General features: G+C 72.2%; 42 protein-coding genes, 4 tRNA genes and 1 pseudogene (1 of these 47 only partly in view). 21 read left to right on the top strand and 26 right to left on the bottom strand.

The window, feature by feature from the left end; translation table 11 throughout:
- Positions 1 to 65 precede the first annotated feature (65 nt).
- From N799_RS07365 to N799_RS07320, 11 genes are all read right to left on the bottom strand, one after another.
- Positions 66 to 141: transfer RNA gene (locus N799_RS07365), tRNA-Thr, on the bottom strand.
- A gap of 35 nt (positions 142 to 176) precedes the next feature.
- A tRNA-Gly gene (locus N799_RS07360) sits at positions 177 to 250 on the bottom strand.
- 57 nt (positions 251 to 307) lie between these two features.
- Positions 308 to 393 (bottom strand) — tRNA-Tyr (locus N799_RS07355).
- A gap of 89 nt (positions 394 to 482) precedes the next feature.
- On the bottom strand, positions 483 to 1,574 hold the full coding sequence (gene ychF, locus N799_RS07350) for a redox-regulated ATPase YchF (protein ID WP_036210111.1): 1,092 nt from the start codon (positions 1,572 to 1,574) through the stop codon (positions 483 to 485).
- Positions 1,575 to 1,672: 98 nt separating this feature from the next.
- Entirely contained in the window at positions 1,673 to 2,251 is a 579-nt protein-coding gene (pth, locus tag N799_RS07345) for an aminoacyl-tRNA hydrolase (protein ID WP_036210107.1), read from the bottom strand.
- A 57-nt stretch (positions 2,252 to 2,308) separates the two neighbouring features.
- Positions 2,309 to 2,956, bottom strand: coding sequence for a 50S ribosomal protein L25/general stress protein Ctc (locus tag N799_RS07340; protein WP_036210103.1), 648 nt, complete (start codon positions 2,954 to 2,956; stop codon positions 2,309 to 2,311).
- A gap of 109 nt (positions 2,957 to 3,065) precedes the next feature.
- A complete protein-coding gene (locus N799_RS07335) occupies positions 3,066 to 4,025 on the bottom strand; it encodes a ribose-phosphate diphosphokinase (RefSeq protein ID WP_036210100.1) in 960 nt (319 codons plus the stop codon).
- Positions 4,026 to 4,115: 90 nt separating this feature from the next.
- Positions 4,116 to 4,192: transfer RNA gene (locus tag N799_RS07330), tRNA-Gln, on the bottom strand.
- Positions 4,155 to 5,105: a 4-(cytidine 5'-diphospho)-2-C-methyl-D-erythritol kinase gene (ispE, locus tag N799_RS14365; RefSeq protein ID WP_052101342.1), complete on the bottom strand. Its 951-nt coding sequence runs from the start codon at positions 5,103 to 5,105 to the stop codon at positions 4,155 to 4,157. Before ispE ends, N799_RS07330 begins: the two co-directional genes overlap by 38 nt.
- Positions 5,089 to 5,712, bottom strand: coding sequence for a lipoprotein insertase outer membrane protein LolB (gene lolB / locus N799_RS07325; protein ID WP_036210096.1), 624 nt, complete (start codon positions 5,710 to 5,712; stop codon positions 5,089 to 5,091). Before lolB ends, ispE begins: the two co-directional genes overlap by 17 nt.
- Positions 5,709 to 7,388 (bottom strand): tetratricopeptide repeat protein, encoded by a 1,680-nt coding sequence (locus N799_RS07320; protein ID WP_052101336.1) that lies wholly within the window; start codon positions 7,386 to 7,388, stop codon positions 5,709 to 5,711. Before N799_RS07320 ends, lolB begins: the two co-directional genes overlap by 4 nt.
- 99 nt (positions 7,389 to 7,487) lie before the next feature.
- Between N799_RS07320 and hemA the strand changes: the two genes are divergently transcribed.
- From hemA to N799_RS07305, 3 genes are all read left to right on the top strand, one after another.
- Positions 7,488 to 8,807, top strand: coding sequence for a glutamyl-tRNA reductase (gene hemA, locus N799_RS07315; protein ID WP_081974785.1), 1,320 nt, complete (start codon positions 7,488 to 7,490; stop codon positions 8,805 to 8,807).
- Between the two features lie 84 nt (positions 8,808 to 8,891).
- Entirely contained in the window at positions 8,892 to 9,977 is a 1,086-nt protein-coding gene (gene prfA / locus N799_RS07310; RefSeq protein WP_036210089.1) for a peptide chain release factor 1, read from the top strand.
- Complete coding sequence (locus N799_RS07305; protein WP_036210087.1) at positions 9,977 to 11,701, top strand: O-linked N-acetylglucosamine transferase, SPINDLY family protein; 1,725 nt, start codon at positions 9,977 to 9,979, stop codon at positions 11,699 to 11,701. Before prfA ends, N799_RS07305 begins: the two co-directional genes overlap by 1 nt.
- Before the next feature lie 24 nt (positions 11,702 to 11,725).
- Here the strand turns inward: N799_RS07305 and N799_RS07300 are convergent, their stop codons facing one another.
- The 3 genes from N799_RS07300 to N799_RS07290 are packed head-to-tail and all read right to left on the bottom strand — an operon-like array spanning position 11,726 to position 13,907.
- Positions 11,726 to 11,995: an acylphosphatase gene (locus N799_RS07300; RefSeq protein WP_036210084.1), complete on the bottom strand. Its 270-nt coding sequence runs from the start codon at positions 11,993 to 11,995 to the stop codon at positions 11,726 to 11,728.
- Positions 11,992 to 12,645, bottom strand: coding sequence for a TlpA family protein disulfide reductase (locus tag N799_RS07295; RefSeq protein WP_052101335.1), 654 nt, complete (start codon positions 12,643 to 12,645; stop codon positions 11,992 to 11,994). Before N799_RS07295 ends, N799_RS07300 begins: the two co-directional genes overlap by 4 nt.
- Positions 12,642 to 13,907, bottom strand: a complete 1,266-nt coding sequence (locus tag N799_RS07290; RefSeq protein ID WP_036210081.1) for a YihY family inner membrane protein — start codon at positions 13,905 to 13,907, stop codon at positions 12,642 to 12,644. Before N799_RS07290 ends, N799_RS07295 begins: the two co-directional genes overlap by 4 nt.
- Before the next feature lie 86 nt (positions 13,908 to 13,993).
- On the opposite strand from N799_RS07290, the gene wrbA reads away from it, so the two are divergent.
- The 3 genes from wrbA to N799_RS07275 all read left to right on the top strand — a co-directional run bounded on the left by wrbA (position 13,994) and on the right by N799_RS07275 (position 15,483).
- Positions 13,994 to 14,584 (top strand): NAD(P)H:quinone oxidoreductase, encoded by a 591-nt coding sequence (wrbA, locus tag N799_RS07285; RefSeq protein WP_036210078.1) that lies wholly within the window; start codon positions 13,994 to 13,996, stop codon positions 14,582 to 14,584.
- A complete protein-coding gene (locus N799_RS07280; protein ID WP_036210075.1) occupies positions 14,581 to 14,928 on the top strand; it encodes a DUF2069 domain-containing protein in 348 nt (115 codons plus the stop codon). The genes wrbA and N799_RS07280 overlap by 4 nt, the downstream gene beginning before the upstream one ends.
- A gap of 69 nt (positions 14,929 to 14,997) precedes the next feature.
- Positions 14,998 to 15,483: an asparaginase domain-containing protein gene (locus tag N799_RS07275; protein WP_036210072.1), complete on the top strand. Its 486-nt coding sequence runs from the start codon at positions 14,998 to 15,000 to the stop codon at positions 15,481 to 15,483.
- A 103-nt stretch (positions 15,484 to 15,586) separates the two neighbouring features.
- Here N799_RS07275 and N799_RS07270 read toward each other — a convergent pair whose 3' ends face one another.
- A complete protein-coding gene (locus N799_RS07270) occupies positions 15,587 to 17,560 on the bottom strand; it encodes a M20/M25/M40 family metallo-hydrolase (RefSeq protein WP_052101334.1) in 1,974 nt (657 codons plus the stop codon).
- Between the two features lie 511 nt (positions 17,561 to 18,071).
- Entirely contained in the window at positions 18,072 to 18,629 is a 558-nt protein-coding gene (gene sufT, locus N799_RS07265; protein WP_036210070.1) for a putative Fe-S cluster assembly protein SufT, read from the bottom strand.
- A gap of 122 nt (positions 18,630 to 18,751) precedes the next feature.
- Between sufT and N799_RS07260 the strand changes: the two genes are divergently transcribed.
- Entirely contained in the window at positions 18,752 to 19,180 is a 429-nt protein-coding gene (locus tag N799_RS07260) for a hypothetical protein (RefSeq protein ID WP_036210067.1), read from the top strand.
- Between the two features lie 12 nt (positions 19,181 to 19,192).
- Here N799_RS07260 and N799_RS07255 read toward each other — a convergent pair whose 3' ends face one another.
- Positions 19,193 to 20,608, bottom strand: coding sequence for an NAD(P)(+) transhydrogenase (Re/Si-specific) subunit beta (locus N799_RS07255; RefSeq protein ID WP_036210064.1), 1,416 nt, complete (start codon positions 20,606 to 20,608; stop codon positions 19,193 to 19,195).
- Positions 20,605 to 20,976 carry an NAD(P) transhydrogenase subunit alpha part 2 gene (locus N799_RS07250; protein WP_052101333.1) on the bottom strand — a complete coding sequence of 124 codons (372 nt, stop codon included), beginning with the start codon at positions 20,974 to 20,976 and terminating at the stop codon, positions 20,605 to 20,607. Before N799_RS07250 ends, N799_RS07255 begins: the two co-directional genes overlap by 4 nt.
- A gap of 179 nt (positions 20,977 to 21,155) precedes the next feature.
- On the opposite strand from N799_RS07250, the gene N799_RS07245 reads away from it, so the two are divergent.
- Genes N799_RS07245 through N799_RS07235 form a run of 3 tightly spaced genes read left to right on the top strand, consistent with a single transcriptional unit; the run spans position 21,156 to position 22,614 of the window.
- Positions 21,156 to 21,764 carry an RNA polymerase sigma factor gene (locus N799_RS07245; RefSeq protein ID WP_081974783.1) on the top strand — a complete coding sequence of 203 codons (609 nt, stop codon included), beginning with the start codon at positions 21,156 to 21,158 and terminating at the stop codon, positions 21,762 to 21,764.
- Positions 21,761 to 22,171, top strand: a complete 411-nt coding sequence (locus N799_RS07240; protein WP_036210061.1) for a hypothetical protein — start codon at positions 21,761 to 21,763, stop codon at positions 22,169 to 22,171. The genes N799_RS07245 and N799_RS07240 overlap by 4 nt, the downstream gene beginning before the upstream one ends.
- A gap of 2 nt (positions 22,172 to 22,173) precedes the next feature.
- On the top strand, positions 22,174 to 22,614 hold the full coding sequence (locus N799_RS07235; RefSeq protein WP_036210058.1) for a DUF3106 domain-containing protein: 441 nt from the start codon (positions 22,174 to 22,176) through the stop codon (positions 22,612 to 22,614).
- A 6-nt stretch (positions 22,615 to 22,620) separates the two neighbouring features.
- Here N799_RS07235 and N799_RS07230 read toward each other — a convergent pair whose 3' ends face one another.
- On the bottom strand, positions 22,621 to 23,763 hold the full coding sequence (locus tag N799_RS07230) for an NAD(P) transhydrogenase subunit alpha (RefSeq protein ID WP_036210055.1): 1,143 nt from the start codon (positions 23,761 to 23,763) through the stop codon (positions 22,621 to 22,623).
- Positions 23,764 to 23,842: 79 nt separating this feature from the next.
- A complete protein-coding gene (locus N799_RS07225) occupies positions 23,843 to 26,194 on the bottom strand; it encodes a DUF1631 family protein (RefSeq protein ID WP_036210052.1) in 2,352 nt (783 codons plus the stop codon).
- Positions 26,195 to 26,456: 262 nt separating this feature from the next.
- On the opposite strand from N799_RS07225, the gene N799_RS07220 reads away from it, so the two are divergent.
- Genes N799_RS07220 through N799_RS07210 form a run of 3 tightly spaced genes read left to right on the top strand, consistent with a single transcriptional unit; the run spans position 26,457 to position 28,492 of the window.
- Positions 26,457 to 26,978 carry a nitroreductase family protein gene (locus tag N799_RS07220; protein WP_052101332.1) on the top strand — a complete coding sequence of 174 codons (522 nt, stop codon included), beginning with the start codon at positions 26,457 to 26,459 and terminating at the stop codon, positions 26,976 to 26,978.
- A complete protein-coding gene (locus N799_RS07215; protein WP_036210049.1) occupies positions 26,966 to 27,913 on the top strand; it encodes a 5'-3' exonuclease in 948 nt (315 codons plus the stop codon). The genes N799_RS07220 and N799_RS07215 overlap by 13 nt, the downstream gene beginning before the upstream one ends.
- Before the next feature lie 27 nt (positions 27,914 to 27,940).
- Positions 27,941 to 28,492, top strand: coding sequence for an NUDIX hydrolase (locus N799_RS07210; RefSeq protein ID WP_036210048.1), 552 nt, complete (start codon positions 27,941 to 27,943; stop codon positions 28,490 to 28,492).
- Between the two features lie 118 nt (positions 28,493 to 28,610).
- Here N799_RS07210 and pip read toward each other — a convergent pair whose 3' ends face one another.
- From pip to N799_RS07195, 3 genes are all read right to left on the bottom strand, one after another.
- Entirely contained in the window at positions 28,611 to 29,552 is a 942-nt protein-coding gene (gene pip, locus N799_RS07205; protein WP_036210047.1) for a prolyl aminopeptidase, read from the bottom strand.
- A gap of 33 nt (positions 29,553 to 29,585) precedes the next feature.
- The gene (gene prmC, locus N799_RS07200; protein WP_036210045.1) at positions 29,586 to 30,437 is read right to left on the bottom strand and encodes a peptide chain release factor N(5)-glutamine methyltransferase; all 852 of its coding nucleotides are present in this window, start codon (positions 30,435 to 30,437) and stop codon (positions 29,586 to 29,588) included.
- 249 nt (positions 30,438 to 30,686) lie between these two features.
- Positions 30,687 to 33,395, bottom strand: coding sequence for a M1 family metallopeptidase (locus N799_RS07195; RefSeq protein WP_052101331.1), 2,709 nt, complete (start codon positions 33,393 to 33,395; stop codon positions 30,687 to 30,689).
- Positions 33,396 to 33,689: 294 nt separating this feature from the next.
- Here N799_RS07195 and ahpC point away from each other — a divergent pair, with 294 nt between their 5' ends.
- From ahpC to N799_RS07180, 3 genes are all read left to right on the top strand, one after another.
- Complete coding sequence (ahpC, locus tag N799_RS07190) at positions 33,690 to 34,253, top strand: alkyl hydroperoxide reductase subunit C (protein WP_036210044.1); 564 nt, start codon at positions 33,690 to 33,692, stop codon at positions 34,251 to 34,253.
- A 299-nt stretch (positions 34,254 to 34,552) separates the two neighbouring features.
- Positions 34,553 to 36,130 (top strand): alkyl hydroperoxide reductase subunit F, encoded by a 1,578-nt coding sequence (ahpF, locus tag N799_RS07185; protein ID WP_036210040.1) that lies wholly within the window; start codon positions 34,553 to 34,555, stop codon positions 36,128 to 36,130.
- Positions 36,131 to 36,189: 59 nt separating this feature from the next.
- The gene (locus N799_RS07180) at positions 36,190 to 37,107 is read left to right on the top strand and encodes a LysR substrate-binding domain-containing protein (RefSeq protein ID WP_036210038.1); all 918 of its coding nucleotides are present in this window, start codon (positions 36,190 to 36,192) and stop codon (positions 37,105 to 37,107) included.
- 217 nt (positions 37,108 to 37,324) lie between these two features.
- On the opposite strand, the gene N799_RS07175 is transcribed toward N799_RS07180, so the two are convergent.
- The gene (locus N799_RS07175; protein WP_036210035.1) at positions 37,325 to 37,591 is read right to left on the bottom strand and encodes a putative signal transducing protein; all 267 of its coding nucleotides are present in this window, start codon (positions 37,589 to 37,591) and stop codon (positions 37,325 to 37,327) included.
- 177 nt (positions 37,592 to 37,768) lie between these two features.
- Between N799_RS07175 and N799_RS07170 the strand changes: the two genes are divergently transcribed.
- The 5 genes and pseudogenes from N799_RS07170 to N799_RS15635 all read left to right on the top strand — a co-directional run bounded on the left by N799_RS07170 (position 37,769) and on the right by N799_RS15635 (position 42,669).
- A complete protein-coding gene (locus N799_RS07170) occupies positions 37,769 to 39,541 on the top strand; it encodes a glutamine--tRNA ligase/YqeY domain fusion protein (protein WP_036210033.1) in 1,773 nt (590 codons plus the stop codon).
- A gap of 204 nt (positions 39,542 to 39,745) precedes the next feature.
- A pseudogene (locus tag N799_RS16075) lies at positions 39,746 to 40,033 on the top strand (hypothetical protein); the annotation flags it as partial.
- Positions 40,034 to 40,062: 29 nt separating this feature from the next.
- Complete coding sequence (locus N799_RS07160; protein ID WP_036210030.1) at positions 40,063 to 40,638, top strand: nucleoside deaminase; 576 nt, start codon at positions 40,063 to 40,065, stop codon at positions 40,636 to 40,638.
- 63 nt (positions 40,639 to 40,701) lie between these two features.
- Positions 40,702 to 41,772 carry a 23S rRNA (cytidine(2498)-2'-O)-methyltransferase RlmM gene (gene rlmM, locus N799_RS07155; protein ID WP_036210027.1) on the top strand — a complete coding sequence of 357 codons (1,071 nt, stop codon included), beginning with the start codon at positions 40,702 to 40,704 and terminating at the stop codon, positions 41,770 to 41,772.
- A 120-nt stretch (positions 41,773 to 41,892) separates the two neighbouring features.
- Complete coding sequence (locus tag N799_RS15635) at positions 41,893 to 42,669, top strand: hypothetical protein (protein ID WP_052101330.1); 777 nt, start codon at positions 41,893 to 41,895, stop codon at positions 42,667 to 42,669.
- Between the two features lie 88 nt (positions 42,670 to 42,757).
- On the opposite strand, the gene N799_RS07145 is transcribed toward N799_RS15635, so the two are convergent.
- Together N799_RS07145 and ubiH are read right to left on the bottom strand one after the other, a co-directional pair.
- Positions 42,758 to 43,948: an FAD-dependent oxidoreductase gene (locus N799_RS07145; protein ID WP_036210154.1), complete on the bottom strand. Its 1,191-nt coding sequence runs from the start codon at positions 43,946 to 43,948 to the stop codon at positions 42,758 to 42,760.
- A protein-coding gene (ubiH, locus tag N799_RS07140; RefSeq protein WP_052101329.1) for a 2-octaprenyl-6-methoxyphenyl hydroxylase crosses the window boundary here: on the bottom strand, positions 43,945 to 44,090 show its 3' end. Its footprint extends 1,096 nt past the window's final position; the window shows 146 of its 1,242 coding nt (coding positions 1,097-1,242); its start codon lies off the right edge, out of view; its stop codon occupies positions 43,945 to 43,947. The genes N799_RS07145 and ubiH overlap by 4 nt, the downstream gene beginning before the upstream one ends.

The following is a 44,090-nucleotide window of genomic DNA, read 5'->3' as shown; positions in this document are numbered from 1 at the left end:
TGCGCTCGAACTTACCCTTGGCCATGGCTGTATCCCGGTGGTTGCGTTTTGCGTTGCGTTGAAGATGGTGCTCACGACTGGAATCGAACCAGCGACCTCCTCCTTACCAAGGAGGTGCTCTACCGACTGAGCTACGTGAGCGGATTGTCCAGGCAGGTTGGCGTCGCGGCGTTCAATGGAGCGGGAGACGGGAATCGAACCCGCACCATCAGCTTGGAAGGCTGAGGTTCTACCGTTGAACTACTCCCGCGCCGGACAAACCTGCTTGGGTACTGCGCCGGAAGCTGGTAAGGCGACCGGGTGTTGCTGGTGGAGGGAGGTGGATTCGAACCACCGAAGGCGTAAGCCAGCAGATTTACAGTCTGCCCCCGTTGGCCGCTTGGGTATCCCTCCAAAGAGCCCGCAATTCTGGCGACCGTTCCGGGGGAAGTCAATGCCGGAAAGCGGATTATTTCACCTTCCGCACCACGGCGCGCGCCCGGTCAGACGTTGAAGCGGAAATGCAGGACGTCGCCCTCCTGCACCCGGTACTCCTTGCCCTCCAGCCGCAGGCGGCCGGCCTCGCGCGCGCCCGCCTCGCCCCTGTACCTGATGAAGTCGTCGTAGCCGATGGTCTCGGCGCGGATGAAGCCCTTCTCGAAATCGGTGTGGATCACCGCGGCGGCCTGCGGCGCGGTGGAGCCGGCGCGGACGGTCCATGCACGGACCTCCTTGACCCCGGCGGTGAAGTAGGTCTGCAGGCCCAGCAGCCTGTAGGCGGCGCGGATCACGCGGTTCAGGCCGGGCTCGTCGAGGCCGAGGTCGGCCAGGAAGGCGTCGCGGTCGGCGTCGTCGAGCTGGCTCAGCTCCTCTTCGATCGCGGCCGAGACCGGCACCACCTCGGCGCCTTCGGCCTCGGCGCGGGCGCGCACGGCGTCCAGGTGCGGATTGCCCTCGAAGCCGTCCTCCAGCACGTTGGCGACGTACATCACGGGCTTGGCGGTCAGCAGGAACAGGTCGCGGATCGCGGCGTTGTCGTCCTCCGACAGGCCCAGCGCGCGCACCGGGCGGCCGTCGGCGAGGCCGTCGCGGACCCGGCCCAGCACCTCCACCCGGACCTTCGCCTCCTTGTCGCCGGACTTGGCGTTGCGCTCGGCGCGCTGCAGGGCGCGTTCGACCGAGTCGAGGTCGGCCAGCGCCAGCTCGGTGTCGATGGTCTCGATGTCGGCGATCGGGTCGACCTTGTTGTTGACGTGGATGACGTCGCCGTGCTCGAAGCAGCGCACCACGTGGGTGATCGCGTCGACCTCGCGGATGTGCGCCAGGAACTTGTTGCCCAGGCCCTCGCCGCTGGCGGCACCGGCGACCAGGCCGGCGATGTCGACGAACTCGACCGCGGTCGGGATCAGCTTCTGCGGCTTGACGATCTCCGCCAGCGCGTTCAGGCGCGGGTCCGGCACCGGCACCACGCCGACGTTGGGCTCGATGGTGCAGAACGGGAAGTTGGCCGCGGCGATGCCCGCCTTGGTCAGGGCGTTGAAGAGGGTCGACTTGCCGACGTTGGGCAGGCCGACGATGCCGCATTTGATTCCCATGGGCTGAAACCGTCGCTGGTGAAGAGTCAATGGTAAAGAGGGGTCGGTGACGTCCCTTTACCGCTGGCTCTCGCGGCCGGCGCGGGTTGCGCGGGCGCTCATCTGGCGGTGTGCAGGCGCTTCATGGCCTCGTTGAAGTCGCCGCCGACCGCCAGGGGCAGGACATCGATGGCGTCGTCGATCGCGCGCAGGATCAGGGTCTCGTCCTCGCCACCCGGGCGCCCCAGCACCCACGGCGTCACCCGGTCCTTGTGGCCGGGATGGCCGATGCCGATCCGCAGGCGGTGGAAGCCGCCGTGTCCGAGCAGGCGCATGGTGTCGCGCAGGCCGTTCTGGCCGCCGTGGCCGCCGTCGAACTTGAGCCGCGCGGTGCCCGGCGGCAGGTCCAGTTCGTCGTGGGCCAGCAGGGCCTCGGCGGGGTCGATCTTCCAGAACCGCAGGGCGGCGGCGACCGACTTGCCGGAGAGGTTCATGAAGGTGCCCGGCTTGAGCAGCCACACCGGCCGGCCGCCGATGTCGACCTTGCAGCTGGCGCCGAACAGCTTGGCGTCCACCGCGAAGCGTCCGCCGAACCGCTCGGCGAGGGCATCAACAAACCAGAACCCGGCGTTGTGCCGGGTCCTGAGGTGTTCGGGACCGGGGTTGCCCAGTCCGACGATGAGGCGAAGGCCGGACATCGATGCGCGAACGGTACCCGGCACGCCCGCAGGCGCGGGCATGCCGGGGCGACCGTCTTACTCGGCGTCCTTCTCGACCTTGGCGGCCGGGACGTCGGCCGAATCGGCATCGCTGCTCTCGGCCTCGACGCGACCCTGGCGGGCCACGACCACCGCGACGTCGTGCTCCTTGCCGAGCTTCAGCTGCGGGATCTCGACGCCCTTGGGCAGCTTCAGGCCCGACAGGTGGATGATCTGGTCGACGGTCAGCTCGCCGAGGTCGACCTCGATGAACTCCGGCAGGTCCTTCGGCAGGCAGCTGACTTCCACCTGGGTCAGCTCCTTCATCACGACGACATCGGAGGCCTTGCCGGCCGGCGAGGTCTCTTCGTTGACGAAGTGCAGCTGCACCGGCGCGCGCAGGGCCTGGTTGGCGCTGATGCGCTGGAAGTCCAGGTGCATGATCAGCTGGCGGTACGGGTGGCGCTGCATGTCGCGCAGCAGGACCTGCTCGACCTTGCCGTCGATGTCGAGGTCCAGGATCGACGAGTAGAACCACTCGTTCTGGCTGGCCAGCCAGATGTGCTCGTGCTCGAGCTGGATGGACTTCGGCTCGGACCCGCCGCCGTAGACGATGGCCGGGATCTGGGCGGCGTGACGCAGGCGGCGGCTCGCACCCTTACCCTCGTCACTGCGGCCGGTGGCCTTGATGGTGTGTTCGGACATTTCGTTTACTCACTTTGCTTGCATGGAACCGCCTCGCGGCGGTCGGAAACGCTCACCCGCGACCAGGCGAGCGTGTTGCGGCACCGGTTGCCCGGCGCCGCGGAACGGGTCAATCGACGTACAGCGAGCTGACCGACTCGCCGAAGGCGATGCGGCGGATGGTCTCGGCCAGCAGCTCGGCGACGCTGAGCTGGCGGACCTTGCCGCACTCGCGCGCGGCCTCGCTCAGCGGGATGGTGTCGGTCACCACCAGTTCGTCGAGCTGGGAGTTGCTGATGTTGCTGATCGCCGCGCCCGACAGCACCGGGTGGGTGCAGTAGGCGACGACCTTGGTGGCACCGTTGGCCTTGAGCGCGGCCGCGGCGGCGCACAGGGTGCCGGCGGTGTCGACGATGTCGTCGACCAGCACGCAGGTCTTGCCGGACACATCGCCGATGATGTTCATCACCGTGGCGACGTTGGCGCGCGGGCGGCGCTTGTCGATGATCGCCAGGTCGGCATCGTCGAGGCGCTTGGCGATCGCGCGGGCGCGGACCACGCCGCCGACGTCGGGGCTGACCACGACCATGTTGTCGGTGCCGTGCGCGCGCCAGATGTCGGCCAGCAGCAGCGGCGAGGCATAGACGTTGTCGACCGGGATGTCGAAGAAGCCCTGGATCTGGTCGGCGTGCAGGTCGACGGTCAGCACCCGGTCGCAACCGACCGAGCTGAACATGCTGGCGGCGACCTTGGCGGTGATCGGCACGCGCGAGGAGCGCGGGCGGCGGTCCTGGCGGGCGTAGCCGAAGTACGGCACGACCGCGGTGACCGAGCTGACCGAGGCGCGCTTGAGGGCGTCGATCAGCACCAGCAGCTCGACCAGGTTCTCCGCGCTGGGCGCGCAGGTCGGCTGGATCACGAACACTTCCTGGCGGCGGACGTTCTCCTCGATCTCGACCTGGACCTCGCCGTCGGAGAAGCGGCCGACCAGCGCCTTGCCGAGCCGGGTGCCGAGTTCCTTGCACACCGCCTGGGCCAGCGGCCGGTTGGCATTGCCGCTGAACACCAGCAGGTTGCGATCGTTCTGCACGTTGGTTTCTCCGCTTCGCTCTGACCGTGGGAGCCGCAAGTATCGGCGCGGCCCGTTACCGCAACCGCGGCACGGGCCGCCGTGGGGGTTTGGCAGGGGCGGTAGGATTCGAACCTACGAATGCCAGGATCAAAACCTGGTGCCTTGGGCCTCTTGGCGACGCCCCTGCAGTTGATTGAGGGCTTCGAGCGCGACGTGCAGCGGCGACCGCGCCGCGCCCGCCGCAAGCCAGGCGCGAAGGCCCGGCGGCAGCACCGCCAGCGCCGCTTCGGCGTCCTCGCGCGTGGCGAATTCGACGAAGCAGCCGCTGCCGGTTCCGGTCAACTGCGGACGGCCGACGCGCGACAGGGCGGCGAACGCGGCCTCGACGGCCGGCTCCCGCCCGCGCAGCACCGGCTCGAACGCATTGCCGAGCGGCACTCCCGAAACGAAGTCGGATATTGTCGCGGGCGCCGCATCGCGCGTCAATTCAGGGCTGCCGAACAGGGCGGCGGTCGGGACGTGGACGCCGGGGTCGACCAGCAGATACCAGGCCGGCGGCAGGTCCAGCGCGGTCAGCCGCTCGCCGACGCCTTCGGCCCAGGCGTTGTCGCCGCGCACGAACACCGGCACGTCGGCACCGAGCTCCAGCCCCAGCGCGGCCAGCCGGTCCAGCCCGAGCGCGGTCCCCCAGAGCCGGTCCAGCGCGACCAGGACGGTCGCCGCATCGGACGATCCGCCGCCGAAACCCCCACCCGCCGGGATACGCTTTTCGACACGGATGTCTGCGCCTTGGGAGACGTTGGCAGCGGTTTGCAGCAATTTGGCCGCACGGACCGCGAGATCGTCGGCTTCGGCGACGCCGGACGCCGAGGTGCCGTGGCGGACGATCCGGCCGTCCCCGCGCGGGCGCAGACGGATCGTGTCGCCCCAGTCGAGCAGGCGGAACACGCTCTGCAGCAGGTGGTAGCCGTCGGCGCGGCGGCCGACGATGCGCAGGCACAGGTTGAGCTTGGCCGGGGCCGGCCAGACGCTCCAGCCGTCGGCGTCGGGCACGACCGCGGGCGTCGCCGCGGCGTCGCCGTCACTCACCCCATTCATCGACGATCAGCCGGACCCGGGCCTCGCCGCGGGTCGCGTCGAGCCGGGCCGGCAGCGGCGCGGCAGCCTCGCTCGCCGGGAGCTCCGGCCATTCGTACTCGATCCGCCAGCCGCCCTGCTCCATCACCCACGGCAGCAGGTTGGCGCCGTACTCGATCCGGGCGGGGCCGGCGGCCTGCGAACGCGCGCCGCGGACCCAGTCGCCGAGCGCCTCGACCGGGATGTCCCAGCCGGTCGCCTCCAGCAGCAGCAGGCGGGCGTCGGCGCCGTGCCGCGGGCCACCTTCGAGGCCTTCGAGCAAGGCGTGGCGGCCGTCGCCCGACAGCCGCCAGCTCTGCCGCGTGACCGGCGCGCTGAGCGACACCGCGTAGTCGGCACCGGTGCGGCTCCACTCGACCCGGCCGCTGCCGCCCTTGCCCCGGTTGGACACGGCGATGCGGCCGACCAGCGACCAGTCGCGATCGGCGGCCAGCGCCTGCTCGCGCTCGAGCTGGGCGGCCCGGGCGCTGGCGAGCTGTGCCGGGCTCAGGTCGGGACGGACCGGTTGCGCCGCGCAGGCGGCCAGCAGCACGGCGGCGGCCGCGACGGTCAGGGTTCGGAACTTCATGCGCCGGTCTTTTCCAGTGCGCGCTTGAGGGCGCGGTTGTCGGGGTCGATCTCGCGCGCCTGCTCGAAGTAGCGGCGCGCCTCCTCGCGCTGGCCCAGCACCCACAGCACCTCGCCCAGGTGGGCGCCGATCTCCGCATCCTTCTGCAGGGCGAAGGCGCGGCGCAGTTCGACCAGCGCCTCCTCCGCCCGGCCGAGGCGGTAGAGCACCCAGCCGTAGCTGTCGATGATCGCGGCGTTGTCGGGCTCGGCGGCGCGGGCGCGGTTGATCAGCTCCAGCGCCTCCTGGTAGCGGTCGGTGCGGTCGGCGAGGGTGTAGCCCAGCGCGTTGAGGGCGGCGACGGATTCGGGCTCGATCACCAGGATCCGGCGCAGGTCGGCCTCGGCGCGGGCGATGTCGTCGCGGCGCTCCCAGCTCAGCGCGCGGGCGTAGAGGATCTCCAGCTCGTCCGGGAACTCGGCCAGGCCGCGCGCGTAGGTGTCCATCTCGGCCTCGGCGGCGCCGTCCTCCTCGTGCAGGCTGGCCTCCAGCAGGTAGGCGTCGCGGCGGGCGGACTCGGGCGCGGCGGCGTCGGCCTGCAGTTCGTGCAATCGGTCGAAGGCTTCCGCGCCGCGGCCGAGCTCGTGCAGCACGTTGGCCGAGCGCAGGCGCGCGGGCCAGCGCTGCGGGCCGCCGGGGACGCCGGCGTACCACTCGAGCGCCTCTTCGTGGCGTTCGAGGAACTCGGCCATCTGGCCCAGCAGCAGGCGGCGCTGCGGGTCGGGACGGGCGGCGCCGCGGCGCAGTTCCCCGTACAGCTCGACCAGCGCCGACTTGTCCTCGGCGCGGGCCAGCAGCGAGGCGCGCAGGGCGTAGCTCTGGTCGTCCTGCGGGCCGCGGCCGAGGATGTCGGCGGCGGCGGTCAGGTCGCCGAGGGCGTCGTATTCGTAGGCGATCGCCAGCCGCAGGTCGGCGTCGCCACTGGCGCGCGCGGCGAGCGACTGCAGCACCTCGCGGGCCTCGTCGTCGCGGTCGGCCTCGCGCAGTTGGCTGGCGCGCAGCAGGGCCACGCGCGGCTCGCCGGGGAAGCGGCGGACGATCTCGTCGACCAGCCGCTCGGCCAGCCCGGGCTGCTGCAGTCGCTGGGCCAGCCCGCCGAATGCAAGCCAAGCCTGCAGCTCGCCCGGCATCCGGCCGCTGTCGACCAGGTCCTCCAGCAGCTGCGCGGCCTGTTCCGGGTCGCCGGCGCCACCGGCCAGCACCGCCAGGGCTTCGCGCCAGCCGTTGTCGGGCGACGCCAGCAGGGCGACCAGATGGCGCCGCGCCGCGCGGGTCTCGCCGGCGCGCACGGCCAGCGTCGCCTCGGCGGCGAGCAGCCGGGTGCCCTCGCCGCCCTGCTCGCGCCACAGCTCGAGCGCCTCGGCGGCGCGGGCGTCGTCGCGCGCCAGCAGGGCAATGCGGGTGGCACGCTCGGCCAGCTCGATGTCGTCGGCGGCGCGGGCCGCCTCCAGGTACCAGCGCGCGGCATCGTCGAGGCGGCCGGACTGGATCGCGAATTCGGCCGCCAGCAACGGCTCCAGCGCCTGCACCACCGGGGCGTCGGCGGCGGCCGTGCGCGCCTGCAGCGAGGGGGCCGCCAGCGCCGTCGCCGTGGCCAGCGCGGCAGCACCAATGAATGAACGCAGCGTTGCGGGCATCGGGCTCCGATTCCTCATGGGCCGGGCCGGTAGAATGGGCGGCCTTCAGCAGCCAGCAGCTTATCGCAAGCACCTGAACGGGTATTCGCGCCGCACACCATGTCGATCCACGTCCTCGGCCTCAACCACCAGACCGCGCCGGTCAGCCTGCGCGAGCGCGTCGCGTTTTCCGGCGACGCCACGGTCGCGGCGCTGTCGGCGCTGCGCGGGCTGCCGCAGGTGCGCGAGGCGGCGCTGCTGTCGACCTGCAACCGCACCGAGATCTACGCGGTCACCGACGACGACGGCGCCGCGCTGGCCGACTGGCTGGCGACCCACCCGGCCGACGCCGCCACCGGCGAGGGCCTGCACGGCTACCTCTACCGGCACACCGGCAGCGACGCGGTGCGGCACCTGTTCCGGGTCGCGACCGGGCTGGACTCGCTGGTGCTGGGCGAGCCGCAGATCCTCGGCCAGGTGAAGGACGCATGGGCCACCGCGCGCGCCGCCGGCAGCCTCGGCGGGCAGCTGGACCGGCTGTTCCAGCAGACCTTCTCGACCGCCAAGCGCGCCCGCACCCACACCCGCATCGGCGCCAATCCGGTGTCGGTCGCCTCCACCGCGGTGCGGCTGGCGCAGGAGTCGTTCGCGCGGCTGGAGGATTCGACCGTGCTGCTGATCGGCGCCGGCGAGACCATCGAGCTGGCCGCGCGCCACCTCGTCCAGGCCAGGGTCAAGCGCCTGCTGGTGGCCAACCGCACGCTGTCGCACGCGCAGGAGCTGGCCAGCCGCCACGGCGGCTTCGCGCTGCCGCTGGGCGAACTCGACCGCCACCTGGCCGAGGCCGACATCGTGCTGTCGGCCACCGCCAGCCGCGAACCGGTGCTGCTGCAGCCACAGGTGCAGGCCGCGCTGGCGCAGCGCCGCCACCGGCCGATGCTGCTGCTCGACCTGGCGGTCCCGCGCGACGTCGCCGCCGACGTCGGCGAGCTGGACGACGTGTTCCTCTACACCGTCGACGACCTGCAGCGCGCGATCGAGGACAACCGCCGCAGCCGCCGCGAAGCCGCGATCGAGGCCGAGGCGATCATCGACCTGCAGGTCGCGCGGTTCATGGAGTCCGCCGCCGCGAGCACCCGCACCGCGCCGCTCAAGCGCCTGCGCGCGCATGGCGAGGCGGCCCGCGACGAGGTGCTGGCCCGCGCCCGCGCCCAGCTCGACGCCGGCGAGGCGCCGGCGGCGGTGCTCGACTACCTCGCCCACACCCTGACCAACCGCCTGCTGCACGCCCCCACCATCGCCCTGCGCGACGAGGCCCTGAGCGGCAGCGGCGAACTGGCGCGCGCGGCCGAGCGGCTGTTCCCGGCACCGGCCGACGCGGGCACCACCGCAGCGGAACCGGTAGCACCGGCCGTCCCCGCCGCCGGCGATCGCAAGTAGCATCACCGACCGTCCCCGCGTCGCGCGAGGCGTTGCCCGCGCGGCACCGTCGCCGCCTGCCCGTACCGCCCAGCCGAGACCCCGATGACCCCGACCCTGCGCCGCAAGCTCGAAGCCCTCGCCGAACGCCGCGAGGAGCTCGAGCGCCTGCTCGCCGACCCGGGCGTGATCGGCGACGCCAAGCGCTTCCGGCAGCTGTCGCGCGAGTTCGCCCAGCTCGAACCGGTCGCCACCGCGCTGGCCGACGAGGCCGCCGCCAAAGCCGACCTCGCCGCCGCCGAAGCGATGCGTGGCGACCCCGAACTGGGCGAACTGGCCGAAGAGGAAATCGCCGCCGCGACCGCGCGGCTCGAACAGCTCGACGCCGAACTGCTCGCCCACCTGATCCCGAAGGACCCGCGCGACGAGGGCGACATCTACCTCGAGGTGCGCGCCGGCACCGGCGGCGACGAGGCCGCGATCTTCGCCGGCGACCTGTTCCGCATGTACTCGCGCTACGCCGAGCGGCAGGGCTGGCGGGTCGAGGTCGAGTCGGCCAACGCCGGCGAGCACGGCGGCTTCAAGGAGGTCATCGCCCGGGTCGAGGGCCGCGGCGCGTACTCGCGGCTGAAGTTCGAGTCCGGCACCCACCGCGTCCAGCGCGTGCCCGAGACCGAGTCGCAGGGCCGCATCCACACCTCGGCCGCGACCGTCGCGATCATCGCGGTCGAACCCGAAGGCGAGCCGATCGAGATCAACCCGGCCGACCTGCGGGTCGACACCTTCCGCTCCTCCGGCGCCGGCGGCCAGCACGTCAACAAGACCGACTCGGCGATCCGCATCACCCACATCCCGTCGGGCGTGGTGGTCGAGAGCCAGACCGAGCGCAGCCAGCACGCCAACCGCGACAAGGCGATGAAGCGGCTGGTCGCCACCCTCGCCGAAGCGCAGGCCGCGCAGGCCGCCGCCGCGGTCGCCGCCGACCGCAAGCTGCAGGTCGGCAGCGGCGACCGCAGCCAGCGCATCCGCACCTACAACTACCCGCAGGGCCGCATCACCGACCACCGGGTCGAGGGCCTGACCCTGTACGACCTGCCCAACGTGCTGACCGGCGACCTCGACGCGCTGGTCGGCCGGCTGCAGGCCGAGCACCAGGCCGACGAACTGGCGCGGCTGACCGGGGCCGGCTGATGGGCCCGGGCGATCCCCGCGGGCAACTGCGCGAGGCGGTCCGCCGCGAGCCGCGCAACCCGATGGCGTGGATCGTGCTGGGCGATGCCGAACTCGAGGCCGGCGACGCCCACGCCGGCGAAGCCGCCTGCCGCCAGGCACTCCAGCTCGCCCCGGGCCACCCGGAGGCGCTGGCCCGGCTCGGCCGCGCACAATGGATGCAGCGCCGCCACGCCGACGCGGTGGCCAGCCTGCGCGCGGCCGCCGCGGCCGCGCCCGGCCACCCCGGCATCGCGGTCTGGCTCGGCCACGCGCTGGAGGACGCCGGCGAGGCCGAAGCCGCCGCAGACGCCTACGCCCGCGCCCACGCGCTGGCACCGGGTGAGCCGCAACTGGCGGCCTACCTGCTCGCATGGCGCCGTCGCCTGTGCGACTGGCGCGGCCTCGACGCCCTCGCCGGCCAGGTCCGCGCGGCGGTGCGCGATGGCCGCGCCGCGATCGAGCCGTTCGCCTTCCTCAGCGAGGACGGCACGCCGGCCGAGCAGTTGCGATGCGCCCGGCTGCGCGCCGAACAGGTGTCGCGCGTCATCCGTCGCCTGCCACCGGCCCCGCCCCGCCGGGCCGCCGGCGCGATCCGGGTCGGCCTGCTGTCCAACGGCTTCGGCGCCCACCCGACCGGGCTGCTGACCGTCGCCCTGCTGGAAGCCTTGCGCAACGAAACGGCGCTCGACACGCACCTGTTCGCGCTCAATCCCGACGACGGCAGCCCGATCCGCCGCAGCCTGCAGGCTGCGACGCGGCTACACGACCTCGCCGGCCGCAACCACGCGCAGGTCGCGCTGGCGATCCGCGACGCCGGCATCGACGTGCTGTTCGACCTGCGCGGCTGGGGCGGCGGCGGCATGCCCGAGGTGCTGGCGATGCGGCCGGCGCCGGTGCAGGTCAACTGGCTGGCCTACCCCGGCACCTCCGGCGCGCCGTGGATCGATTACGCGCTGGCCGACGGCTTCGTGCTGCCGGCCGCGCTGGAGCCGCATTTCAGCGAGACCGTGGTGCGGCTGCCGCGCTGTTTCCAGCCCTCCGACACCCGTCGGCCACTGACCGCGCCGCCCCCGCGCGAGGCCTGCGGGCTGCCGGCGACGGGCACGGTGTTCTGCTGCTTCAACAACAGCTACAAGCTCAACCCGGCCAGCGTGGCGCGCGCGCTGGCGGTGCTGCGCGGGGTGCCCGGCAGCGTGCTGTGGCTGCTGTCGGGCCCTGGCGATGCCGACCGCCGGCTGCGGGACTTCGCGCGGCAGCAGGGGGTCGATCCGGCGCGGCTGGTGTTCATGCCCAAGCAGCCGCATGCGGACTACCTGGCGCGGCTGCGGCACGCGGACCTGTTCCTCGACACCGCGCCCTACAACGCCCACACCACCGCCTCGGACGCGCTGTGGGCCGGCTGCCCGGTGCTGACCGTGCCCGGCGACACCTTCGCCGCGCGGGTCGCCGGCAGCCTCAACCACCACCTCGGCATGCCGGCGATGAACGTCGCCGACGACGCGGCCTTCGTCACCCGCGCGATCGAGCTGGGCCGCGACGCGGCGGCGATGGTCGCACTGCGCGACGAACTGGCGCGCCGGCGCGGCGACAGCGGCCTGTTCGACATGGACGCGTTCGCGCGCGACTTCACCGCCGCGGTGCGGGCGATGGCCGACGGCAGCGCGCGCGATGCCCCGGTCGGTGAGGCGCCGGAACCGCGCTGACGCTTGGCAACCGCGACGCCGCGGTCAGCCGATCTCGAACCCCTCGCCGGCCTCGGCCGGGTCGGCATCCATCCGTTCCAACTCGTCGACCCGCGCGTTCTCCGGGCCGCGCCGCAGCCAGCCGGCGAGCGTCTCGATCGCGGCAGCGTCACCGACGGCGAGCACCTCGACCCGGCCGTCGGCGAGGTTGCGGGCGTGGCCGCGCAGGCCCAGCCGCACCGCCTGCTCGCAGGTGCCGGCGCGGAAGAACACGCCCTGCACCCGGCCGCCGACCATGAAGCGCGCGGCGGTCATGCCTGCGCGTCCTCTGCATCCGCGCCGCTCTCCGCATCCGCGGCCGGACCGCCGGCCTCGGCGATCGCGTCCTCGATCTCGCGCGCGGTCACCGGCCCGACCACCTTCTTCGCCACGCGCCCATCCGGTGCGATAAGCCACGTCATCGGCAGCCCGCGCGGGGTCTCGAAGTCGGCCGGCGGGTCGTAGGTGTCGACGATCGCGACCGGGTAGACCACCGGGTGCGCGTCGAGGAAGGCGCGCATCGCCTCGGCCTCGATGTCCTCGTAGGCCAGCCCGACCACTTCGATGTGCTCGTTCATCGCGTCCAGCGCCGACAGCTCCGGCATCTCCTTCAGGCACGGCGCGCACCAGGTCGCCCAGAAGTTGACGACGACCCAGCGGCCGCGCCGGTCGGCGAGGTCCCAGGTCGTGCCGTCGAGGGCGGCGATCCGCAGCGCAGGTGTTTCCGCACCGGCGGCGTCGGCCGGGGGGACGGGGTCGCCGGCGGGTTTGGCCGCCACCGGCGCCTCGGCCGGGGCCGCGACGTCGGGCGCGTCGGCCGGCACCTCCGCCACCTCATTCTCGGCGGCGGGCTTGCAGGCGGACAGCAGCCCGGCCAGCACGACGGCCGCAACGGCACTTCGCTTGAACGCGATCGGCACGGTCATTCCTCCTCGGCGTGGATGGTCGACACACGGCGCTTGAGCAGCGCACGCAGGGGCACGCGCAACTCGTCCAGCGCGGCCACCGCCGAGCGTCCGAGTGCGTCTTCGCGGCACGGCAGGTGGGCCTCGGCCACCGGGATGCGCAGCTTGCAGGCCTCGTACAGCTCGGCCAGGCTGAGGTGGTCGAGGTCACGCGCGAGCAGCCATTCGCCACCCTCGGCACGCCGCACCACGTTGATCTCCCCCAGTTGCGCGAGCATCTCCTGCACCAGCGAGTCGGTCAGCAGCGGTTCCAGCTGCTGGATGTCGTCGCTGTGCAGGCCCTCGCCGCGCGCGCGGGCCTCGTTGAAGCGGGCCAGCAGGCGCAGCAGGCCGTACATCTCGTAACCCTCGGGCAGGCGCATCGCCGCCGGCTGGTAGCGGAACGCCGAGATCGACGACGCCAGCGACGCGCCCAGCAGCACCGCGACCCAGCTCAGGAAGATCCACAGCAGGAACACCGGCACGAACGCCAGCGTGCCGTAGATCTTCGAATAGCTGTTGAACGTGCCCAGGTACAGCCCGATGCCGCCCTTGACCAGTTCGAACACCGCCATCGCCAGCAGCGCGCCGGCGACCGCGTGGCGCCACTGCACGGTGCGGTGCGGCACCACCTTGTAGATGGCCGCGAACGCCAGCACCTCCAGCGCCATCGGCGCCACCCGCAGCATCGCCGCCTCCAGCACGTGGCCGGCCTCGGTATCGAACACCGACAGCGCGAAGAACCTCGCCGACATCGCCAGGCTCGCCGCCGCCAGCAGCGCACCGAGCGTCAGCACTGTCCAGTACACCAGGAAGCGGCCGAACTTCGGCCGGTGCGACTTGACCCGCCAGATCCGGTTGAACGCCAGCTCCACCCCGTTGAGGGTGATCAGCACCGACACCACCAGCGCGATGGTGCCGGCGGTGGTCAGCTGGCCGGCGTTGGTCGACAGCTGCAGCAGGTAGTCCTCGACCGCGCGCGCGGCACTGGGCACGAAGTTGGAGAAGATGTAGTCGCTGAGCCGCTCGCTCCACAGCGCGAACACCGGGAACGCCGACAGCACCCCGAACACCACCATCGACAGCGGCACCAGCGCGAACACGGTGGTGAACGACAGCGCGCCGGCGGCCTGGAACAGGTCGTCCTCGATGAAGCGGCGGCCGAGGAACCGCGCGAACGCGGTGGCACGCGCACGGTCGCGCATGCGGTCGCTCCAGCGGTAGAACGAGTCCAGTGGCTCCATCGGCCGGAGGTTACCCGATGCGTCGTCGGTCGCGGCTCACGCGCCTCCTGACCTATCCTTCCCGCTCCCTCGAACGAGCCGTGCCCATGCCCGACATCCTGGTCCTGTACTACAGCCGCGGTGGCTCGGTCGCGCGGCTGGCGCGGCAGGTCGCGCGCGGTATCGGCGAGGTCGACGGCATGCAGGCACGCCTGCGCACGGTGCCGCCGGTGGCGGTGGTGACCGAGACCGCGGCGCCGCCGGTGCCCGAGGACGGCGCCCCGTACGTGGATCCGCGTGACCTGGAGGAATGCGCCGGCCTGCTGCTCGGCAGCCCGACCCGCTTCGGCAACATGGCCGCGCCGCTCAAGCACTGGCTCGACGGCCTCGGCGCACAATGGGCCAGCGGCACCCTGGCCGGCAAGCCGGCGGCGGTGTTCACCTCCACCGCGACCCAGCACGGCGGCCAGGAGTCGACCCTGCTGACGATGATGGTGCCGCTGCTGCACCACGGCTGCCTCGTCGCCGGCATCCCCTTCACCGAGCCGCTGCTGAGCACCACCCGCACCGGCGGCACGCCCTACGGCGCCAGCCACGTGGCCGGCGCCGGCGACGACCCGCAGCCCAGCGACGAGGAAGCCCAGCTGGCGCGCGCGCTCGGGCGCCGGGTGGCGACCATCGCGGCGAAACTGGCATGAGCGCGCCGCTGTCGAGTTCGCGGCGTGTGCTGCTGGCCGCGCTGCTGGCGCTGGCGGCGCTGTACGCGTGGTGGTTCGGGCGCCAGCCGCAGCCGTGGGCGGAGCTGCTGGTGTTCGCGCTGCCGCCGCTGTTGTTGGCGGTCGGCGTGCTGCTGCGGCGTCGCACCGCCGGGTTCTGGTCGGCGGTGCTGGCGCTGGCATGGTTCAGCCACGGCGTGATGGTGGCCTGGGTGCGCCCCGGCGACCGCTGGCCGGCGCTGGCCGGGGTCGCGCTGGCGGTGGTGGTGGTGTTCGCCGCCAGCCTGCCGGGGCTGCGCATGCGGTTCGCGAAGAAGCGCGGCTGAGCCCGCGCCGACGGGGCCGTCCGCGCCGCGCCGTATAATCCGCGGCCTTCCCACGCTTCGCGACGCGCCATGGACCAGCTCTGCATCGTCACCACCGGCGGCACGATCGACAAGATCTACTTCGACGACAAGTCGGACTTCCAGATCGGCGAGCCGCAGATCGGCCGCATCCTCGACGAGCTCGGCGTCGCGTTCCGCTATTCGGTGATCCCGATCCTGCGCAAGGATTCGCTGCACATCACCGACGCCGACCGCGAGCTGGTCCGCGCCACCATCGCCGCGCAGGACGCGCGCCACGTGCTGGTCACCCACGGCACCGATTCGATGGTCGCCACCGCGAAGGTGCTGGCGAGCATCCCCGGCAAGACCATCGTGCTGACCGGCGCGCTCAACCCGGCGCGCTTCCGCGGCTCGGACGCGGAGTTCAACATCGGCACCGCGGTCGGCGCGGTGCAGTCGCTGCCGGCCGGGGTGTACATCGCGATGAACGGCCGCATCTGGGACCCGGCGCAGGTGCGCAAGAACGTCGAGGCCAACCGCTTCGAGGCGCTGTAGGTACCGGCCAAAAAAGCGCCCCGGCGCGGACCGGGGCGAGAGAGAGAAGGCGGAAGACCCGCCGAAAGGAACGCCGGGCAATCACCCGACCAGGACCGCCCGGTCAGAAGGTGATGCTCCAGCGGTTGATGTAGCCGGTGTCGCCGTAATAGGCGTCGTGCACGCGCAGCTTCCAGCTGCCGTCGAGCGGTTCGCCCGACAGGTCGAGGTCGAAGTTGCCGATGACGTCGTCGGCGCTGCCGCCGCTGCGGTTGTGCAGGTTGTAGCTGCTGCCGTCCGGCGCCACCAGGTCCACCCGCAGGTCGCCGCGGTAGCTGTGGCGGATGTCGACCTCGACGCGGGCGCTGGCCGGCGCGTTGCCGCCACGGCCGGACACGCTGATCGGGCTTTCGACCGTCGAGCGGTCGCGAATCGGGTAGTCGGCGTCGTTGGCGTAGGTCTGCGTCCCGCCCCCGCCACCGGTGGTGTAATCGGCCACCAGGCTGACGTTGCTGAAGCTGGAGTAGGCCTTGACCCGCACGTGCCAGGTGTCCGCGGCCGGCGCGGCGAAGCTGCAGGTCTCGGCGTTGCCGCTGCGCCACGGACGGCAGTCGTAGCTGCTGTCGGTCGGGGCGCTGCCGCGCCTGACGTACAGGTCGGCGTCGCCGCTGCCGCCGGAGATCGCGAACGACAGGTTGGCCGCGCCGTCCGGCACTTCAAACGTGTACGTCACGTCGTCGCCGGTGCTGGCGGACAGCCCGGTCACCGGCACGCCCTTCTCCAGCTCGTCGCCCGGCGGGGGCGGCGGTTCCTCGCCCCCACCCCCGGCGGTCTTGGCCAGCTCGCCGAGGAAGGCCAGCCCGAGCTTCGCCAGCGGCACGCTGCCGTTGGCGGTGCCGCCCATGTTCGACAGGGTGTCGTAGCGGGTGTGGATGTCGTTGTTGAAGCTGGCCTCGAACATCATCGCCGACGGGTAGCCGGCGCTGGTCCACGAGGCGTGGTCCGAGCAGCCGTAGCCGCAGGTGTAGCTGCCGCGGGTCAGCCCGAGCGGGGCGAGGTACTCGTCGAAGACGTCGCGCACGAACTGCTGCAGGTCGCCGTTGCTGTAGTCGCTGATCAGCTGCATGTCGACGCTGGCGCCGGCGGTGTGGTTGGTCATGTCCAGCTGCAGCACGCCGACCACGTTGCGGCCCTGGTCGCGGAATGACTGCGCGATCGCATTGGAGCCGCGCAGGCCGACCTCCTCGGCCGCGTAGCCCATGAACTTGACCCTCCGCCGCGGCTGCCAGCCGTCGGCCATCGCGACCCGGAGGACCTCGGTCAGTGTGGCGATGCCGGAGGCGTCGTCGTCGGCCCCGGGCGCGAGCATCGACTCGCCGCTGCCGGCGTTGGACACCGAGTCGAGGTGGCCGCCGAGCACGACGATCTCGTCCGGCAGTTCGCCGCCCTCGATGGTGAGGATCACCGACGGCTGGCCGCCACAGTTGCCGCAGTTGTACAGCTCGACGCTGGCGTCGTCGCGGCCGGCCACCAGCCCGGCCCAGGTGTCGTGGATCCACTGCGCGGCCTGCCGACCGGAGGCGGTGGAGTAATGGCGGTTGCTGTACGCGCTGGACAGGTGGTCGATCGTGTCGCGGATGTTGGCCTCGGCCACCTGCGGCAGCCACGGGCCGACCGTGGCCTGGTTGTCGATGGTGTAGTCGGCGAACGTGGTGGTGACCGCCTGCGCGCTGAGCTCATCGGCGAGGAAGCGCTCGGCCTCGGCCCGGCTGGCGAAGGCGAAGTAGCCGCCGCAGCGGCGCTCCTGGTCGTGGATGTGGCGGCTGATGTCGGGCAGCTGGTGGGCGCGCACCTCGGAGACCACCAGCCCGGCGCCGGTGCTGTCGCGCACGCTGCTGGCGTCGCTGGCAAGCCGGTACAGCCCGCCGCGGTAGGTGTCGTGCGAACTGACGATGTAGACCGGTGCCTGCGGGTCGTGGGCGATCGCACGGGCCAGGCGGTCGTCGACGTGGGTGTGCGGGTCGCCGCCGGCGGCGGTCGCGGTGGCGGGCAGGACGAGGGCCGCGGCAATGGCGGCGGCGAGGATGGGACGCTTCATCGGACACTCCTTGTGATCGGCCGCGGGCGCGTGGCGCGCGGCAAGCGTGAAACGACGGGCAATGCCCGCCTGGACCTCCCCCTGCGCGGTCCGGGAAACGCGGCCGCCGTCGAATGCCGGGGCCACGCGGTGGGTGCCGGGCCGTGGCCCGGTCGGGACGTGATGCGGGTTGAGCCGCGGACGCGGCGGTTTCCGCCCGGTTCCCCACGCTCGAAGCCGCCGGAGGCAGTCCCTTGCACGGGCCGGACGGTCCGTTGGACGCGGGTGTTACTCCATGGACCGCGCCGGGACGCACCCTACGGGCTGCCGTTCGCGCACGACAAGAGCCGGCCCGCGCTTCACGCGATCCATACAAAAATTAACGGGCAGTGATGAGCCGGAACCCTTGCGGCACAAGGGCATTCGCGATCAGGCGCGCGGCATTGGACGCGCCGGAATGTTGCAATACAGCAACATTTCGCGCAAAAACGTCATATAGCGACCTTTCCGGTCACCTCGACCGCGGTTGCGGTCACAGCATGCCGGTTTCCAGGCGTGCGGCTTCCGACATCATGTGGCGGCCCCACGGCGGGTCGAACACCAGCTCGACGTCGGCCTCGGCCACGGTCGGGATCAGCTCGACCTTGTCGCGCACGTCCGACACCAGCACCTCGCCCATCCCGCAGCCGGGCGCCGTCAGCGTCATCGTGATCGCGACCAGGCGCTCGCCGGGGCGGCCCGGGTGCGGCTTCACCGTGGCCTCGTAGACCAGCCCGAGGTCGACCACGTTGATCGGGATCTCCGGGTCGAAGCAGGTGCGCAGCTGCCGCCAGACGAGCTGTTCGACCTCGTCGTCGTCGGCGCCCTCGGTCAGCTCGATCGGGTCGGTCGGCTCCTTGCCGATCGCGTCGGCGTCCTGCCCGGCGATGCGGAACAGGTTGCCCTCGACGAACACGGTGTAGCTGCCACCGAGCGCCTGGGTGATGTAGCCGACGCTGCCGGCCGGGAGGTTCACGGCGTCGCCCTGGGGCACCAGGACGGCGGGACAGTCGCGCTCGAAACGGACGGGTTCACTGCTGCGGGAGTACATGGGTCGGACGGCCAGGCGGCGGGAATTTGAATAGGACCATTCTAGTCCAATATCGCCCCGAAGCCGCGCCCGCTATGCTGTCGCGCTCCCCCGCCGTCCCATCCCCCGATGAGCCTTCGTCCGTGACCCGACCCGCCCGTCGCACCCCCGCCACCCCGGCGGCGCCGCTGTTCGGCTGGTTGCTGCTGGCGCTGGGGGTGAGCACGTTCACCGTCGCGTGGGTTGCGCTGGGCTTCTCCAGCGGCCGCCAGCACAGCTGGATGGCGGTGCTGGGCGCGCTGGACGTCGCGCTGATGCTGCGGCTGGGCCACTGGCGGCCGGCGCGGGTGCGGGTGCCCGCGGCGGTGCTGGCGACCGCGCTGATCATCGCGCTGGCCAACTGGGGCCAGATCGCCGCGCAGCTGGGGAAGATGCTCGGCTACGCGCCGTGGGAGTCGGCGGTGCGGCTGGGCTTCCACCACGCCTGGACGCTCGCACAGCTGGCCAACGGAGCCGCCGACATCGCGTGGTGGCTGCTGGCGATGGCGGCGGCGGCGCTGGCCTCGCGGTGAGCCGGCCGGCGGTCAGTGGCCGCCGTCGAGCGCCTTGAGCTCGCTGACCAGCGCGCTGGCCATCTCCGCGCCGTCGCCGTACAGCATCCGGGTGTTGTCGGCGTAGAACAGCGCGTTCTCGATGCCCGCAAAGCCGGTGCCACGCCCGCGCTTGATCACCACCACGTTCTTCGCCTCCACCACGTCGAGGATCGGCATGCCGTAGATCGGGCTGGCCGGGTCGGTCCTCGCCACCGGGTTGACCACGTCGTTGGCGCCGATCACCAGCGCCACGTCGGTCTGCGGGAACTCCGGGTTGATGTCGTCCATGTCGGCGATCAGGTCGTACGGCACGCCGGCCTCGGCCAGCAGCACGTTCATGTGGCCGGGCATGCGGCCGGCGACCGGATGGATCGCGAACTTCACCTTGACCCCGCGTTCGACCAGCTTCTGGCTCAGCTCCCAGATCTTGTGCTGCGCCTGCGCGACCGCCATGCCGTAGCCGGGCACGATCACCACGCGTTCGGCGTACGCCATCATCGCGGCGACGTCGCCGGCCTCGATGGGCTTCTGCGAGCCCGAGATCTCCTGCGCCGCGCCACCGCCCCCGAAGTTGGAGAACAGCACGCCGCTGATCGGCCGGTTCATCGCGCGGGCCATCAGCCGGGTCAGCAGCATGCCGGCGGCGCCGACCATGGTGCCGGCGATCACCAGCGCCTGGTTGCCGAGCACATAGCCCTCGAACGCCACCGCCAGCCCGGTCAACGCGTTGTACAGCGAGATCACCACCGGCATGTCGGCGCCGCCGATCGGCAGCGTCATCAGCACGCCGAGCAGCAGCGCCAGCAGGAAGAAAGCGATGATCACCGGCACCTGCAGCGTCGCCACCGCCCAGCCGCCGGCCACCACCATCGCGACGAACACCAGCGCGTTGAACAGCTGCTGGCCGGGGAACACCACCCGGCGGTCGAGGCGGCCGTCGAGCTTGGCCCAGGCGATCACCGAGCCCGACAGCGACACGGCACCGATCGCGGCGCCCAGCACCGCCAGCACGAGGGTCGTCATCGACGGCGCGTCGCCCGCCTGCGCGAGCGCCGTCGTGCCGGCCGCCAGCGCGGCGAACCGCAGCAGCTCGACCGCGCCGATCGCCGCCGCCGAGCCGCCGCCCATGCCGTTGTACAGCGCGACCATCTGCGGCATGTCGGTGATCGCGACCCTGCGCCCCGACACCCACGCCGCGCCCGCGCCGATCACCAGCGCGGCCAGGATCAGCCCGAGGTTGTCGAGCCCGAGCAGGAAGGTCGCCGCGGTCGCCAGCAGCATGCCGACGCCGGCCCAGCGGATGCCGCTGCGCGCGGTCCGCGGCGAGGCCATGCGCTGCAGGCCGAGCAGGAACAGCGTCGCGGCGACCAGGTAGCTCGCCGCGGCGAGCGTGCCGGCGCCGCTCACCGGTCGCCCTTGCGCTTGCCGGCCGCGGAGGCTTCATCCGCCGGCTTGCCGGGACCGTCCGCCGCGCCGGGTTTGCGGCTGGGCTTGAACATCTCCAGCATCCGCTCCGTGACCACATAGCCGCCGGCCGCGTTGCCGGCACCGAGCACCACCGCGACGAAGCCGATCGCCTTCTCCAGCGTGGTGTCGGCATGGCCCAGCACCACCATCGCACCGACCAGCACGATCCCGTGGATGAAGTTGGAGCCGGACATCAGCGGCGTGTGCAGGATCACCGGCACCCGCGAAATGATCACGTGGCCGGCGATCGCGGCCAGCATGAAGATGTAGAGCATCGTGAACGCCTGCGCGATGGAACCCTCGCCCATTGCCACCACCCCGTCCGCCTGCGATGTCGTCCGCATCATAACCACGCCGCCGGGGCCGGCGCAGCGGCGGTCCGGCGTCCGGTCGCCACCGCTGCCCGCGCAGTGTCAACCCCCGGCGCCGCCGCGCGTTTCCACCCCCGCAGCATGGGCTGCCCCGGGCGGGACCCGCGCCTGCATATATGCTCGACCACGTGAATGCCGATGCCGACGACGACATCCATGCGCCCGCCGCGCGCGGCGGCGACGCCCCCGGCACAGCGACGCCGCCGCTGCGGGAGTACGCCTCGCTCGACCACTTCCTGGCGAGCGTCGGCCCGCGCGCATTCCGCTTCGCCGAGCTCGGCCTGCGCCAGCGCGACGACGCGCTCGACGCGGTGCAGGACGCCATGGTGAAGATGCTCAACTACCAGGACCGGCCGGCCGACGAATGGACCCCGCTGTTCTGGCGGATCCTGCGCAGCCGGATCGTCGACACCCAGCGCCGCCGCACGTTCCGTCTGCGCTGGATGGCGCCGCCGCCCGAACGCGACGACGGCGCCCTGCCCGACTGGAGCGACGAAGGCCCCGGCCCGGCCCAACGCCACGAGAAACGCGAGGCCTACGCCCGGCTGTCGCAGGCGATCGCCACGCTGCCCGACCGGCAACGCGAAGCCTTCACCCTGCGCGTGCTGGAAGAGCTCGACGTGGCGACCACCGCGCAGGTGATGGGCTGCGGCGAAGGCTCGGTCAAGACCCACCTCTCGCGCGCCCGCGCGGCGCTGCGGCAACAACTGGAGGACTGGCAATGAACACCCACATCGACGACGACGCCTTCGACCGGCTGGCGCGCGACTGCCACGCGCAGGCGCTGCAGCAGTTGTCGGCGCCGACCCGCCGGCGCCTGCGCGAGGCCCGCCAGGCACCGCGCGCCACCGCCACCGGCTGGCGCGGCTGGCTATTTGGCGGCAGCGGCGTGGCCGTGGCGATCGCGGTCGCGGCACTGGCGATCACGCTCGACCAGCCATCCAAGACCGCGACTGTCCCGGCCAACGCGCGGCTGGCCGCCACGACCCTCGACCCGGCCGAACAGGCCAGCCGGCAGGCCAGCGTCGACAGCGAGGTCGACGAGATCCTCGCCGCGCTGGACGAAGACCCCGGCCTCTACCTCTGGCTGGCCGCCAACGACGACACCCTGCCGCCCCCCGCGGGCCGATGACCATGACCGACACACGCCACACCCGCCTGTTCCCCGCCCTGCTGACCCTGCCGCTGCTGCTGGCCCTCGCGCCGGCGCCGGCGCAGGACCTGCCGGCCTGGGACCAGCTGACCGACGCCCAGCGCGAACAGCTGGTCGCCCCGCTGCGCGCCCGCTGGAACGACGAACCCGACCAGCGCGCGCACATGCTCGAACGCGCCGAGCGCTGGCAACAGCTCAGCCCCGAACAGCGTGCCCGCGCCCACCGGGGCGTGCGCCGCTGGAAGCACATGAACCCCGCGCAGCGCGACGAGGCGCGGGCGCTGTACGCCCGGATGCGGACGCTCGACGACGACGGCCGGCGTGCGCTGAAGGCGAAGTGGCGGGCGATGGACGCGGCGCAGCGCAAGGCCTGGGTGGCCGCCAACCCGGCGCCCGACGCGAAGCACGACTGCGACAGGTAACCCGGTTCAACCGGCGGCGGGCACGGCGCCCGCGACCTTGGCCGGGCGCTCCGGCCACACCGTGCGGGCGAGCAGTTCGTCGTCCCAGTCAACGACCAGGCCGCCGTCGCCGAACAGCAGGCGGGTGAAATTGAACAGGTTGCGCGCGTACATCTCGCTGGCATGCACCGCGCCACTGCTGGCGAGCCCGAGCGGCCCGGCGACGCTGACCCCGCCGACGTCGACGGTCTCGCCGGGACGGGTCGCCTCGCAGTTGCCGCCGCTCTCGGCCGCCAGGTCGACGAGCACGCTGCCGGGCTTCATCCGTTCCACCATCGCCCGGGTCACGATGCGCGGCGCCGGCCGGCCCGGCACCGCGGCGGTGCTCACCACCACGTCCACGCCTTCCAGGTGCGCGGCCAGCCGCCGTTGCTGCTCGGCGCGCTCGTCGTCGGTCAGCGCACGCGCGTAGCCGCCCTCGCCCGCCGCGCTGACGCCGAGATCGAGGAAGCGGGCGCCCAGCGACTCGATCTGCTCACGGGTTTCCGGCCGCACGTCGAAACCCTCGACCTGCGCACCCAGTCGCCGCGCGGTGGCGATTGCCTGCAGGCCGGCGACGCCGGCACCGATCACCAGCACCTTCGATGGCCGGATGGTGCCGGCGGCGGTGGTCAGCATCGGGTAGAACCGCGGCGCCAGCCCGGCGGCGACCAGCATCGCCTTGTAGCCGGCCATGCCGGCCTGCGAACTCAGCACGTCCATCGACTGGGCGCGGGTGGTCCGCGGCAGCCGCTCCAGCGGGAACGCGAGCAGGCCACGCGCGCGGATCGCGTCGGCGCGCGCGGGGTCGGCCTCGGGCGCCAGCAGGCCCACCAGCACCGCGCCCTCGCGCAGGCGCGACAGTTGCGCGGGTGACGGCGGCTGCACACACAGGACGATGTCGGCCGCCGCGAGCGCCTGGGCGGAGTCGGCAACCGGTTCGGCACCGGCCTGCCGGTAGGCGTCGTCAGTGAAACCGGCACCCAGCCCGGCCCCGTGCTCGACCCGCACGGTGGCGCCGGCGGCGACGAACTTGCGCGCGGTCTCGGGCGTCAGCGCGACCCGACGCTCGCCCGGGGCGGTTTCGCGGGCGACGCCAATGGTGATCGGACGGTCGGTTGCTGCGGCCATGCACACGCTCCCGGACAGGATCGGGGCATCGTAGCGAACGGGCGGTACCGGCGCGACGCCGCCGCCGGCCGGGTCTGGATCAGTGCTGGCCGACCGCGCGGTCGAGCTGCTGGCGGACCTGGCGCATCGCCTGCTCGAACGCGGTGGGTTCGCAGCCCAGCTGCAGGCGGCCGGCGGCGTGCAGGCTGGCGAGTTCCTCGGCGGAGGCGACCAGCACGCGCATGCCGCGGCGGTTCACCAGCAGGCGCCGGCTGGTCAGCGGGCTGACCCAGGCGACCTTGGCATCCACGCCCTCGCCCTGGATGTCGGTCAGCTGCAGCCAGTCGCCCGGCTCCAGCTGGCGCATGCGGTCGGCCATCGCCGGGTCGAAGCGCAGCGTGTCGGTGCCACCGGCGACCCACAGGCCGCGTTCGGCGTCGTCGTCGTCGGCCGGGCCTGGCGGCACCTCGTGCAGGTCGCGCGGCGCATGCGGGTAGATCAGGCCCTTCACCAGCACCGCCAGGCCGTGCTCGGCGGCACTGTGGTCGAGGCCGGAGCTGCCGAGGCAGGCGATGATCGCCGGCTGCAGGGCCAGCAGGCGGGCGGCGAGGTCGCGGCCGCGGCCTTCCGCGGCGAGCCGGTCGGCGTCGACCAGCGCGTCGCCGAGCGCGGTCGCGTCGCGGTAGCGTTCGCTGTCCGCACCTTCGCGCAGCAGCACCTGCACCAGGTGGTGGCGCCAGGAACCCGACAGGAACTCGGCGATGCCGCGGCTCAGCGGCGGCGCCGCCAGCCGGCGGGCGAGCACCACGTCGGCCTGCTCGCGCGCACGGGCCAGCCGCTCGCGGCCGAACGTCGCCTTGGCGGCGCGCTCGGCCTGCAGCTCGATGCGGCGGCGCTGCTGCTGCAGCAGCGCATCGAGCTCGGCGTGGGCGGTCTCGAAGATCGCGAGGTCTTCGTTGTATTCGGCGACGACCCGCTGCGAGGCGGCGGCGGCGCGGTCCAGCAGCTCGCGCTCCTGCGGGGTCTCGCCCTTGTTGCCGGCGCAGGCCTCGGTGATCGCGTCGAGCAGGCGGCGCGCGGGGTGCTCGGGCTGCACGAACAGGTTCTGGTCGGTCAGCGCGACCTTGACGAACGGCAGCACCAGCCGCGCATACAGGCGCCGTGCGCGCTCCTGCAGGTGGTGGCTCTGGAACAGCGAGTCGAACAGCAGCGCGACCAGGTCGATCGCGTCTTCCTCGTCGCTGCTGAAACGGGTGCGCTCGGGGTCGAGCCCCAGCCGGCGGGAACCGTCGTTGATCTGGTCGCGGATCGCACTCGCCAGCCGGCCGGAGCCGGCCAGTGCACGCGCGAACACGTCGGAGGGTTCGCCCTGCAGCAGCGAGGCGACGCTGACGACTTCGTCGACGCGCAGCTCGCGGCGCGCACCGCCGATGTCCGCCGACGGCGATGCCGGCGTCGACTGCGCCATGCGGCCGTCGCGCCAGGCGTGCAGCATCTGTCGCAGCTCGCCGAGCTCGGCGCTGGTGGGGCTTGCCTGGTCGGTCCCGGCACCGGTGCCCGGTTGCGCGCCAGCTCCGGACTGCATGCCGCCTGCCGGTTGCGCACCCGTACCCGGCGCTCCAGCACCGGGTGCAACCTGACCCGCAGCGTCATAGCCGCCACCGGTCGCCGCGCCACCGTAGCCGGCGCCGCCACCCCAACCGCCGCCCTGCCCGGGCGCACCCGCGCCAGTACCGCCGGCATAGCCATGTCCATCCGCATAGCCGCTGCCCGGCGCTCCGAACTCGCCGGTTGCCGGCTGCGGCGGCGCGGGGCGCGGACGCGGCGCCGGGCGGTTGGCCGGCTGCGCGTCGGCGGCGCCGTAACCGTTGCGCGCGAGCAGCGCGTTGACCTGGGCGTAGAAGTCGCCCAGCACCTTGCCCAGCTCGCGCTCGTAATGCCCGAACAGCAGCGCGCGCAGGGCGGCCGGGATCTGCTCGTCGGTGAAGGTCTCGACGAAGGCGTCGGCCAGCCGCTGCGGCCCCACCGGGTTGGCGATCGGCGGCAGGCCGAGCACGGTGGTGACCACCTGCAGGCGGTTGCGCAACTGGTCGAGCACCGGCTGGAAGCGGCCGCCGAGCGACTCGGCGAGGTTCTGCCCGGCCAGGTGGAAGTCGATCTGGCTTTCGTCGATCAGCCCCAGCGGCAGCTCGCCGCGGTTGCGGATGCGCAGCGCGCGGAACTCGTCGAAACCCTGCCCGACGTTCTGGCGGAAGCGCATGACGTGGGCGGCGTGGTGCTGGCGCAGCACCCACAGCGACGCCTGGTTCTGGTACAGCAGTTGCGGCGCGTCGCGGCCGTCGTCATCGCGCACCGCGGTCTGCAGCGCTTCCTCGATGTCCGCGTACAGGCTCGCCGGCAGACCGCCCAGCAGCTCGAGTGCGAGGCGCTTGACCTCTTCGAGCACGCGCATCGGATCGGTACGCGGAGTACGAGCCGAATCGAGCGGTTGGATGGACACGGAGGCTTCCCCGGACAGAAAGTGACGCGATGGGTCGGTACGTGGACAGGAGCATAGTGGCAATATGGGTCGCTGATCCCGCGTCGTTGCGAAGCTGTGACCCATGTCACCCAATAACCACGATACGCCCGTCGCGCGGGCGTTTTCCGTCACCGTCCCCGGTTCAGGAACCGACCCGCTGGCCTGCCTCGACGCCCGTCTTTCGGTGCCGGCGATGCAGCTTGGCGAGCCCGGTCCGGACGAAGGGACCCTGCTGCGGCTGCTGGCCAGCGCGGTGCGCGTGCCCGACCACGGCAAGCGCGTGCCGTTCCGCTTCATCAGCCTGCGTGGCGACGCCCGGCGGGTGTTCGGCGAGCAGCTGGCGGCCCGGCACCTGGAGATCGACCCGGACATCAGCCCGGCGGTGCTCGACAAAGACCGCGGGCGCTGGCTGCACGCGCCGCTGATCGTGGTGGTGGTGGCGCGGCTCGGCGACGACGCCAAGATTCCCGAACAGGAACGGCTGCTGACCGCCGGCTGCACCTGCTTCGCGCTGCTGCAGGCGGCGCAGCTGGTCGGCTACCGCGGCAACTGGCTGACCGGCTGGGCCGCCTACGACCGCGGGGTCGCGCGGCTGCTGGGGCTGGGCGACGACGAGCGCGTGGTCGGCTTCGTCCACCTCGGCACGCCGCTGACCGACGTCCCCGAACGCGAACGCCCCGACCCGGCCGCCCTGCTCCACGCGTGGACGCCGTGACCGCGGACGCGCGCGCAGCCGCACGCGCGCCGGCCAACACGCTCTACCTGGTCGACGCCAGCCTGTACGTGTTCCGCGCGTGGCACTCGATGCCCGACGAGTTCCGCGACGCCGACGGCTGGCCGACGAACGCGGTCCACGGCTTCGCCAGGTTCCTGCTGGAACTGCTCGACCGCGCCCGCCCGCAGCACATTGCGGTCGCCTTCGACGAGGCGCTGGACTCGTGTTTCCGCAACACGCTCTACCCGGCCTACAAGGCCAACCGCGAGCCGGCGCCGGAGGAGCTCAGGCGCCAGTTCGGCCAGTGCAAGGCACTGTGCGAGGCGCTCGGCCTGAGCGTGCTGGCCCACGTCGAGTACGAGGCCGACGACCTGATCGGCAGCGCCTGCCACCGCGCCCGCGCGCACGGCTTCCGCTCGGTGATCGTCTCGGCCGACAAGGACCTGTCGCAACTGCTGGGCGAGCACGACGAGCAGTGGGACTTCGCCCGCGCCCAGCGCTGGGGCGCCGACGGCGTGCCCGTGCGCCACGGCGTGCACGCGCACCAGCTGGCCGACTACCTCGCGCTGACCGGCGACGCGGTCGACAATATCCCCGGCGTGCCCGGCATCGGCGCCAAGACCGCGGCCGCGCTGCTGGCCCACTTCGGCAGCCTCGACGCGCTGCTGGAGCGGATCGAGGAGGTGCCGTTCCTGCGATTGCGAGGCGCCGCGTCCTGTGCCGCGCGGCTGCGCGCCCACCGCGAGCAGGCGCTGCTGTGCCGGCAGCTGGCGACGATCGCCTGCGAGGTGCCGCTGGACGCGGCGCACGGCCACTTCGCCCGCAACCGCGCCGACGCCGGCCGGCTTGGCGGGCTGTGCGACGCGCTACGGTTCGGGCCGATGACACGGCGGCGGCTGCACGAGGCCGCCGGGGTCGAGTTCGTCCCCGCATGACCGCGGCCGGCGGTTAGGATCACCGGCATGACCGCACACGACGACGACACCCCCGAGATCCTCTACGAAGGCCCGTGGCTGCGGATGGTCCGCCGCGGCCGCTGGGAATACGCCGAGCGCACCCACGGCAACGGCATGGCGGTGATCATCATCGCGGTCACGCCGGACGACCACGTGCTGTTCGTCGAGCAGTACCGGGTGCCGCTGGGCGCGCGCACGATCGAAATGCCGGCCGGGCTGGTCGGCGACGACCACGCGCACGACACGCTGGAGTCGGCCGCGCGCCGCGAACTGGTCGAGGAAACCGGCTGGGAGCCGGGGCGGGTCGACGTGCTGCTGGTCGGGCCGACCTCCTCGGGCATGAGCAGCGAGCGGATCGCCTTCGTGCGCGCGCTCGACCTGACCCGCGTCGGCGACGGTGGCGGGGTCGACAACGAGGACATCACCGTGCACAAGGTGCCGCGCGCGCAGGCGCCCGCGTGGCTGATGCGCAAGCAGGCCGAGGGCTTCGAGCTGGACCTCAAGCTCTGGGCCGGGCTGTGGATGATCGACCACAACCCCGACGGCTCGCCGGCCTGAGCCTAGCGGCCGCCGGACTGCACGCTCGCCTACGCGCTGGCGATCGGCCCGCTGATCCAGCTGATGCTTGCGTGGTTCGACCGCCCCGCTCGCCCGTGCGCGACCGGGGCGGCGTAGCTCAGGCGAAGGCGTCGGTCGCGCGCACCAGTGCGTCGACGTTCTCCGCCTCGAACGCCGAGTGGCCCGAGGCCGGGGTGATCACCAGCTCGGCCTTCGGCCAGGCCTTGTGCAGGTCCCAGGCATTGGCGACCGGGCAGACCACGTCGTAGCGGCCGTGCACGATCACGCCGGGGATGTCGGCGATGTTGCCGGCGTCGCGCAGCAGCTGGTCGTCGACCTCGAAGAAGCCGCTGTTGACGAAGTAGTGGTTCTCGATGCGGGCGAACGCCAGCGCGAACTGCGGGTCCTCGTGGCTGCTGGCGAAGTCCTCGTCGATGTGCAGGAAGCTGGTCGCGCCCTCCCACACGCTCCACGCCTTGGCGGCGGCCAGCCGGGTCTTCTCGTCGTCGCTGGTCAGGCGCCGGTGGAACGCGCTGATCAGGTCGTGCCGCTCGGTCACCGGGATCGCCTTCAGGTAGTGCTCCCACGCCTCCGGGAACAGCCGGTTGGCGCCCTCCTGGTAGAACCACTCCAGCTCCCAGCGGCGCAGCATGAAGATGCCGCGCAGGACCAGCTCGGTGACGCGCTTGGGGTGTGTCTCGGCATAGGCCAGCGCGAGGGTCGAGCCCCAGCTGCCGCCGAACACCTGCCATTTCTCGATACCGAGCTTGACCCGCAGCTTCTCGATGTCCTCGACCAGGTGCCAGGTGGTGTTGTCGACCAGGTCCGCGTGCGGGGTGGAGCGGCCGCTGCCGCGCTGGTCGAACAGCACGATGCGGTACTTGGCCGGGTCGTGGAAACGCCGCATCTTGTCGCTGCAGCCACCGCCCGGGCCGCCGTGCAGCAGCACCACCGGCTTGCCGTCGGGGTTGCCGCACTGCTCGTAATAGAGCGTGTGGCGCTCGTCGACGGCGAGGGTTCCGGTGTCGTAGGGCTGGATCTCGGGGTAGAGGCTGCGCATGCGCTGGACTCGGCGACGTGTGGGCCGCCCAGTCTAGCGGCCGGGCACCGGCCCCGCAGCCTCGGCGGGCCGCTGGCCGAGGGTGACGCGGTCGCGTTGTTCGAGGTCGCGCGCGGTGTCGACCGATACCAGCCCGGCGGCGCGGAACAGCGCGCGGACCGCTTCGCCCTGGTCGAAGCCGTGCTCGACCAGCAGCCAGCCGCCCGCCAGCAGGTGGATCGGCGCGGCGGCGGCGATCACGCGGATCGCGTCGAGGCCGTCGGCGCCGGACGCCAGGGCGCTGGCCGGCTCGAAGCGCAGGTCGCCGCGGCCGAGATGGGCGTCGTCTTCGGCGATGTACGGCGGGTTGCTGGCGATCAGGTCGAACCGGTCACCGGCCAGCGGCGCGAACCAGTCGCCGTGGCGGAAGCCGACGTTGCCCAGCGACAGCGCGCGGGCGTTGGCTGCGGCGATGTCGAGCGCGGCCGCGCTGGCGTCGGTGGCGAGCACGTCCGCCCGTGGCCGCTCGCTCGCGATCGCCAGGGCAATCGCGCCGCTGCCGGTGCCGAGATCGGCGACGTGCAGCGGGCGGTCGAGCGGCAGGCGCTGGAGCGCGAGTTCGACCAGCAGCTCGGTCTCCGCGCGCGGGACCAGCGTGGCCGGGCCGACCTGCAGGTCCAGGCTCCAGAAGCCGCGGCGGCCGGTGATGTAGGCCACCGGCTCGCCGGCGTGGCGGCGCGCGAGCAGGGCCTCGAACGTGGCCGCCGACGCGGTGTCGAGTTCGTCGTCGCCGTGGGCGTAGAGCCAGCTGCGCGACCGGCCGAGTGCGTGGCACAGCAGCAGCTCGGCGTCGCCGGGCTCGAGCCCGGCCCGGGCGTCGCGGAGGATGGAATCGATTCGGGCCATCTAAAGCGGGACGGAAGCCGCCGGGTTCGGGAGTCCGGCGCGATGGTACGCGAGGCCGTCCTGCATCAGTGCCGCCACCCACATCGGCCGTAGGAGCGACGTAAGTCGCGACCGGGTTGGCGTGGCCGAAGCCCCAGTGTCGGACCGCCCGAAGTCAGCCCGAAGGCGGCTCCGGACAGTCCGGGGGCAACGCGGCCGGGTGGCATCGGAAGACTGAGGCGACCACCGGTCGCCTCCGCTCCCCGGCCATCAATACTCGATCGGCTGCCCCGCACGCGCGGCCTTCGCCGCGGCACAAAGGCCGATCGCCTCGACCGTCTGCTTCAGGTCCAGCGGGCCGCCCTCGATCGTCTCCATCCGCTCGCCGAAGCGCTGCTGCAGCGCGGCGGCCTCGGCGGCGCTGCACATGCCGGCGGCGTAGGCGCTGGCGATCGCCGAGCCGCCCGGGGCCAGCTTCGCCTGCAGGGCGTCGTAGTTGGCCTCCAGCCACTCGCGCAGGGCCGGACGGTTCTCCGGCTCGCCGGCCTGGCTGAAGACGACGTAATAGATCTCGTTGAGCCGCAGCAGCCCCGGCTCCAGCACGAAGGCCAGCGCCCGCTCGGCCAGCGCCGGGTCGGTCACGCCGCCCATCGCCGACAGCAGCTCGCGGCGGATCACTGCGTCCTGACTGGCGCGCAGGTGCTTCTCGGCAAGGTCGAACGCCGGCACGCCGCCTTCCTCGACCGCCACCGCCAACGCCGTGTCGCGCACGTCGCGCGGCACCGCGTCGGGGTCGAGCGTGCCGTCACCACCGAGGCCGAGCACGGCGTTGCCGCGCCGGACGAAGTCCGAGCGCACCGCCGGGTCCTCCAGCGATTCGGCGAAGTAGCCGATCAGGCTGCTGCGCAGCAACCGGTCGTCGTCGCTCTCGCCCGCCTTCGGGGCCATCCCGAGCGCCTGCAGCCGCGGCCGGTAGATGTCGGCGAAGTGTGCGCGCAGGTCGGCCCGGGCCGCCTCGTCGTCGAGCAGGTGCTCGGCGATCCACTCGACGTTGCCCATCCCGGCGGTCGCGGTCTGGCGCGCGTCGGCGGTGGCGAACTGCGGCAGCGCCGCGATCATCTGCGACACCGTCAGGTCACCGGCGCCGTAGGCCGCGGCGGCCGAGTCGGCGTAGACGCGCTGCTCGCGCTCGTCGAGGTCGGCGAAGGCGTCCGACAGCGCCTGCTGCCACCTTGGCGCCAGCGCGAAACGGTAGTAGCCGGCGCCGTGCGCATTGGGCATCACCCACGCCGGGCAGGACTGCGCCTGCTCCAGCTGCAGCCGTGCCTGCGCACCTTCGACCAGGTCGCACTGCTCGTGCACGGTGCCGTCGACGGCGTAGCGCACGCACATCGGGATGCCCCAGCTCTGCGCGGCGCTGGCGTTCGAGCCCAGCGGCAGGTAGCGCTGCTGCTGCAGCACCAGCGCCGGCGGCTGGCCTTCGGCGCAGTCGACGTCGACCTTGACCATCGGCACGCCCGGCTGGTCGATGAAGCTGCGGAACGCACGGGCGATGGCGGCCGGGTCGTCGCCGTGGGCGGCGATCGCGTCGATCAGGTCGCTGCTGGTGGCGTTGCCGCGGGCATTGGCTTTCAGGTAGTCGCGCACGCCCTCGCGGAAGTTGGCCTCGCCGACGTAGTTCTCGAACATCGCCAGCACCGCCCCGCCCTTCTGGTAGGTGATGCCATCGAAGGCGGCGGAGATTTCGGTGAAGTCGTCGATCGGTTCGCGGATGCGGCGGGTGCTGGCGAGGCTGTCGGCGCCCATCGCGCGCAGGCCGCCCTCGAGGATGTTGCGGTCGGTGTGGAAGCCCGGCTGCAGCTGGCCGGTGATCTTGTTGCCCATCCAGGTCGCGAACGCCTCGTTGAGCCACAGGTCGTCCCACCACTCCATCGTCACCAGGTTGCCGAACCACTGGTGCGCGAGTTCGTGCGCGCTGACGCCCCAGAAGCCCTGCCGCTGGCCGACCGGCGAGTCCGCGTCGAGCAGCATCAGGGTGTCGCGGTAGATGATCAGGCCGGCGTTCTCCATCGCGCCGGCGCCGAAGTCGGGCGCGGCGACGTTGTCGAGCTTGGCGTAGGGGTACTCGATGCCGAAGTAGTCCTCCAGCGCGTGGACGATCGGCGGCGTGTTCTCCAGCGCGTAGCGCATGCGCGCGCCCTGGCCCTTGGCCGCCACGCCACGCAGCGGCACCGGCCGGCTGCGCGGCCCGTTCGGAGCGATGTCCTGCCCCACCGCGACGTCCCACGGCCCGACCACGAACGCCAGCAGGTAGCTCGGCAGCGCCTCGGTCCGCTTGAACCCGACCTTCTTCCAGCCGTCGCCCAGCGCCTCGGTGTCGACCTCCGGCGCGTTGGACAGGGCGACGTCGTCCTCGGGGACGATCAGGGTGATGTCCCATGGCTGCTTGAAGCCCGGCTCGTCGAAGCCGGGGAAGGTGCTGCGCGCGCCCAGCGGCTCCATCTGGGTGACCACGTAGTCCTCGCCGTCGGGCTTGACCCGGTAGGCGCCCATCAGGTTGCCGTAGCCGGCCTCGAAGTCGATCTCGATATCGAGCTTGCCGGCCGGCAGGGTCTGCGCCGCGGCCAGCCGCAGCACGCCGGAGACGTGGACCTGCTCGGCGTCCAGCGCGACCCGGCGGCCGTCCGGCAGCACCGCCTCGGCACGGCGGATGTCGAGGTCGCGGCCGTGCATCCAGACCACGTCGGTCGGCTCGGCCACGTCGGCGTGGATCACGGTGGCGCCGGAAAACCGCGGCTGGGCCGGGTCGAGCCTCAGCTCCAGCTCGACCAGGCTCGGCACCACGGTGCGCGGCAGCTGGCCGGTGGGGATCGCCGCATCCGCGGTTGTCGCGGTCGGTGCCGGCGCCTGCGCGAAAGCGACGGCCGGGGCGGTCAGCGCGAGTGCGACGGCGCAGGCGAGGTGGCGGATGCGAAGCATTGACGGTCCCCAGTGGCGGTTTTGACAACCGACCTTAACCGGACCCAACCGCTGCGCACCCATGGCGATCGTCATGCCCCGCCACGCCGGTCCCGACCGGCCACCGCATCCCGCTCTCGCGCCTGCCTAACGGGCCCGGGCCCAGACTTGAAAGTCCGGCCGACGCCCCGACGTCAATAGACGCGGTCTATCACTACAATTCCATCAATCGATTTTACGAAAACGATAGCCATCCCTAACATGGCGCCCATCGTTTCCACCCACCCCTCCAACCCCAAGAGAAGGAACCGACGCATGTCCCTGATCAACACCGAAATCAAGCCCTTCAAGGCGCAGGCCTACAAGGAAGGCAAGTTCATCGAAGTCACCGACGCCGACCTGAAGGGCAAGTGGTCGGTGGTCGTGTTCTACCCGGCCGACTTCACCTTCGTCTGCCCGACCGAGCTCGAGGACCTGGCCGACAAGTACGAGGAGTTCAAGAAGCTCGGCGTCGAGATCTACAGCGTGTCGACCGACACCCACTTCTCGCACAAGGCGTGGCACGACACCTCCGACGCGATCAAGAAGGTCAACTACACGATGCTGGCCGACCCGACCGGCACCCTGACCCGCAACTTCGACGTGATGATCGAGGAAGAGGGCCTGGCGCTGCGCGGCACCTTCGTGATCAACCCGGAAGGCCAGATCAAGCTGTGCGAGATCCACGACAACGGCATCGGCCGCGACGCCAGCGAGCTGCTGCGCAAGGTCAAGGCGGCGCAGTACGTCGCCAGCCACCCGGGTGAGGTCTGCCCGGCCAAGTGGCAGGAAGGCGCCGAGACGCTGAAGCCGTCGCTGGACCTGGTCGGCAAGATCTAAGCACCTGCCGTACCCCGGCATCCTGACCGGGGCGGGGCGGCTTGGGCGAGACTCGCCGTAAACCCGTCCATGGGGGCTCCTAGGCAACATCCATGTTGCCTAGGGTCTCGCCCAAGCCGCCCCACCCCGATCAGGACGCCTCCACCGGATGCCGTTGTTTCGCAGCTGCGAGCACCGACCGCCGGGCATTTGCAAAAGCGGCTCGCGCTGTGCCGGTTTCTCCCTCCCGGCTCCCTCCCCCGGCCCAGGCCGCTCCTGCAAGTACCCCCACTTCCCATCCACACACTGGAGCCCTCCCCATGCTCGACGCCACCCTCAAGGCCCAGTTGAAGGCCTACCTCGAAAAAGTCACCCAGCCGATCGAACTGGTCGCTTCGCTGGACGACAGCGACAAGTCGCGTGAACTCGACGCCCTGCTGCAGGACATCGCCTCGCTGTCGGACAAGATCAGCGTCCGCGCCGGCGACGACGCCCGCAAGCCGTCGTTCGCGATCAACCGCGCCGGCACCGACGTCGGCGTGCGCTTCGCCGCGATCCCGATGGGCCACGAGTTCACCTCGCTGGTGCTGGCGCTGCTGCAGGTCGGCGGCCATCCGGCCAAGATCGAGGAGGAGCTGGCCAACCAGGTCCGCGACCTGGAAGGCGAGTTCCACTTCGAGACCTTCATGTCGCTGTCGTGCCAGAGCTGCCCGGACACGGTGCAGGCGCTCAACCTGATGAGCGTGCTGAACTCCAACATCCACCACGTCGCGATCGATGGCGCGCTGTACCAGGCCGAGGTCGAGGCGCGCGAGGTGATGTCGGTGCCGACGGTGTTCCTCAACGGCCAGCCGTTCGACCAGGGACGGATGACGATCGAGCAGATCGTGGCCAAGCTCGATACCGGCGCGGCCGCACGCGAGGCCGAGAAGATCAAGGGCAAGGACGCGTTCGACGTGCTCGTCGTCGGCGGCGGCCCGGCCGGCTCCGCGGCTGCGATCTACGCCGCGCGCAAGGGCATCCGCGTCGGCGTCGCGGCCGAGCGCTTCGGCGGCCAGGTGCTGGACACGCTGGCGATCGAGAACTTCATCTCGGTGCAGTACACCGAGGGCCCCAAGCTCGGCGTCGCGCTGGAGCAGCACGTGCGCGAGTACGACGTCGACGTGATGAACCTGCAGCGCGCGACCCGGCTGGTGCCGGCGAGCGAGCCGGGCGGGCTGGTCGAGGTGCAGCTTGAAAACGGCGCCAGCCTGAAGTCGAAGTCGGTGATCCTCTCCACCGGTGCGCGCTGGCGGCAGATGGGCGTGCCCGGCGAGGACCAGTACCGCAACAAGGGCGTGGCGTACTGCCCGCACTGCGACGGCCCGCTGTTCAAGGGCAAGCGGGTGGCGGTGATCGGTGGCGGCAACTCCGGCGTGGAGGCCGCGATCGACCTGGCCGGCATCGTCGAGCACGTGACCCTGATCGAGTTCGACACGCGGATGCGCGCCGACGAGGTGCTGCAGCGCAAGCTGCGCAGCCTGGGCAACGTCGACATCCTGCTCAACGCCCAGACCACCGAGGTGCTCGGCGACGGCCAGCGGGTCAATGCGCTGGTCTACAGGGACCGCGCGTCGGGCGAGTCGCACACGGTCGAGCTGGCCGGCATCTTCGTGCAGATCGGCCTGCTGCCCAACACCGAATGGCTGAAGGGCACGGTGGAGCTGAGCCCGCGCGGCGAGATCGTCATCGACGACCGCGGCGCCACCAGCGTGCCGGGCGTGTTCGCCGCCGGCGACTGCACCACGGTGCCGTACAAGCAGATCGTCATCGCGATGGGCGCCGGCTCGACCGCCGCGCTGGGCGCGTTCGACCACCTGATCCGGACCTCGGCGCCGGCGCAGCAGCAGGCGGCCTGAGCGGTGCCGCCCCGCCATTCCACCGGCGGGGCGGCGCACCCTGACGACGGACGCACGCCATGAACCTGCGCGACCTCAAGTACCTGGTGGCGCTGGCCGACCACAAGCACTTCGGCCGCGCCGCCGCGGCCAGCTTCGTCAGCCAGCCGACCCTGTCGACCCAGATCCGCAAGCTCGAGGACGAACTCGGCGTGGCGCTGGTCGAGCGCGCGCCCCGACGGGTGATGCTGACCCCGGTCGGGGTCGACATCGCCCAGCGCGCGCGCAAGGTGATCGCCGAGGTCGAGCAGATGGGCGAGATCGCCCGCCGCAGCCAGGACCCGGAGGCCGGCACGGTCAAGCTCGGGCTGTTTCCGACGCTGGCGCCGTACCTGCTGCCGCACGTGCTGCCGGCCGTGCGCGGGCGGTTCCCGCGGCTGGAGCTGCTGCTGGTCGAGGAGAAGACCGACCGCATCCTCGAGCGCCTGCGCGAGGGCCGGCTCGACGCCGGCGTGCTGGCGTTGCCACTGCACGACGACCAGTTGCATGTCGAGCCGCTGTTCGACGAGCCGTTCGTGCTGGCGGTCCCGCGCGACCACCCGATGGCGGGGCAGGACGGGCTGCGGCTGCAGGAACTCGACGACCGCCACCTGCTGCTGCTGGAGGAAGGCCACTGCCTGCGCGACCAGGCGCTGGAGGTCTGCCGCATGGCCGGCGCCGACGAGCGCGACGGGTTCCGCGCGACCAGTCTGGAGACCCTGCGGCAGATGGTCGCCGCCGGCGTCGGCATCACCCTGCTGCCGGTGCTGGCGGTGCAGCCGCCGGTACCGCCCTCGCCCGACATCGCCCTGGTGCCGTTCCGCGAACGTGCCCCGCACCGCCGGATCGCGATGGTGTGGCGCAGGAGCTCGGCGATGGACGGTTTCCTGCGGCAGCTGGCGGCGGAGTTCCGCAAGCTGCCGGCGGAGTTGCTGGAACCCCCGCGCCCCATCCTGTAGGAGCGCCGTGGGTCGCGACCGGGGCGCAGCTTCAAACGTTCGGCAGGTCGCGACTTACGTCGCTCCTACATCGGAACAGGAACCGGAACCGGGGCGAGGACGGAAACCGAAGCCCGAACAGGGATCCGGATCGGGGTCAGGATCGGGCAGCGACGCGGAACCCAAACCGAAGTCGCGAACCGGCAGCCGCCCGCCAACCCGGCACCCGACGCACTCCCTACGCCGGCAACACCCCGCCCACCCAGCCCGCCTCGTCCCCCGCCTCGCCCGCCGGCGCCCCCAGCCCCACCGCCTGGACCACCTCGCGCGCCTGCGGCCAAAACACGTCGGGCACGCACACCTGGACCACGCCGAACAGCGGCAGCTCGCCCATCCCGCCGACCAGCGCCTCGCCTTTCAGGAACACCGGGATCTCCGCCGCTTCCAGCGCGTGGCGGACAAGGTGGGCGTCGATGATGTTGGCGGCGTCGTAGACGACCTTCATGGCCTGGCTCCGGCGGTTTTCGACCGAGCATACGCGCGCCGGCGTGATCCCCGGGCACCGCTACCGCGTGCCGACGCCGGGCGACCCCGTGCCCGCATCCACCCGCCACGCGGGTCGGCCCGGCCCAGGACGACAAGGCCGGCTAAACTGCCCGCTTCCCCTCGCTTCCGCCGCCGCATGTCCACCAATACGCCCCCCGCCGACCCGGGCACCGTCGCAGCCCCCGCCGATGCCGCCGCCCCCGTGCGCCAGGACTTCATCCGCCAGATCGTCCGCGACGACCTCGCCAGCGGCAAGCACACGGCGGTCAAGACCCGCTTCCCGCCGGAGCCCAACGGCTACCTGCACATCGGCCACGCCAAGGCGATCTGCCTGGACTTCGGCATCGCCAACGAGTTCGGCGGGGTCTGCAACCTGCGGCTGGACGACACCAACCCGGCCAAGGAAGACCCCGAGTACGTCCGCGCGATCCAGGACGACGTGCGCTGGCTCGGCTTCGAGTGGAACGAGCTGCGCCACGCCTCCGACTACTTCGAGGTGTTCTACCTCGCGGCCGAGAAGCTGATCGCGCAGGGCGACGCGTTCGTCTGCGACCTGAGCGCCGAGCAGGTGCGCGAATACCGCGGCAGCCTGACCGAGCCGGGCCGCGAGTCGCCGTTCCGCAACCGCGGCGTGGAGGAGAACCTCGACCTGTTCCGCCGCATGCGCGCGGGCGAGTTCGCCGACGGCAGCCGCACCCTGCGCGCCAGGATCGACATGGCCAGCGGCAACATCAACCTGCGCGACCCGGCGATCTACCGGATCAAGAAGGTCGCCCACCAGAACACCGGCGATGCCTGGCCGATCTACCCGATGTACGACTACGCGCACTCGCTCAGCGACGCGATCGAGGGCATCACCCACTCGCTGTGCACGCTGGAGTTCGAGGACCACCGGCCGCTGTACGACTGGTGCGTCGACAAGGTCGACCTCGCCCACTCACCGGAGCTGCTGAAGCCGTTGACCGACAACGGCCTGCCGTTCGAGGCGCGCAAGCCGCGCCAGATCGAGTTCTCGCGAGCCAACCTCAACTACACGGTGATGAGCAAGCGCAAGCTGATGGCGCTGGTGCAGGCCGGACTGGTCGACGGCTGGGACGACCCGCGCATGCCGACCCTGCAGGGTATCCGCCGCCGCGGTTACACGCCGGCGTCGCTGCGGCTGTTCGCCGAGCGGCTGGGCGTCAGCAAGCAGAATTCGCTGATCGACTTCTCGGTGCTCGAAGGCTGCCTGCGCGAGGATCTCGACGCCGCCGCGCCGCGCCGGATGGCGGTGGTCGAGCCGCTCAAGCTGGTGCTGGCCAACCTGTCCGACGACCACGCCGAGACCCTCACCTTCGCCAACCACCCGAAGGACGAGGGCTTCGGCAACCGCGAGGTGCCGTTCTCGCGCGAGCTGTGGATCGAACGCGACGACTTCGCCGAAGTGCCGCCGAAGGGTTTCAAGCGGCTGGTCCCCGGCGGCGAAGTGCGCCTGCGCGGTGCCGGCATCGTGCGCTGCGACGAGGTGGTCAAGGACGACGCCGGCAACGTGGTCGAACTGCGCGGCACGCTCGATCCGGAGTCGCGCCCGGGCATGGAAGGCGCCAACCGCAAGATCAAGGGGACCATCCACTGGGTCGACGCGCGCCACGCGGTGCCGGCCGAGATCCGCCTGTACGACCGCCTGTTCTCGGTGCCCGACCCGGACGACGACAGCGACGGCAAGACCTACCAGGACCACCTCAACCCCGATTCGCGCCGCACCGCGGCCGGCTTCGTCGAGCCGTCGGCGGCGCAGGCCGCGCCGGAGCAGTCGTTCCAGTTCGAACGGCTCGGCTATTTCGTCGCCGACCGTCGCGACCACGCCGCCGGCAAACCGGTGTTCAACCGCAGCGTCACGCTGCGTGACACCTGGGCCGGCAAGATCTGACACGGACCCGTACAGGAGCAGGCAATGACGCACCGTTCGCCCTTCCTAGACCGCTGGCTGGCACCGGTCGCGCTCGCGCTGTCGATGCTGCTGGCAGCCTGCGCGGCGCCGACCACCAATGCCGGCGGCTCGCCGGCGGCCGCGCCGGAAGCCGTCGCCGATACCGGCACCGGCACTGACACCGGCGCTCCGGACCCCGCCACCCTGACCCCGCCGCCGCGCTCGACCGACACGCCACCGCGCACGATCGACCGCCCCGGCAGCGCCATCGGCCAGCCCGGCGGCACCGTGCAGGTCGACCGCAGTTGCAAAACCGACGCCGACTGCACGGTCAAGAACGTCGGCAACTGCTGCGGCCACTACCCGGCCTGCGTCAACGTCAACAGCCCGACCGACCCCGAGGGCGTGCAGGCCGCGTGCGCCAGGAGCGGCATGGCCTCGGTCTGCGGTTTCCCCGCCATCAGCAGCTGCCAGTGCGTGCAGGGGCAGTGCGAAGGCAACAGCCGGGTGCTGCTCGACTGATGCTGTACGCGCAGATCCACCTGACCCTGCCGGCCTGGGTGCACGAAGCGGTCGACACCACCGCCACCTGGCCGGGTGACGAAGCCAAGGTCGCCTTGGCGGTCGAGCTGTCGCGGCGCAACGTCGAGGCGCGCACCGGCGGCCCGTTCGGTGCGGCGGTGTTCGGCCGCGACGACCGCATCATCGCGGTCGGCGTCAACCGCGTGGTGCCGCACAACTGCTCGCTCGCGCACGCCGAGACGATGGCCTTCATGCTGGCCCAGCAGCGCACCCAGCGCGCGCGGCTCAACGAGATCGGGCCCGGCGTCCCGGCCGGCCCGATCACCCTCGCCACCTCCGCGCAGCCATGCTGCCAGTGCTACGGCGCGAGCTTCTGGGCCGGCATCGACCGGCTGCTGATCGGCGCGCGCAGCGAGGACACCGAGTCGCTGACCGAGTTCGACGAAGGCCCGCTGCCGGCAGACTGGGTCGGCGAACTGGAGCGCCGCGGGATCGAAGTCGTGCGCGACGTCTGCCGCGAGCAGGCGCGCGAGGTACTGCGCGCCTACGGCGAACTTGGCGGCGTCAACTACTGAGGTGGCAAAGCCCGCCGCCCGCGGTCGCTACCGCCACCCGCGCCACTGCTGCACACTGCCGGCATGACCGACGCCCTGTTCTGCTGGTGCCGCGCCGGCTTCGAACCCGAACTCGCCGCCGAACTCACCGAGCGCGCCGCGCTCGCCGGCCTGCCCGGCTACGCGCGCACCGAGCGCGGCGCCGGCTTCGTCGAGTTCATCGGCGAGGACGGCACCGCACTGTCGCGCGCGCTGCCGTTCGACCGGCTGGTGTTCGCGCGGCAGAAGCTGCTGCGGCTGGCCGACCTGCGCGGACTCGACCCGACCGACCGCATCACTCCGGTGCTGGCCGCGCTCGACGCCCTCGGCCCGGCCACGCCGTTCGGCGAGCTTTGGGTCGAGCACCCCGATTCCGATACCGGCAAGCCGCTGGCCGGCCTCGCCCGCAGCTTCGGCAACGCGCTGCGGCCGGCGCTGCGCAAGGCCGGCCGGCTGACCGCGCAGGACGACCCGCGGCGCCCGCGCCTGCACGTGGTGTTCCTCGGCGGCCACCACATCGTGCTGGCCACCAGCGACCCCGACGACAGTGCCCCGTGGCCGCTCGGCATCCCGCGGCTGCGCATGCATCCCGACGCGCCCAGCCGCTCCGCGCTCAAACTCGAAGAGGCGCTGCTGACCCTGCTCGACGCCGACGAGCGCGAACGGCTGGTCCGCGACAACATGCAGGCGGCCGACCTCGGCGCCGCGCCCGGCGGCTGGAGCTGGGTGTTGATGCGCCACGGCATGAAGGTCACCGCGGTCGACAACGGCCCGCTGCGGCAGGCCCTGCTCGACAGCGGCCGGGTCGACCACCTGCGCGAGGACGGCTTCCAGTGGCAGCCGCGCCGGCGCCTGGACTGGATGGTGTGCGACATGGTCGAGCAGCCGCGCCGCGTCGCCGACCGGATGGCCACCTGGTTCCGCGAGGACTGGTGCCGGCACGCGATCTTCAACCTCAAGCTGCCGATGAAGAAGCGCTGGGAGGAGACCCGGATCTGCCTGGAGGCCTTCGAGCACCAGGCCCACCGGCCGCTGCTGGTGCGTGCTCGGCAGCTCTACCACGACCGCGAGGAGATCACGGTGTTCGCGACCCCGCGCCAGGGTCCGCGCACCTAGGGCGCGCACACCGTTCAGCCCCCCGCAGGGCGGGGTTCAGCGCGCGTTTGCAACTTACACGGGCGGTTGACCGCGCGCCCCCCAGGATCGACCCCTCACCTGCACCGAGAGGGCTGATCCATGAAGACCCGACACCATGCACTGACACTCGCGCTGCTCGCCGCGCTCGGCACCGGCGGCCCGGCGATGGCCCAGGACGTGACCAGCGAGACCGAGGCCAAGATCGAGGCCGCCACCGACGCCGAAGCGGCGGTCGAGGCGGCGAAGCACGCACGCGAGCAGGCCGAGACCGCCCAGCAGGCGGCGGTGGTGGCCGAATCGATCAGCGACACCCCCGCCGCCAGCCTGCACGGCGAACTGACCGCCGAGGCCACCGCGGAGATCGCCGACCAGGCGTCGATCGACGCGCAGGCCGCCGCCATCGATGCTTCGCGCGCGGCGCAGGACGCGCTCGGCCACAAGACCGCGGCGAACCACGGCGACCAGCACCGCGCCGCGGCGGCCGGTGCGCAGCAGGCCGCGACCCAGGCCCGGATTGCCGGCGCGGCGGCCGATGACGCCGCCGATGTCGCGGCCGCCGCCGCGGTGGCCACCGCCGACGCGACGGTTGCCGCCCCGGCCGTCGCGGCTCCCGCCGTCGTCGTGCCCGTCGTCCCGGTCACGCCGGTGGTCCCGGTGGTGCCCGCACCGGTGGTCGATGCCGCCGTGGACACCGACGTCGTGGTCGACGCGACGCCGGACGTGGTCGAGTTCACCCGCATCGACCTTGACGGCAACGGCTCGATCAGCCGGACCGAAGCCAGCGTCGACGCGCAACTGCTGGCCGACTTCGGCGAACTGGACGTCGACCGCGACAGCCGGTTGAGCAGGGTCGAGCTGGCCGACCGCGCCGACTGATCAACGCGGTCAGATCCGCATATTCAAAGTCCCCGCGACGCCCGGCCACCGCGCCGGGCGTCGCCGTGTCGGTGATCCCACCGGGTCGTCAGAGTCCCGCAGCGTGGCGCCACAGCGCGCGCGTCAGCGGCGGCAGCCGCCCGGCCGCGCCCAGCAACGGTCCGCGCAACAGCGTCGGCAGCATCGCGTCGTTGGAGTACAGCCGGTTGATGCCTTCGAACGCGTAGGCCGACAGCGTGTTGTCGCTGCGCCGGCCGCGCGCCCACCTTCGCAGGCGCGTCGCAGCGCCGACATCGGTGCCGCGGCTGATCGGCCCGGCCAGCTCGGCGCGCAATGCCGATACGTCGCGCAGGCCGAGGTTGACGCCCTGCCCGGCGAGCGGATGCACCGCGTGCGCGGCGTCGCCGACCAGCACCAGTCGCCCGGCCAGCTGGCTGCGCGCGAGCTGTCGTCGCAACGGGAACGCCGCCCGCCGCGAAACCCGGCGCAGCTCGCCCAGCGGCCCGTCGAAGGCGCGCGACAACTCAGCCAGGAACGCCGCGTCGTCCACCGCCAGCAGTCGCGCCGCCTCGTCATCGGGCAGGCTCCACACGATCGAGCTGCACGGCCGCCCGCCCTCGCCCACGCAGGGCAGGAACGCCAGCGGCCCGCCCGGCAGGAAGCGCTGCCAGCAGGTCTCCCGGTGCGGCGCGGCGTGTTCGATGTAGGCAACGAGGCCGCGCTGGCCGTAGTCGTGCCGCGGCGCCTCGACGCCGGCCATCGCGCGCAACCGCGAATCGGCGCCGTCGGCGGCGACCACCAGCCGCGCCCGCAGGCGGTGGCCGGATTGCAGTTCGAGCGTCGCGCCGTCGTCGTGCTGCTCCAGCGCGGTCGCCGCGTCGGGGCAATGTATTTCGACGCCGGCCGCCGGCAACGCGGCCCACAGCCGGTCGACCAGCAACGCGTTCTCGACGATCCAGCCCAGTTGCGGCTGGCCGAGCCGGTCGGCGTCGAACACCAGCTCGCCACCGCCGCCGGCATCCCACACCCGCATCGCGCGGTACGGCTGCAGGCGCGCCGAGCGAATCGACGCCCAGACACCAAGTTCGTCGAGCAGGGCGGCGTTGTCGGGGGCGAACGCGTAGACCCGCAGGTCCGGTTCGGCGGCCTGCCAGCGCGCAGGCTCGCGCGACTCCACCAACGCCACGCGCAGGCCGTCGCGGGCGAACGCGAGCGCGGCGGCCGCGCCGACCACGCCGGCGCCGACCACCACCACGTCCAGCATCGGCTGGCGGCTCATGGCCGCAGCTCCGGTGCGCGGCACAGCGCGGGCACGTCGCCGCGATATCCCATCGCCCCGCCGACCACGCCGGCCTGCAGCGCCGGCAGGCGGTCGAGCGCGAACATCCCGAGGCTGCGCAACGGCCGCAGCACCCCGGCCG

The sequence above is a fragment of the Lysobacter arseniciresistens ZS79 genome (assembly GCF_000768335.1).
GTDB lineage: Bacteria > Pseudomonadota > Gammaproteobacteria > Xanthomonadales > Xanthomonadaceae > Novilysobacter > Novilysobacter arseniciresistens.
The sequence above is the reverse complement of the archived record's forward strand: the minus strand, read 5'-3'. Positions and strand labels throughout refer to the sequence as shown.

What these genes read in the sequence shown, in the direction of transcription:
- N799_RS07195 (WP_052101331.1), bottom strand. Translation starts at nt 33,395, where the DNA reads ATGCTTCGCATCCGCCACCTCGCCTGCGCCGTCGCACTCGCGCTGACC.
- N799_RS07175 (WP_036210035.1), bottom strand. Translation starts at nt 37,591, where the DNA reads ATGAAGGTCGTCTACGACGCCGCCAACATCATCGACGCCCACCTTGTC.
- pip (WP_036210047.1), bottom strand. Translation starts at nt 29,552, where the DNA reads ATGCGCAGCCTCTACCCCGAGATCCAGCCCTACGACACCGGAACCCTC.
- rlmM (WP_036210027.1), top strand. Translation starts at nt 40,702, where the DNA reads ATGACCGACGCCCTGTTCTGCTGGTGCCGCGCCGGCTTCGAACCCGAA.
- lolB (WP_036210096.1), bottom strand. Translation starts at nt 5,712, where the DNA reads ATGAAGTTCCGAACCCTGACCGTCGCGGCCGCCGCCGTGCTGCTGGCC.
- N799_RS07210 (WP_036210048.1), top strand. Translation starts at nt 27,941, where the DNA reads ATGACCGCACACGACGACGACACCCCCGAGATCCTCTACGAAGGCCCG.
- N799_RS07270 (WP_052101334.1), bottom strand. Translation starts at nt 17,560, where the DNA reads ATGAAGCGTCCCATCCTCGCCGCCGCCATTGCCGCGGCCCTCGTCCTG.
- N799_RS07295 (WP_052101335.1), bottom strand. Translation starts at nt 12,645, where the DNA reads ATGACCGTGCCGATCGCGTTCAAGCGAAGTGCCGTTGCGGCCGTCGTG.
- N799_RS07145 (WP_036210154.1), bottom strand. Translation starts at nt 43,948, where the DNA reads ATGAGCCGCCAGCCGATGCTGGACGTGGTGGTGGTCGGCGCCGGCGTG.
- wrbA (WP_036210078.1), top strand. Translation starts at nt 13,994, where the DNA reads ATGCCCGACATCCTGGTCCTGTACTACAGCCGCGGTGGCTCGGTCGCG.
- N799_RS07250 (WP_052101333.1), bottom strand. Translation starts at nt 20,976, where the DNA reads ATGGGCGAGGGTTCCATCGCGCAGGCGTTCACGATGCTCTACATCTTC.
- N799_RS07320 (WP_052101336.1), bottom strand. Translation starts at nt 7,388, where the DNA reads ATGCCCGCAACGCTGCGTTCATTCATTGGTGCTGCCGCGCTGGCCACG.
- sufT (WP_036210070.1), bottom strand. Translation starts at nt 18,629, where the DNA reads ATGTACTCCCGCAGCAGTGAACCCGTCCGTTTCGAGCGCGACTGTCCC.
- N799_RS07230 (WP_036210055.1), bottom strand. Translation starts at nt 23,763, where the DNA reads ATGGCCGCAGCAACCGACCGTCCGATCACCATTGGCGTCGCCCGCGAA.
- N799_RS07235 (WP_036210058.1), top strand. Translation starts at nt 22,174, where the DNA reads ATGACCGACACACGCCACACCCGCCTGTTCCCCGCCCTGCTGACCCTG.
- ahpF (WP_036210040.1), top strand. Translation starts at nt 34,553, where the DNA reads ATGCTCGACGCCACCCTCAAGGCCCAGTTGAAGGCCTACCTCGAAAAA.
- ispE (WP_052101342.1), bottom strand. Translation starts at nt 5,105, where the DNA reads ATGAATGGGGTGAGTGACGGCGACGCCGCGGCGACGCCCGCGGTCGTG.
- prmC (WP_036210045.1), bottom strand. Translation starts at nt 30,437, where the DNA reads ATGGCCCGAATCGATTCCATCCTCCGCGACGCCCGGGCCGGGCTCGAG.
- N799_RS07300 (WP_036210084.1), bottom strand. Translation starts at nt 11,995, where the DNA reads ATGACCGCCGCGCGCTTCATGGTCGGCGGCCGGGTGCAGGGCGTGTTC.
- ychF (WP_036210111.1), bottom strand. Translation starts at nt 1,574, where the DNA reads ATGGGAATCAAATGCGGCATCGTCGGCCTGCCCAACGTCGGCAAGTCG.
- prfA (WP_036210089.1), top strand. Translation starts at nt 8,892, where the DNA reads ATGACCCCGACCCTGCGCCGCAAGCTCGAAGCCCTCGCCGAACGCCGC.
- pth (WP_036210107.1), bottom strand. Translation starts at nt 2,251, where the DNA reads ATGTCCGGCCTTCGCCTCATCGTCGGACTGGGCAACCCCGGTCCCGAA.
- N799_RS07340 (WP_036210103.1), bottom strand. Translation starts at nt 2,956, where the DNA reads ATGTCCGAACACACCATCAAGGCCACCGGCCGCAGTGACGAGGGTAAG.
- N799_RS07240 (WP_036210061.1), top strand. Translation starts at nt 21,761, where the DNA reads ATGAACACCCACATCGACGACGACGCCTTCGACCGGCTGGCGCGCGAC.
- N799_RS07305 (WP_036210087.1), top strand. Translation starts at nt 9,977, where the DNA reads ATGGGCCCGGGCGATCCCCGCGGGCAACTGCGCGAGGCGGTCCGCCGC.
- N799_RS07275 (WP_036210072.1), top strand. Translation starts at nt 14,998, where the DNA reads ATGGACCAGCTCTGCATCGTCACCACCGGCGGCACGATCGACAAGATC.
- N799_RS07245 (WP_081974783.1), top strand. Translation starts at nt 21,156, where the DNA reads ATGCTCGACCACGTGAATGCCGATGCCGACGACGACATCCATGCGCCC.
- ahpC (WP_036210044.1), top strand. Translation starts at nt 33,690, where the DNA reads ATGTCCCTGATCAACACCGAAATCAAGCCCTTCAAGGCGCAGGCCTAC.
- N799_RS07180 (WP_036210038.1), top strand. Translation starts at nt 36,190, where the DNA reads ATGAACCTGCGCGACCTCAAGTACCTGGTGGCGCTGGCCGACCACAAG.
- N799_RS07225 (WP_036210052.1), bottom strand. Translation starts at nt 26,194, where the DNA reads ATGCGCGTGCTCGAAGAGGTCAAGCGCCTCGCACTCGAGCTGCTGGGC.
- hemA (WP_081974785.1), top strand. Translation starts at nt 7,488, where the DNA reads ATGTCGATCCACGTCCTCGGCCTCAACCACCAGACCGCGCCGGTCAGC.
- N799_RS07170 (WP_036210033.1), top strand. Translation starts at nt 37,769, where the DNA reads ATGTCCACCAATACGCCCCCCGCCGACCCGGGCACCGTCGCAGCCCCC.
- N799_RS07160 (WP_036210030.1), top strand. Translation starts at nt 40,063, where the DNA reads ATGCTGTACGCGCAGATCCACCTGACCCTGCCGGCCTGGGTGCACGAA.
- N799_RS07220 (WP_052101332.1), top strand. Translation starts at nt 26,457, where the DNA reads ATGCAGCTTGGCGAGCCCGGTCCGGACGAAGGGACCCTGCTGCGGCTG.
- N799_RS15635 (WP_052101330.1), top strand. Translation starts at nt 41,893, where the DNA reads ATGAAGACCCGACACCATGCACTGACACTCGCGCTGCTCGCCGCGCTC.
- N799_RS07280 (WP_036210075.1), top strand. Translation starts at nt 14,581, where the DNA reads ATGAGCGCGCCGCTGTCGAGTTCGCGGCGTGTGCTGCTGGCCGCGCTG.
- N799_RS07290 (WP_036210081.1), bottom strand. Translation starts at nt 13,907, where the DNA reads ATGGAGCCACTGGACTCGTTCTACCGCTGGAGCGACCGCATGCGCGAC.